The sequence below is a fragment of the Paenibacillus filicis genome (assembly GCF_038070315.1).
Lineage (GTDB): Bacteria > Bacillota > Bacilli > Paenibacillales > NBRC-103111 > Paenibacillus_G > Paenibacillus_G filicis.
This window is the reverse complement of the sequence record NZ_JBBPCC010000031.1, coordinates 1-57671: the sequence shown is the minus strand read 5'-3', so window position 1 is coordinate 57671 and position 57671 is coordinate 1. Positions and strand designations below refer to the sequence as shown.

The window sequence follows — 57671 nt, the reverse complement described above, 5'->3', positions numbered from 1 at the left end:
ACGCGGCTGCGTTATCTGACGCCCGATGACGGGCTGCGCCATCAGTCCAATATCACCTTCCTGGTCGATATGAAAAGCATGCGCTTGCTCTATGACGGCGGACAGTGGCCGCGGAATTACGTCAGTCACTCATTTGCGACATACGTCCGCTTCGATGGCGATAAGATTGTGTATGCCGACCATGGGGACGGCTATCCGCGTTCGATCTCGCTTCAAGTGGAGCAGCAGGACGAGATCGTCTCCAAGCTGGATATTCTCCGGTTCCCCGGAAAGATCGGCGACAACTACACCGGAGCGCATCTAGGTGGTCTGGAGGTGGCCAAGGACGCCTATCTGGTGGCTGGCTCCAGCGTATCCCTAACGGAGCAGTACGGGAATTCCGAGACGAAAAATGTCTATTTGGGGGTTATTCCCAAGGGAGCCACAGATGATTCTCAGGTTAAGGTCGTCTGGATGACCGATCATGCGGTCGAATCCGGGGTTAACATCAAGGAGACGCATCTGATCAAGTTAAGCGACAACAAATTCGTCCTGCTATGGGAGGAGTCCGGGGACAACGGAGGTCTCTTCTACACGGTCGTGGACGGCTCCGGCCGACAGCTTCGCGGACCCTCTTCACTGCACGGCGTGCCGTCGCCAGGCCATATCGATCCGCTGGTTAGCGGCGATCACATCCTCTGGTATGCTCACGATAGAAGCAGCTCCGAGGAACAGGGGCCGGCGATTCTGTATAAGCTGCATATTCAATAAATGAACAAATCAGGGCGCCCCGGTGATCGTTATAACGATCACCGGGGCGCCCTGACGTCTGGATGGCGGCGGGAGACAGCAGGGCGTTCTTGGGTTGAGAGAGCAGCCCGAGGCAGCTACGGTTTAGCTCCGGTCACTGCTGTCTTCTCTCTTGACCCCTGGGGCAACACGCAGGGTAGCTTAGCTGCCCAGACTCTCGAAGAGTGAACCTGGCGGCGAAGCGTACTCCGGATCTGGAGTACGCACTTGATCCATTGGGGCAAGGATAGAAGCAGATCCCAGCTGGATAACCTAGCTGACAGGGGCTGACCCTGCGACGGCCCGAGTGTAGGCATCCGGGGTTTGGCCGACGACAGACTTGAAATCCTTGATGAAATGGGCCTGGTCATGATAGCCCAGCTCCATCGACAGCTGCAGCAGGTCGTGGTGCTGCCCGGTGTCGATCGCCTCCGCCGCATTTTGCAGCCGCGACAGGCGGATCACCCACTTGGGGCTGACGCCTACATACTGGTCGAAGAGGCGCTGCAGCGTTCGTTTATGCACCTTGAAATAGTGGCAGATGGTATCGACCTTGGTAAGCTCCCGATCCTCGCTGATGCGCTCTACGACTTGCTGCACGAAGGTGGCCTGTGCGTCCTGCATCGGCAGCCTGGCTTGCAGGTAACTCTCCATTCGCTCCACCATAGCGCCTTCATCAGGCTGTCCCAGGATTGCGGTCTCCAGCTCCTCGCCGGATGCGCTGAGCACCATCTCTACTCCGAGCGGCCTCCCGCTCAGCTCCGAGATGGGCTGCTTGATGAAGGGATAGAAGCCGCCCGGATGGAACTTTACACCGAACACACAGCCTTGCCCTTGGAGCAGATGAGAGTAGGTTGTCTTACCCGGAGCGAAGCAGGCAGTTCTGCCTGGCTCCACGACCAGATTCACGCACGGATTGGGTACGACAAGCTGAGGATAGGCTTCTTCACCTGTCAGATCCCATCTGACGATCCAGTAATGCTTGACGAAGAAGGCCAGCTCGGCCGAGGGCGCATGACGGTTCAACTGAAACTTCTTCACACCCTCCTGCATATGCAGCACGCCCAGGCTGGGCTTCGGAATCTGTGTACTCAAAGCGCCTCACTCCCGCTTCCGGATTTTCGTAATAGAGATGCTTCTGTCGCGTTTTTACAAGACTTGTCCAGCTTGTAGTCTTATCCTTATAGTATCTCAATCGATGACAGGAGTGAAACCCCTTGAAGCTGAACTATGAGTTTTACGTGGATGCAAGCCCTGAGACGATCTGGAATATTCTTGTGACCCCGGAGGGAACCCGTCAGATCTTCTACGGCTGCGTGCTGGAATCGACCTTCGAGCCTGGAGCGGACTATGCTTATGTAGGTCCGGGCCAAGATGGCGATCGAACCGTTCATGTCTACGGCAAGTGGCTGGCATTCGAGCCGTACCGGACTATGAGCTGTACAGAGCATCCTGGTCCTTCGTACACGCCGAATCACGCGAGCCAGGAATCGAGGATGACCTTTACGCTGGAGCCGGTGGGGAAATGTACCAAGATGACGCTGGTGAATGACGAATTCTCTCCGGATCATCCGTCCATCCAGAAGACCGCCGATAGCTGGTGGATCATTCTAAGCAATATCAAGACACTCGCCGAAACCGGAAAAACGCTAGATTTGGGCTGGTAGAGAGCCCAAGCTGAGCGGCAGACGGAAAGTCAGAGTCATGGAAGACCGGTATGCGAAACAAAACAGACCTTCACCGTCGTGAGGGTCTGTTTTGCTTTTATATGCGGTTCGGACTAATGTTTGGTGGAATTGGAACCTATATAGCTTGAGTGATTAGCGGGCTGCTGATTCCGTCCGTAAACCTCGCTAGCTTCAAGAAGATGGAAGGATTTATGACCCTGCTAAGGTTTTCCCTCCGGGGGTAACCTGATAATATTAGTAGTAGTTCCCTGATGGGAAATGGAACGGAAGAAAGGCGGAATACCAGATGGAACCAAGCACCTGTGCAGGCTTCTCCTCTCACTTGTACAAGCTGGAGGAGGCTTATACGCTAGAGCTCCCCGTAAACGGTCAGCAGATTCAAGTTCCCGGCGGCGGAGAGGTTGCCCTTATCGGCCTGGAAGGAGCCGGCCTGCTGAACGTCGGCCAGGACGCTCACGTCCTGAGCTGCGGAGAAGTATGGCTGCTGCCCGCGGAGCAGATCTGCAGGATGCGGGCAGAGCGCGGCCCGGTGAAGGCGGGTCTCGTCCGCTTCGGGACGTATGCCGAGACGGAGCCTAACCGGTATGAGCGGACTCCTGGAACCACGGAAGTAAGGATGCTTGTGCCCGACTTCGCATCCGTGCTCCGCTGCTGGGAGGAATTGTCGGCGAAGCAGGACCGTTTCCTGGCGCATGCTGCGCTCTATCGGCTGATGGGTCTGCTGGATCAGACAGGGGGCCGGGTGGAGCCGGAAGAAACGACCGAAGCGGCTGTAGATCGTGTCGCCTGCTACATGGAGCGGCATCTGGAGCAGGAGCTGTCACGGGAGGAGCTGGCCCGCTTGGCGGGCCTCAGTCCCGGCTATTTCAGCGCAGCCTTCCAGCGGTACAAGGGAGAGAGTCCGTCAGACTATATCCTAAGGCTGCGGCTCGAACGGGCTGAGGAGCTGCTTCTCCTGAACGGAGGGGTGAAGGAGACTGCAGCAAGAGTCGGCTTTGAGGACGAATTTTATTTCAGCCGCCGGTTTAAGCAGAAGAAGGGATTGTCGCCGACGGCGTACATCCGCAGCCGGAGCTGCCGGATCGCGAGTGTGTCGGAGCCGCTGTCCGGCAATCTGCTGGCACTGCGGCTGATGCCGCAAGCCGCGGCGCTCTACCCCCATCATGCGTTGTACGGGTCGATGCTTCGGCTGCATGCTTCAGAGGACGGTCAGGGGGCCCTCTGGGAACAGAATCTGCGGATGCTGGAGCAGGCAGCGCCCGAGCTGATTTTCTGCACGGATTGTCTCCCCGAGCAGGCTAGAGCGGAGCTGGTCAGTATCGCCCCGACTGTGCCGATCGGATGGCTCGGCGGGGATTGGCGCAGCCAGCTTCGGCAGATCGCGCAAGCTGCCGGGCGGGATGCGGAGGCGTCAGCCTGGCTGGACGCGTATGACCGCAAAGCAGAAGCTGCCTGGCGTCAGTTGAGGGGAAGCGTAGGCGGAGCTACGGTGCACATCTGGCGCATTATGGACAGGGAGTTCCGCATTTACGGAGAGCGCAATGCAGGCGCCGTCCTCTATAGAGATCTGCGGATGGCCTCCGCTCATGGGCTGAGGAAGATTGAAGTTTACGAGACGGTCACGCGGGAAGAGCTATTCGGCTACGATGCGGATTTGCTGGTGATTATGATCGATCCGACGCCTCAAGCTGCGAAGGCTTGGCAGATGCTGCAGCTTACCGAGCCGTGGAGCCGCCTGGAGGCGGTGAGACAGGGGAGAGTTTATCCGATCGGAACGGAGAAGCTGTTCGAATACTCCGCCTGGTCGCATGAGAAGGCGCTTAGCCATCTGTCGTCCCTGTTGATCTAACCATTGTCCATCCGCCCCCGTCTTGTTGTCCATGTTCAGTGGAGGGGGCAGATGCTACTATATGAATGAGAATGAAAATTATTATCAAATAAAAGCGAAGTGAATCGTTATGTTTGCCCGTGAGGCGCCATGGAACTGGGGGCAGTTAACTACGGCCCCGGCCGTCTATCCGCTGCCGGAGCTGTCTTGCGAGGTAACAGGCATCCAAGCCTGCTGGTACCAGGGGCTTCCTTATCAGGGGCGGGAAACCCGCGTGTTCGCCTACTGGGGCGTTCCATCGGCCGAACCGGGCGTCAAGGTTCCGGCCGTTGTGCTTGTGCACGGAGGAGCGGGTACGGCTTTCTGCGAGTGGGTGGATCTATGGGTCCATCGCGGGTATGCCGCGATCGCGATGGATTTGGAAGGCCATATACCTGTGCAGAACGGCTGCACGCCGGAGCTGCGCTCTCATCCCTGGAGCGGGCCCGAGAAACAGGGAGTGTTCGGGGATTACGCCCTCCCCGTAGAAGATCAGTGGATGTACCATGCGGCGGCAGATGTGATGCTTGCGCATTCTTTTCTCCGTACTTTGCCTCAGGTCGATCAGGCACGCATAGGGGTAACGGGAATTTCCTGGGGAGGTATTATTACGAGTCTGGTCGCCGGGATCGACAGCAGGCTCTGCTTTGCTGTGCCTGTGTACGGCTGCGGATACCTGTACGAGCGGGGCACGCTATACGGCGAGGCGATGGCGGCGATGCCGGAGGCAGAGGCCAGCAAGCTGCGGAGACTGTGGGATCCGTCGACGTATCTGGCAGGCAGCCGGGTTCCAATGCTGTGGGTGAATGGGAGTAACGATACGCATTTCCCATTGAGCATTTTCACCCGCTCGTATGAGCTGCAGAAGCAGACTCAGGCGTCCAGTGTGCTGAGTATCCGCCAGGGGCTCGGACATTCGCATGCTGACGGCTGGGCACCCGAAGAAATTTACGCGTTCGCCGACTCGGTTACCCGCTCGGGATCGCCGCTTGCCAAGCTGGAACCCGTAGTACACGAAGCCGACCGGCTTATAGCGCATTACAGCTCTTGCTTCCCTGTGGTCAGCGCCAAGCTGTACTGGAGCGAGGACCGGGCGAACTGGCGGGAGCTTCGCTGGGAAGCGGAGGAGGCCTGGATGGACGAGGGGCAGAGCGTAGTGGTCTTCCGAAAGCCGCAGGCGGAGGGAAGCTTCTACGTAAGTCTGACTGACGCGCGAGGTCTGACCGTCAGTACACCGCTTCAAGCGCTCGGAATACCCACAGCCGACACCACAGAAAATCAACTTCATGACAAAGGGGACCTATTCAATGAACTCAAGAAAACGCTGGATCGGCGCGACGGCGCTGACCCTGTTGACCACCTTGCTGCTGGCTGCCTGCAGCCAGACCGGAAGCCCGGATTCTGAAGCCAAGAAGGAAGCTGCGGAGCAGAAGCCGGCCTTTCAGTTTACGGATACGAAGGGAACCCAGACGCTGGAGAAAACGCCCGCGAATATCGCAACAACAGTGACCTATTTGACCGACCACATGATCGCACTCGGCATGACGCCCAAGTTGACGGTCAAGTCTCAGAATGAGGACTTCCCTCTCTACCTGAAGCCGCATCTCGGGCAGGTCGAGATTATTGGAGAGCAAGGCAAGGTACAGATTGAGAAGCTGCTGTCGCTGGCTCCTGATCTGATCATCACCGATACCAACAGTGCCGCGATCTATGAGAAATATGCCAAGATTGCGCCAACCGCGATGCTGGAGAATGGATACGCCGCTTCGAGCTGGGAAGAAGCACTCCGGGCGACAGGCAAAGCCTTCGGCAAGCAGGACAAGGCCGAGGAGGTTATCGCTGCATTCCAGGCCAAGAAGAAGCAGGCTATCGCGAAGGTGGCTGAGCAGGCCAAAGGCAAAACGCTGATGGTGCTGCGTATTCGCAACGATATCCGTTACTACGGGGACGCCGACTATAGCTGGCTTTATGATGAGTTCGGCTTCAAGCGCCCGGACGTGTTCCCTGTCACGAGCAAAGACAACCATTACGAGATCTTATCGGCAGAGAAGCTGCCGCAGATCAATCCGGATTACATTCTGCTGATCAAGGATAATAAGGAGCTGTTCAATGGACTGCAGGATCTGGCGATCTGGAAAAACCTGAAGGCTGTCCGCGGCGCTCAGGTCTATGAGGTGGCCTCGGACTCCTGGTTCGGCGGCTACGGCCCGCATGCGGCGGGGTCTATGATGGACGATCTGAGCCGCTTGTTCGGCAAGTAAATCGGGTGCCCCTGCGGTCTAGGTAAGGGTGGCATAAAGGACAGACCTTCACAGCCGTGAAGGTCTGTTTGTTCTTCCCGCAGATACTTCAATAATAGATATCCCGATGCCACGGGCCGTCGATCGGAGCCTTGGGCAGAACGGGGAGCCTGAGCTCCTGCGCGGCAATGCGGAGGTATTTGGTCGTATAGGGGATTTCCGGATGGGGGAGCATGGCCTGGCTGAAGCTCTTGGCCGGATCGAAGCCGTTCAGCAGCTCCAGGTCGCGGGTGTACAGAGCCGCATCCCAGCGGATTCTGGAGATGGAGCGGCTGGTTACGTCCAGCGGAAGCTCAGTTTCCCTGGAGCATACCTCGGCTGCCCGGGCCGGCTGCTCCCGGATCAGCTTGCCGGCGCGCAGATGCGCCTTCAGGTAAGCGATGGTCAGGTCTTCATGCTCCCGTACCCAATGCTCGTCGGCCGCTACAGAGGCGATGAAGCCCAGACCCAGCTCCCGGTTAAAGACGGACTTTCCGATCTTCTGGTGTTGGACGAGACTGAGGAAAGGCTCCCACATGATCGAGGCGCTCAGCCGGCCTTGGCGCAGACTCTCCATGCTTTCCTCGATAGAGCGGTGGATGATATTCAGCTCGGGGAGGCTGTGCGATTCCAGCAGCTTCTTCAAGCGGTAATCGGCATTGGTGCGGAAGGTGGTCGCGATGGGGAGCGTGGCCAGCTCCGATACGCTCGAGAGCGTCAGGTCGGCCGGAACGACGAGACCGAATCCATCGCCGTCCGAAGATTTCCCCGCCGCAGCCAGGAGCACCGGATGGAAGCCCGGCAGCAGCTCGCTGATCATATGGCTGACGGACAAGGCATAGTCTCCGAAGGTCGCAATCTGAATCTGGCCGGCAAGCATGCCCTTGATCAGCTCCATCCCGTCCTTGGCCCGGTGCCAGCGGATATCGATGCGGTCCTTCGGGCGAATGCGCCGCAGCTCCTCCTCCAGCAGCCCGAATTCCTTGATGATAAGCGGACCCCACATATGGGTGGACACGGTCGTATAGCCGATCGTCAGGGTCGGGGTATCGGGAAGCAGGGGAGTGCGCGGAGCCTGGCCGAACTCTTTGTACCAGCGGGTCACCTCATGGCGGTCGAAGTAGATTTCTTTCCCGATCTTCACACTGGGGAGCTGCTTATTCTTACGCCAGCGGTCGATGGTCGAGCGGCTGACCTCCAGTTCATCCATGACTTCCCGGATATGAATCAGATTAAGCTGATTTTTGAGCATGTGCGTGACCTCCACTCTGTGAAATTATGGTCATTTTCGTCAACGTTGGTCATTATTCGTTGATGTTCTTCATTTGATTGACGGGATCGCGAGGGCATGCTAATTTAATTCCTAGTATAAAGATAAGAATACATTTGTTTCAATGATTATTTCGTTTTCTGCTTAGAAAATTTGATGCAAGCAGCCGACCCGAAAACCGGAGGCTGAGAGCTCCGCGGGGAAAGCAGCCGTGTTGTTCTTGGTCTCTTATTTTTTTGAAAGGCAGGAGCGCTATGGCAGCCGCACTCTCCTCGCCAGCTGTCTGAGGCTTATCAGGCCTACTTATCAGGAAGGGAATAACGAGCAGCATGGGTAAAAGAACAGGTCACATCCATCTATCCGTATCCATACAGGGTGCGGGCTATCATCCGGGGAGCTGGCGTCACCCCGCATCCGGGGCCGGCAGGCTTCATACCCCAGACACGTTGTACAGTCTGGCGCAAACCGCCGAGCAGGGACTCTTCGATCTGCTGATCGCCGATCATACCTTCGTCGGCGAGCGGTTGCGGGCGAGCGGACAGGAGCCAGGACTGCTGCTGGAGCCGCTGACGCTGCTCGGCGGGCTGGCGTCGGTGACCCGCCGCATCGGACTCGGCGCGGCTGTATCGACCACGGCGCTGGAGCCGTTCGCATTGGCGAGGCAGCTGGCGGCGCTGGACCATCTCAGCGGCGGGCGGACGGCCTGGCTGCCAAGCACAGGGGATCATGGCGAGCCGAGGCGCAGCCATGCCGACAACCCGGACTGGACGCCGGAGCAGCGCGCGGAGCGGCAGCAGGAATTTACAGACGTCGCAGCGCGTCTGTGGGAGAGCTGGGAGGAAGGGGCGGTCATCGCCGACCGCGAACGCGGCCTTTATATCGACTCCGACAAGGTGCATGTCATCGGCCATATCGGCAAGTACTTCAAGGTCCGCGGCCCGTTAAGCATCCCGAGGCCCCCGCAGGGACACCCGGTTCGCTTCGGCCTGAGCGCAGGAGCGGACCCCGAGGCGGAGCTGATCCTCAGCTCGCCATATTCGCTAGGGGAGGCCGCGTCGCAGTATGCGGCGCTGAAAAGAAATGCTGCACGGCAGGGCCGCTTCCCGAACGAGCGTAAGGTGCTGACCAGCTTGTCCCCGATCCTCGCAGGGACCGTGGAGGAGGCCCTGCACAAAGCCGCTGAGCTGCGCGAGCTGACGGATCCTTATGCAGGGATTGCGCTGCTGTCTGACCGTCTTGGGGTTGATCTGACGAAGTATCCGCAGGGCGGTCCGCCGCCTCCGGTGCCTGCCCTGACGGAGGCAGCCCAGGCAGCCGGCCTCGAAGGGCTTAGCCTGCGCGAGCTGAGCTCCCGGACGCTGGAGCTGACCGGCACGCAAGTGTTCATCGGGACGCCTGAGCAGCTGGCCGACTGGATGGAGGCCTGGTACAGCGCGTACGGCAGCGACGGGTTCCACCTCCTTCCGGCCCTGCTGCCGGATGGACTGGATGCGGTGGCGCGCGAGGTCGTTCCTTTGCTGCAGCAAAGGGGGCTGTTCCGCACCGCCTACACAGGAACTACGCTGCGGGACCATCTGGGACTGCCAGACCCTTCGGGCGGACGAAGAAGCACGGGAGGTGTGCAAGCATGAGTGAGAATGGCAAAAAACAACTGCATCTCGGCGTGTTTATGCTCAATGCAGGCCAGCATATGGGCGGCTGGCGGCATCCCGAAACCCAGGCCGACCGGCTGCTCGACATCGCCTTCTACCAGGATTTCGCCAGGTTGGCCGAGCGGGGGAGGTTCGATACGATCCTCGTCCTGGAGCAGATTGCGATCGGGGAGCATCTGGGGAAGGTAGCCGCAGAGCGGACGATTCCAACGCTGGATACGGTGACGCTGCTGTCTGTGATGGCAGCTGTGACCGAGCGGATCGGTCTGACGGGCACGCTGTCGACCACCTACAATGATCCGTTTCACGCAGCATCCCGGTTCGCCACGCTGGATCATTTGAGCAAGGGTCGTGCCGGCTGGAATATGGTGACCTCCCAGGACCCGCTGATCGCGGCTCAGTTCAGCAAGGATGCCCATATGGATCATGCGCTGCGCTACGAGAGAGCGAATGAATTCGCGGAGGTCGCGATGAAGCTCTGGGACAGCCTGGAGGAGGATGCCGCAGCATCCGCGCAGACCTCCGGACCGTACATCGATCCGGCCAAGGTGCATGATATCGATCATCACGGTACGTATTTCTCCATCCGCGGCAGCTCGTATATCCCGCGCCCGGTGCAGGGGCATCCGGTGCTGTTCCAGGCGGGCTCTTCCGGGAGCGGGCTAAAGTTCGCGGCTCAGAAGGCCGAGGTCGTCTTCACCGCCCAGGTTGATCTGCACGAGGCCCAGGCGTACTATGCTCATCTGAAGGGTCTGGTGCAATCCTATGGCCGCCGTCCGGACCAGCTTCATATCCTGCCGGGACTCGCCCCCATTATCGGGTCAACGGAGCAGGAGGCCAAGGAGAAGGAAGCGTACTTCAATGAACTGGTGCTCCCACAGACGGCCGTCAACATCCTGGCGGGTACGCTGGACATCGACCTGTCGTCCTATCCGCTGGACGGACCGTTCCCATACTGGGAGATCGATGCGGAAGCCAATAACAGCAAGAAAAGCCGCCTCCAGCTGCTCAAGGATCTGGGCCAGCGCGAAGGTCTGACCGTCCGGCAGATGAGCCGGCATGTGATCTCGGCCGGCGGCCATCATACGTTCGCCGGTACGCCGGAGCAGTTGGCCGATCTGATGGAGACGTGGCTCGACCAAGGGGCCTGCGACGGGTTCAACATTATGCCGTCCCACTATTTGCGCGGGCTGGAGGAATTCGTCGACCATGTCGTGCCTGTTCTGCAGCAGCGGGGACGTTATCGCACCGAATACACCGGACACACCCTTCGTGAGCATCTGGGGCTGAAGCCCCCGGTTAACCGATGGCGGCGTGAACAGCCAGAGCAAGCCCAAATCCCAATTACACATTCGTAGGAGGAACCTCTATATGAAAACCGCACGTTTTCCCCTTATTCTCGCCTTCGCCATGCTGCTGCTCACCGTTCTGTCCGGCTGCGGCAAAGCGGCACCCGCTTCGGGAGGCGCCTCAGCTCCGGCAACCGGCGGCTCCGCCCCTGTGGCGAAGCCTGCCCCCAAGGTAGTTAAGGCTGCGCTCAACACCGTACCGGTACCTTTGTTCAGCTTCCTCGATGATAAAAACCAGCCTGCGGGCTTCATTATCGATTACCTGAAGGAGCTGGAGAAGAAGCTTCCCGAGTATAAATTCGAATACGAGGCCGTTGATAACGAAGGCCAGCTGATCGGCACGGATTCCGGCAAGTACGCGTTCGCCGCCAACTTCTGGTTCAAGAATCCGGAGCGGGAGAAGAAGTACCTGTATCCTCAGCAGGAGTTCGGGTACTCGATCACGGCACTCGCGGTGAAACCCGATCGCAATGATATCAAGACGCTGGACGATCTGGTCGGCAAGAAGCTGGTGCCGATGACGCCGGTATCCGGCTTCCGCTATATCTTGAAGGACTACAACCTGAAGCACCCAGGCAAGGAAATCAAGATCGAGGACGTGGAGAAGACGACGCCGGCGGAGGATCTGAAGCTGATCGAATCTGGCCGGTACGACGCCCACTTTATCAATGTCAATCACTTCGAGGATGCGGTGAAGAAGCTGAATCTGAATGTGAAGATCGGCGGGATCATTTCCAAGGAGCCGGTGTACCTGCTGTTTAATAAGAATCAGACCGAGCTGGCCCAGAAGATCGATAAGACTACGGTGGAGCTGATCAAGGACGGCACGCTGCCTAAGCTGTCGGAGAAGTGGTTCAAGATCGACGTCTACAAGAGCCTGGAGTATGTGCAGCAGGGCTATCAGTTCCGTAAGGATAAATGACAGCGATGAGCGAGGGCGGTATCGAAACGACGCTGAAGCTTTTCCTGCGCATAGCCGAGCGGCTGCCGGTCACGCTGACGATGCTGCTCGCCTCGCTGGTGTTCGGTCTGCTGCTTGGGGCGCTCATTGCATTTGTCCGCATCCAGAAGCGCAGGATTCCCTATGCCATCGCTACGTTCTACTTGTCGTTCATGCGGTGCACGCCGACGATCGTTCAGCTGTTCCTCGTCTACTACGGGCTCCCGCAGCTGCTCAAGCTTATCGGGATCGATGTGAATGGCTGGGATAAGCTGATCTTCGCGATCATTACCTTCTCGCTGCACAGCGCGGCTTTCTTCTCGGAGGTCATCCGCTCGGCTTATCTCGCCGTTGGCAGCGGACAGCAGGAGGCGGCGTACAGCGTGGGCATGAGCTTCGGACAGTCGCTCTGGCGGATCATCCTGCCGCAGGCCTTCGGCATTGCGATTCCCAGCATGGGCAATCAGGTGATCATTTTGCTCAAGGAAACCTCACTGGCCTTCTCCATCGGCATTACGGACATTATGGGGCAGGTGCAGATCATCATCGGCAACAATTATGGCGCGAATATTTTTCAGGTCTATATCCTCGTATCCCTGATCTATTGGATGCTTAGCCTCATCATTGAGAAGGGCTTTGGGCGTCTGGAAAAGGTGTATAAGAGGGGCCATGCGGGACTTGCGCGGTAACGGAGGAAGGGAGAGAATCACATCTTGGACAGCTTTAGTCTGGCCTTCGCCATCGAGAAATTTCCCGAGGTGTTGAGGGGTGTGCCTGCAACGATCGGTGTGGCGGTTTTCTCGATGCTGCTCGGTACGGTCATAGGTCTGCTAATCGCATTATGCCGCCTGTATCGGGTGCCCGTACTGGACCGGCTATGCGCGCTGTATGTATCTTTCATCCGGGGCACCCCGCTGCTCGTGCAGATTTATGTCGTCTTCTATGGGTTTCCGCTGCTGCTGGAGACTGTGAACCGCGAGTGGGGCTGGCAGCTGCCGGTGCAGGAGATGTCTCCGCTGCTGTTCGCGATGCTTGCCTTCACGATCAATTCGGCGGCGTACCAGTCGGAGGTGATCCGGGCGGCGCTCAGCTCGACCGAGGCGGGGCAAATGGAGGCGGCGTTGTCCGTCGGCATGACAGGGACCCAGGGACTGCTGCGCATCATCGCTCCCCAGGCGCTGGTCGTCGCGCTGCCGAACCTCGGCAATATTTTCATCAATCTGATCAAAGGCACGTCGCTCGCCTTCGCCATCAAGGTGCTGGAGGTCATGGCCCAGGCCAAAATCATCGCTGGGGACGGCTACCGCTACCTCGAGATGTATGTGGATGCATCGATCATCTACTGGATCATCTGCTGGGGCTGCGAGAAGCTGTTCGCCAAGCTGGAGACACGTTTCAGCCGCCATGAACGAAGGGCGGTTGCCTAAGTGGTATGAAGTGAAAAAATTCCGGCCGTCCTGCAAGCTGGGCTGCCTGTGTCCCTGATCGGCCGTTAACCGTCTCCCGAAGCGCTTCGGAAGGCGGTTTTCGATTTTTTTTGCTATCATGGAGGAAAGAAACCGGTTAAGCCGTCAAGGGAGCAGGGTGAGAGACATGAGCTGCCTGTATCGCTACAAGGATGCGTATGAGGAGAGGCTGCTGGCCGGTGATCCGGACTTCAGATGGTGGACGGACACGTATGTGCTGCTCACGGTGTCCAAGGGCAAGGGCGAGCTGTTCATCGACGGGAAAAAATGGCTCATTCATCAGGAGGCGGTGATCTTCTGCAATCCGGACCGGATGCTGGAGCTTCGCAGTTTGCCGATGCACGATCTGGTTATTCACCTCGTCTGCTTCCAGCGGCTGCTGGAAGGGGAGATGGAGGATGAGCGGGTCGTATACCGGGAGACGAGGGAGCCGTGGTACGCGGACGGGCTGCTTCCTCAGGAATCTCCCTATCGGATTCTGATGCTGGCGCAGGAACTGGTGAAGCTTCGCGGGCATGCTCCAGAGAAGGACGCTATGCTCCGGCATAAGCTGCTGTACGAGCTGCTGCAGCTGCTTCAGAGCAGCCGGGGCTCTATGCCGGGTCAGCCGGACCCATGGATTCAGGCGGTCATCGAGCATATGGAGCAGTCGTACCGGGAGGATATCACACGGGAGGCGATGGCAGCCATGGCAGGCTTCCATCCACGGGTATTCTCCGTGCTATTCCGCAAGGAGACCGGGCTCGGCTTTGCGGAATATTTGGCCGATATCCGGATCAAAAAGGCCAAGGAGCAGCTCCTGCTCTCATCGCACACGCTGGACGAGATCGCGCGCGATGTCGGGTATTCGAACGGCCTGTATCTGAGCCGCAAGTTCAAGCAGGTGACGGGTCTGTCGCCGTCTGCCTATGCCCGCGAGCCCAAGCGCATTGTCGTCTATGACTGGGTAGGCAGTCTGCTGGCGCTCGGCATCCGTCCGGTCAGGGCCTCCTATCCGTTCGGTCTGGACAGCTACTATTTATTGAAAGAAGAGCTGGCCGGTGTCCCCGATGTGGGCAGGCAGTCGGCGAAGCCGCTGCTGGAGCTCGCACCGGAGCTGATTATTATCCCGAGCTGGCTCGCTCCGCAGCTGGTCCGGCAGCTTCAGCGGGTTGCTCCGATCTTGCTGTTGCCTTACGGCGACCCGTTCGACCGCTTCAGGCAGCTGGCGGAGATTCTGGGACGCGAGGAGGAGGCCAGGGCTTTCACAGCACGGTACGAGGAGGAGGCGGGGCAAGCGCGCGCAGAGCTAATTGGCGTACTCGGTCCGGACGAGACGGTCGGCTTGTATGAGGTCAGCAGAAACGGAGTTTGGCTGCTCAATGAGTTCCACGGCCGGGGCGGCTATAACCTGTACAAGTCGCTGGGCCTCAGCCCTCCGGCATCCATCCGAAGCGACGTTCTGGGAAGAGGAACGGTCCGGCAGATTCCGATCGAGCGGCTACCGGAGTATGCTGCCGACCATATGGTCGTTACCGTGCAGGACGGTGACCGGGAAGCGGAGAAGCTGCTAGCGCATCCCATCTGGGAGACGCTGCCCGCCTACCGGCATGGACGAATCTACCGCATCGACAAGCTGCTATATTATCCGAGCGATGTCTTGTCCTTGATCCGGCAGCTCCCCTTGCAGAAGCGGATGTTTCTCGACCGTCTGGTGTACTGAATGACGGAGAACCTTGGTGTTTTCGTGCATGAAAGGAATGACTTTCTGACATAGACAAATCTTAATATCCTGATAGAATGAGAAAATCGTAGAAAATGATAATCATTATCATCAGGAGGGTGTTTATGTCCCGCTTTACTTATGTATGCAAGCCCGGCTTGCTTATCGTGATCTTTACGCTGTTGCTGGCAGCCTGCAGCAGTGCTCCGGCTGAGCCTGCTGGCAAGGAGGCAGCGAATCCCAAGCCTGCAGAACAGACCGCACAGCAGCCAACCACGAAGAAGTTCAAGGGAGAGAACGGTGAGATCGAAGTTCCTGCACAGCCCAAGCGGATCGTAGCCATCACCTTCCTGGGAGACCTGCTGGCGCTTGGCGTCAAGCCGGTCGGAGCCGGCTCTCTCGCCCTCGAGAATTCGGTGCTGCTGGAGAAAGAGCTCCAGGGCGTCGTCAACGTCGGCGACGTGTCGATGGAGAAGGTGCTGGAGCTGACGCCCGATCTGATCATCGTGCCGAGCTACCTGCCGGCAGAGAATATCGAGAATCTGTCGAAAATCGCACCAACGGTGTCCATCGTGTCGTCCGGCTTCAGCGGCGGTGATCCGCTGGAGGAATTGAAGAAGATCGGCAGCCTGATCGGCAAGGAGGCTGAAGCCGACGCCTTCATCGCCCGCTACAAGCAGAAGGCCGCTGAAGCGAAGGAGAAGATTGCCAAGGTGATCGGACCGCAGGAAACGGTCGGGAGCTACTCCATCTGGGCCAAAAACATATGGGTATGGCCGACAGGACGGGATGCCAACTACAATCTCCTGCAGATGTTCGGGTTGAAGCCGCAGGACAAGATCAAAGCCGACATCGTGGATACGGGCCAGGCCAAGGATATCTCCCTGGAGGTACTGCCGCAGTATGCGGCCGATCACATGTTTATAACCGTGTATGAGCCTGCTGGAGGCAAGGAGCGTGCCAAGGAGCTGATGGAAGGCCCGGTATGGAAAAACATCCCGGCTGTTGGCAAGAAGCATGTTTATCTGCTGAATTACAAGGAATTCTGGATGACGGATGGATTGAATCTGGAAAAGCAGCTTGACATCCTGGTCAAAACCGTCGGTGCTGGCAACTAAAATTAAGATTCCCTGGACACGCCCTCATGAGATATGGAGGGCGTGTTTTTGCTATGGAGCGTTCAGGGGCGGATATCTCCCGTCCATAACCGGGATGGAGCCCGTCCATTCGGGCAATTCTAAAGAAAAAGTCAAATCGGCACAAGGCCATTGTATTCGCGATGCGTTGCGTTAGAATATGGGTAAGTTAGCAAGTGAGGCAACCTGACATCAAGATGGAGCTTAACATTTTGCATGGGTTCAAAGAAAGGACATAACGCTATGATTATGAGCAGATGGAAACGGCTTCTGATCGGACGGCCGATGAAAAGCACCGAAATAGAAGGAGAGAAGCTGAGTAAGCTCAAGGCGCTGGCCGTGTTATCCTCGGACGCCCTCTCCTCCGTGGCTTATGGAACGGAGCAAATTCTGATCGTCCTGATGGCCGCAGGCTTCGCAGCCGTCTGGTACTCCATCCCGATCTCGGCGGCGGTGCTCGGCCTGCTGCTAATCCTGGTTTTGTCCTATCGCCAGACCATCTTCGCCTATCCCGCCGGGGGAGGGGCGTATGTGGTAGCCAAGGACAATCTGGGCGTGCCGTCCGGGCTGCTGGCCGGAGGCTCGCTGCTGGTCGATTATGTACTGACGGTTGCGGTCAGCTCGTCCGCAGGGACGGATGCGATCACGTCGGCTTTCCCGTCTCTGCATGATCACCGTGTGATGATTGCGCTTGTGATGATCGTCTTCCTGACGGTGATGAATTTGCGCGGGGTGACGGAATCGGCCTCCGTTCTGGCAGTTCCAATCTATTTGTTCGTCATTGCAGTCTTCGTCCTGATCGCCTCCGGGGTCATCAAGTACCTGACCGGGGGCATTCATGCGGCGGTGCCGGAGCTCGGCTCAACGGTGTCGCACATCAGCCTGTTTCTGCTGCTGAAGGCATTCAGCTCCGGCTGCTCTGCGCTGACGGGGGTGGAGGCGGTGTCTAATGCGATCCCGAACTTCAAGCAGCCGGCGGAGCGCAATGCTGCATCCACGCTGGTGATGATGGGAACGATCCTCGGGGTCATGTTTATCGGGATCAGCCTGCTGGCTTACTGGTACGGCATCAAGCCGGACCCGGAGAACACGGTTGTGTCCCAGATCGCGGCCGCTACGTTCGGGCGAGGATGGCTATATTTCATCATCCAGGGGGTAACGGCCCTGATTCTGTTCCTGGCCGCCAATACGGCGTATTCCGCCTTTCCGCTGCTCGCGTTCATGCTGGCTAAGGATAAATATATGCCGCATGCGTTCATGGCCCGAGGGGATCGGCTTGGCTTTTCCAACGGTATCATTTTCCTTGGTATTTTCTCGGCGCTGCTCGTTGTGGCCTTTCACGGGGAGACGGAAAACCTGATCCCGCTATATGCGGTAGGTGTATTCATCCCGTTCACGCTGTCCCAACTGGGGATGATGATCCGCTGGATCAAGCTGCGCCCGCGCGGCTGGGTATCCCGCTTCGTGGTCAATACGATCGGCATGCTGACGACGCTCGGGATTACCTTGATTTTCATCGTGACCAAGTTCTCGCAGGTCTGGATGGTGTTTATTTTCCTGCCGCTGGTGATCGGGGCCTTCTACCGGGTGCAGCATCATTACCGCAATACCGCGGATGAGCTGCGTATTGATCCGTCCCAGGATAAGCCGGTGATCAAGGGCAGTACCATCGTTGTCCCGGTGGCGGGCGTCACCAAGGTGGTCTTGCAGTCGATCGGCTACGCCAAGTCGTTGACGGATAATGTAGTCGCCGTCTATGTGGGCTTCGACGATGAGTCGATCGAGAAGATGGAGAAGAAGTGGGAGGAGTGGAACCCGGGTGTCCGCCTGATCGTGCTGCGTTCGAGCTACCGGAGTATCATCCGGCCAGTCATGAAGTTCATCGACACGGTCGAGTGGAAGACGGCCGATACCGACCATATCACGGTGCTGATCCCGCAGTTTATAACCAAGCATTGGTGGGAGAATATCCTGCATAACCAGCATGGACTGCTGCTGCGCACGTATCTGATGACCAAGAAGGATGTTGTGGTCGCGACGGTGCCGTTTCATTTGCAGAGGTAATCGGTCAATATGGGAAGGAAGGAGCACGGTCCGCCGCGGACGGTGCTTTTTCTTTTTTTGGGATGAGAAGGGGGATTGCCGGAGTTCCAGGCTGTGCTCTATGATAAAAAGGATGACTGTGCGGAAGTGGAGACGGTAAATATGCTGAAAAAGTTAACTCACGATATCAGTTTCCTCGTGCTTGGAGCGTTATTGTTCGCTTTGGCCGTAAACCTCTTCGTGATTCCGAACGGATTCGGAGAGGGCGGCGTGACGGGTACCTCCATTATTTTGTATTACATGTTTCAATGGTCACCGGGCTTGGTCAGTCTGGTTCTGAACTCATTTCTGCTGATCATCGGTTACAGGTTTTTGGACAAGTGGACGATTGCTTATACCGTTGTCGCGGTATTGTTTAACTCGTTGTTTTTGCATCTGACGAGGGATTGGAGCATCGCGTCCAGCGAGCTGATGGTCAACGCTGTATTCGGAGGAATCCTGGGCGGGATGGGGATCGGGCTGATCTTCCGCGTCGGAGGCAGCACCGCAGGCACGACGATCCTGGCCCGGATCGCCAATAAATATCTGGATTGGAATGTCAGCTACGCGCTGCTGTTTTTTGACCTGCTAGTCGTATTCGCTTCGTATTTCATAATTGGGGTGGAGCGGCTGATGCTGACGATCGTCATGCTCTACATCGGGACGAAAGTGATGGATTTTATGATCGAAGGCCTGAATCCCAAGAAGGCGGTGACGATCATCTCGAGGCATCAGGACCGGATAGCCGAGCAGGTGAATCAGGTGATGAACCGGGGGGTCACCGTCCTGCAGGGGAAGGGCTACTATACCAAGGAGACCAAGGAAGTCCTCTATATTGTGATCAGCAAGCAGGAGGTGTCCACGCTGAAGAAAATCGTCAAGGCCGCTGACAAGGACGCCTTCCTGACGATCCACGATGTAAGGGACGTATTCGGAGAAGGTTTTATGGAGCTGTCGAAGTAAGGGCCAAAGCCTCAGTTAAGCTGTATAGGTGAAAAGGAGCATCGCCCGCAGAGAGACGATGCTCTTCGATGTGGACATCCGGATCATCTGGCCATTTGTGGCACAAAAATGAATCCCAAAAATCAGACTTTCGTAGTATAGTTAAGTCAATAGATATTCAGGGAAATTTCGACAGAAGAGGAAGGGACGCTCATGGCGATTTTGAATGTATTGAAGTTTGACGGTCCGCCCGATAGGCTCGTCTGGAAATATCCTAGTGATGAACTGGCTACTTGGAGCGAATTGATCGTGCATGAGACGCAGGAGGCCCTTCTGTTCAAGAACGGCCAGGCGCTGGATCTCTTCGGACCAGGCAGACATACGCTGTCCACGCAGAATATTCCGTTTTTGTCTGCGCTGATGAACCTGCCTTACGGGGGCGATTCGCCGTTTAAGGCGGAAGTATGGTTTGTGAACAAAACGAACCGGATGGATATGAAGTGGGGGACGGCTAGTCCCATTCAGCTTCAGGAGCCGCGCTTTCAGTTGATCGTTTCGGTGCGTGCGTTCGGACAATTCGGCGTTCAGATTGTCGATACGCGCAAGCTTCTGCTGAAGCTGGTCGGTACGCTTCCGGCACTGGATCAGGAGGCGCTGGGTACCTATTTCCGAGGCATCCTCTTGATGAATATGAAGGAGATCATCTCGGGGTATCTGATTCATAAAAAAATTAGCGTGCTCGATATTCATGCCTATGTGACGGAAATTGCCAAGCATATGGAAGAGCGGGTCGGATCTATATTTGAAGAATATGGACTGCGTCTGTTTAACTTTACGATCGATTCCATCAACTTCCCCGACGATCCGGCGATCAACCGGGTTCGGGAAGCGCTCGCCAAGAAAGCGGAGATGGATATTATGGGCTATACCTATCAGCAGGAGAGAACCTTCAATACGCTGGAGAATGCCGCCCGCAATACGAGCAGCCCGCTTCGCGATGTGGGCTTCGATCTGGGCCTCGGCCAGTCACTGGGGCAGGGACTCGGTACCGCGGTCGGCCAGACGTTCTCCCAGATCGTGGGGAATCCCGCGGAGGGGCTGGGCCATACCGGCGTGATGTGCGATGAGTGCAGGAAGCCGATGCCTCCGGGCTCCAAGTTTTGCCCGAACTGCGGGGATGCGTACCGTCCTTGCCCGAATTGTCAGGCGGACAACGCCAAGGATGCGACCGAGTGCAAGGCCTGCAGGACGCCGCTCGGCATCATTTGTCCGAACTGCGGAGTTGTAGCGGAGAAGGGGAAGTTCTGCCACGAATGCGGATCGAGTCTGATCCTAACCTGCAAGCAATGCCAGCATACGGTGCAGCCTGGACAGAAATTCTGCCTGGAATGCGGCAATAAGCTGACGTAAGGAGGGCGAGTCTATGAGCAATCAACGTTTTTATGCCAATTTATCCTTGGGTATTTTTGCAGTTCTTCTCATTATGACGCTCGGCATCTTCATCAGCTACAAGCCGTGGACGCTGCCGACGGGCCATTGGTGGGTCTCGCTGACGGCAATTGTTATCGCTGAGGTAGCCGCCTTGTTCAGCACGCTGGGGAATTCCCGGCGCAGAAGGGCTCATCCGGCGGTATGGTCGCATTTAACTATGACGTTCTTGTATGGTACAGCCGTGTTAGCCTATACCTTTATAGCCTGGCTGCTGCTGGGCATCTCCTTTTTTAGCTATGCGCTTCTTCACTTTGTGACGTTCTGCCTTTGGATTATCGGCTTGCTGGCAGCGACTTACTATAAGCATGAAGTGACTAGCGACGAGGAGAACCGTGCCGTCCAAACCGCCCTGATCAAGCAGATGCTTCGTGGAGCGATGGTCGTCGAGCAACTGCTCGAAGGCATGGGGCGGCCCGAAACTGCCCCACTCAAGAAGAAGGCGCAGGAATTGACGGAGCGCGTCCGCTACAGTGATCCGATCTCACATCCCTCGATGACGGTGCTCGAAGAAAGCCTGCTCTGGCAGATTAACGAATTAGAGCGCTGCGTGCGGCAGCTCGGCCGGGAAGAGGACACCGCTCAGGTCTTGAAGCTGTCCCAGCAACTGGTCGGCGATATCATGGCCGATCTGATCAAGCGCAACAGCGAGCTGCTGGCGCTCAAATCATCGAGTTGATCTGAATCAAGCAAGCAGGAAGGAATGGAGGAGTAGGGATTGTATAAAAGTGATAAGCCCGTGATTCCGAACTGGATCATATGGGGAACGTTTGTGGTTTTTTTCCCTGTGGCTTTTCTGCTCATGGTGATTCGGATGCTTTGTCACTGGAACTTGAGGTACCAGCGGATTCAGGACTGGAAGTCTCTCGGATTCATGTTTCTGTTGGTGGGGCTGGGTTTAATTGTTCTGTGCTACTGGGGTTCAGAAGGGCAGGATATGGCCTTTATTTTCATCCTGTCTATCATTCTGTTCCTATCTCCTTTTTTGATTGCGGTCCATTTCTTGAAGAAATCCAAGCGTTTGCGGATTCAGATGGAAGAGGATTACCGGATATACAAGAACATGATCTTCCAGCAAAGAATCGGTCGTGTCAGCCATATGATAGAGCTCATCCAAGAAAAACCCAAGCTTGTCACGAATGATTTGATGCGCATGCAGCAGAAGGCCATGCTGCCGGGATGCTGGATCGACTTTGCAACGGGACAAATTCGGCTGGACCGCGAGGTACGGGTGGATGAACAGACTCAGGCTGCTCCTGTGCTCGAGACCGCCCAGAGCGAGGTAGTTCGGTCTGCTCGCGCACCCAAGCCTCCGCAGCAGCCTCGACAAGCGGAGTGCAAAGGATGCGGATCTCAGGTGGTTCTGAAGCCCGGCGAGACTCGCACCTGCGAGTACTGCGGATCTGAGATGGCTTACGGGGCTTGACGTCATCATCACTCAAACCAGGGGAGGATATTCTTTTGTACCAGAACGATACACCTGTGATCAAGAATGGCATGATAAGTATTTTTATGCTGCTCTTTTTCCCCTTGGCGATTCTCATGATTCTTATTCGGTTAGTAAGCCACCGAAACCTCAGGTTTCATAAATATATAGACTCCAAATACATAGGCAAGCTGCTTCTCGTCCTTTTTGTTATCTTCTCATTCTCCTATTTCATCCAGCTTGCAGGGGATAATAAGCCGTTATTTTCGGTTTATCTGGCCTGTATTCTCTTGCTGCTTGTACCTGGTATAGCCTTAAGAATCAGAGCGGGCAATCAACTGAAGCGACTGAGCGACTCCTACGTTCGCTATCGGAATCTCGTCCATGTGGAGAAAATCACTTCTATTGACAGTTTGGCTGAGATGACTTTGCAGCGTCCGGCCGTCGTCACCAATGATCTCCTCAGGATGATCAACCTCGGGCTGTTCAAGGATTGCTTTATCGATCCCCACTCCCGGACGCTTGTATTCGAGAATGCTGCATGGTCGCCTAGGCAGATGAGCGGAGCCGCAGCTGAGTTTTCGTCTAAGGTGGAAGTCCATGTGATTGGCTCCACAGGAAGCCTGGGGGGCTGGCAAGTAAGTTCCCCGGATCAAGCATTCAAGGCCGAGAAGCCTGCCCCTCCTCCCGCTCCCAAGACGGTAGAATGCCCTGGCTGCGGCTCTAGAACCGTGCTCCAGCCTAGCGAAGTGTCGGCTTGCGAATATTGCGGATCGGCGATGGCCTATCCCCAGAACTAAGCTTGACGCGAAAGAGAAAAGAGACCTGATCCGATTCAGCGGACCAGGTCTCTTGGCATTCCCCAGAAATGCAGGGCTCTGCCTGTTATAACCGGATCAAATTCTCCTTATACCGCTCCAAGTCGGCGGTCCGGCATTCCAGCTCCAGCCTCGTGCCGTTCTCCTCGTAGCTTGTGGCCCGCACATGTGCATGCTCATTGAAGTACGCAACCAGCCTGCCTTGGTCGTAGGGGATGATAACCTCGCATTGCACATAGTCCTCGAAGATGCGGTCCCCGATCATGACGGTAAGCTCCTTGATCCCACGACCTAGTCGGGCCGACAAGTAGAGGCGCTCATCCACTACCTGTGGAAACTCATGATCTGTCAGATCTGCCTTGTTGTACGCGTAGATCATCGGAATATGGTCGGCTCCGAGCTGGCGGAGCGTGTCTTCGGTGACGGCAATCTGCTGCTCGTGCTCCGGATTGGAGGCATCCACCACATGAATCAGCAGGTCGGCCTCGGACACCTCCTCCAGCGTGGAACGGAACGCCTTAACCAGATGATGGGGCAGCTGGCTGACGAAGCCGACGGTGTCCGTCAGGAGGAAGGATTTGTGGTCTGGCAGCTCGATGCTGCGTACGGATGTCTCCAGTGTGGCGAACAGCATATCCTTGGCCAGCACTTGCTTGCCCGAACCGGGATGATACGTATCGATCACGGCATTCATCAGGCTTGATTTGCCTGCATTCGTATAGCCGACCAGACAGATGACAGGAACCTCGTTCTTGTGCCGCTGCTTCCGCTGCGTCTGGCGGCGGGCGACGAGCTTCTCGAGTTCGTCCTGCAGCGCCGATATGCGCTCTTCAATCTTCCGGCGGTCCAGCTCCAGCTTGGTCTCCCCGGAGCCTTTGTTTTTGAAGCCGGCCCCCCCGCCGCCGCCCTGCCTGCCCAGCGAGGCCCGCAGTCCGACCAGACGCGGCAGCATATATTGCAGTTGGGCGACTTCGACCTGCAATTGGGCTTCTCTGGTTTGCGCGCGTTCCGCGAAAATATCCAGAATCAGAATCGTGCGGTCGATGACCTTACAGTCCAGGGCACCCTCCAGATTGCGGATCTGGGAAGGGGACAGCTCGTCATTGCAGATGACGCTGGAGGCGCCGCTCTCCTCCAGCAGAGCCTTCAGCTCCTCGATCTTTCCGCTGCCGATATAATGGGACGGGTTGATGCGGTCCAGCTTCTGGCTCAGCTCGCCGACGACCTCCACCTGGCAGGCGGCCGCCAGATTGCGCAGCTCCTCCATGGAGTAGGCGAAGTCGGTCTGATGCTGAAGCTGTATGCCGACAATAATAGCGTTCGCTTGCGATTGTTCCATATAGAAAATCATCCTCTCGTGTGGGGTTGAACCAAAAACAAACAAAAAACACACAGGCAGTCTGCCTGTGTGTTCAGCACATGAAGAGGATCTCAGTGAAAGTCCCGCAAAAGCCCGGATGGGTAGACGGGTGCCTGCGGGCTGATCATGGTCGTCACATCAATGGAAGCACAGCTAATGGCTCCAGCCGGCTATAGACGGAAAACCATGCTCCGTTCTACCGGTTGAATCCATCTGACATGCCACCTGATGTACGTCCCATTGCCAGTCTAAAGGTAGCGAAGCAGGTAAAACGGGCCGCCTCTTCGCGTAGAGTTGAATTAGGGTTACCTTTAAATGGACAGATCTATCCTGAGTCCTCTGTACACAGACAGAGATCTTGGCGCTATTCAATTAGCCGCGCAAAGAACGAACCCGGATAAAATCTACCACAGCTAACCCCTCCGTTTCCTAAAAGTAGGTCCATCATAACATGAAGGCCGGATCGTTCGCAACCCGATTGGGCAGCAGCCTGGACGAAGGATAGCACGGTGTCCGGCTGTGTATGATAGGACAGGCGGAGTAAAGGAGACTTGCAGGCTTAGACGGGGAATCGGATGGGTAATAAGAGCATGTCTATCTGTTTAATCGAGCCAAAGGAGAGAAGCCTGTCATGAATAAATCGACGGCAAGGAGAACTCAACGTGCATTTATTACACCGCGGGGATTGGCCGGAGCGGAGTCACCCTATGCATGGTATGAGACGATGAGGAATAGCGGAGGTATTCATTACGACGAGGAGCGGGAGGCTTGGGATGTCTTCAGCTATGAGCTGGTGCACCAAGTACTCAGCGATTACAAGCATTTTTCCTCACGGACCTCGACGGAAGGTCCAGTATCCAGCCTGATCGGAATGGACCCGCCGAGGCATAAGCTGTACCGCAGTCTCGTGAATCAGGCTTTCACGCAGAAGTCTATCGACATGCAGGCGGACCGGATCGGGGCCATAGCCGGGGAGCTGCTGGACAAGGTGGCGGGGACAGGACACATGGACATCATTCAAGACTTCTCCTACCCGCTGCCCGTCATCGTCATTGCAGAGATGCTGGGGGTCCGGCCTGAAGACCGCGAGCTGTTCAAGGACTGGTCCGATCGGTTGGTAGCTTCTGTGGATCCGACCTCGGGGCAAACCGTTCAGCAGCTGACCGAGGTGAAGCAGCAAGCGGCCGAAGAGCTGTACCGCTATTTCACTGAGGTGATCGAGTGGCGGAGAAAAGCTCCGGGGGACGATCTTGTCTCTGAGCTGCTGCGGGCCAAGATCGATAATGAGCACCTGGACATGCCGTCGCTACTCAGCTTCTGTCTGCTGCTGCTGGTAGCCGGTAATGAAACGACGACCAATCTGATCGGCAATGCGCTGCTGACTTTTCTGGAGAATCAAGATGCGCTGGAGAGGCTCTATGCCGAACCTGACCTGCTGCCGTCCGCGCTGGAAGAGTCGCTGCGCTACCGATCTCCGATCCAGAGCCTCAGCCGCCGGGCAGTGGAGGACATCACGCTGAACGGCAAGCTGATCCAAGCCGATCAGGAGGTGGTCGTCTGGATGGGCTCGGCCAACCGGGATGAGGCGAAGTTTGCTGGCGCGAGCCAGTTCATCCCGGACCGGAAGCCGAATCCTCATCTGGCCTTCGGCCAGGGAATTCATTTCTGCCTCGGGGCTCCACTGGCTCGCCTGGAGGCGAGAATTGCGGTCAAAGCGCTGCTGCAGCGGTGCAGGCATCTACACCTGGACGCGGGTGCAGAACTGACACGGACGCCCGGGTCGTTCGTCTTCGGCTACAAGGAATTACCTGTAACCTTCGATCCGGTCAGGGTCTAGCCATAACCTACGAAGCCGGGCCCCTCTCGCTGTCATGCGGAAGGGGCCCGGCTTCGTGCGTCTACAAGGATCATAGCAACGGATCTGGCTTGATGAAGCTTTTGGCCAAGCTCTCAGCATGAGGATCTCTGCTGGGCTTCTGGTAATTTTCCAGCACGTCGATGAGGTATTCCACGCCTGATTCATCGTAAGCCCGGAAGACGCACTGCTCCGGGTCCTCGAGCTGTACCTGATGGCCGCATTCCCGCAGGCAGCGCTCGAAATCTTGGAGTGTAGGCTGCTGCCCATCCTCCAGATAGATCAGGCCGCGCAGCAGCTTGGTTTCCTGGCCGCGGATGACTTTGAAGTGGATGATATGCTCTCGGATGATACCCACGCTCCTTTCCAAGACTCCATGCTTTTTCTACCTCTATCGTCCGATAAAAGGAAGCGGCTGTCTGTGATATTTGTTACAGCACACTACCCGGAGGTAGGGTTTCACGCTATACTTTAGCCAGGGAATGAAAAGGACGATAAGGATAAATTTTCAAGTAACTCGTCTGGCTTACGGTTCGTCTAGTTTAGTAGAGATAAGTTCTAAGGCGCGTCGTCAGGCGTGCTGCATCCGAACCGGGGAGGAATAGGACATGGGCTTCAAGGCAAAGACACAGGAAAGAGAATACGGCGGGGGGATGCCGTCACGTTCCGTTCGGCGTATGGGAAAAGGCATGCTGGCGCTGGCCGCTGCCATCACTGTCATAGCTGCTCCCGGAGCAGCTGGGCTCGCCTCAACTCAGGCGTATGCAGCCGAATCGGCTGCGCTGCCTATTGCCCCCATGACGGTGGTCATCGACGGAGAAGGGACGGCTGTCCCGGCCGTGCTTGTGCAGGGAGATACGTATATCGGACTGCGGGCATTGAACGAGCGGCTTGGTCTGGATACAGGCTGGGATCCGGGAAAGCGTCTGGTGACCGTGAGCGGCAGAGGCCGCACGCTGACGTTCAGCCTGGACGCTCTAGATAAGTATACGCTTAATAGCCAGCCGGTCTATGGACTGCCGGCGATTGTGCAGGATGGTTCTACCTACCTCCCGCTCCGGTTTCTGCTGGAACGCATGGGCTACGGCATCTCTTACGATGCGGGGACCCGCTCCGTGCATATCGAGACGATCCCGGAGAATATCTTGTCCGTGGAGACTCGGAAGATCTCGGAGGAGAAGGAGAAGCAGTCCCTGGTCATCTACTATCCGCAGATTACGCGGCTGGGAGATCAGGGAGTTCAAGATAAGATCAATGCGTTCCTGAAGCAAGAGGCCGATTCACAGGCAGCGGCAGGGCGTCTGATGCTGGCCACAGCGGCAGAGGACAACAAGGGGGCAGCGGCAGCTAATCCGAAGAACAGCATCCCTCCGGTCACCCTCGAAGGCCGTTATACCGTGACTTACAACGAGCAGGGAAGGCTTAGTCTGTATTTCGACTATTACAGCTACACGGGGGGAGCGCATGGGATGACGGTGCGTGACCCTTACACGTTCGATCTGTCGACAGGCCGTCTGCTGAGCTTGCAGGAGGCTGCTGAAGGGAACAGCAAGTACGTATCGATTATCGACAAGGCCATCCAGAGCCAGATCCGGGAACGGAATCTTCCGCTGCTGCAGCCGTTCGAGACCATCGAGTCCAACCGGGATTATTTCCTGAAGCACGGAGCTCTGGTGATTTATTTCAGCCAATATGAGTATACGCCGTATTCAGAAGGAATCCCGCAGTTCGAAATTCCGTTCAGCGCTTTTCGATGAACGGGCATAAGCTAAAGGAATGACAAGGATGGCAAGGGCACTGATCTGTTATATAAGCGTCGGCCGAAACATAGCCGATGCTTTTTGTTTTCCAATCTTATTTTAAGGTTATTTTAAGGTTATTTTCATACGTTATTCAGCCTACGGTCAGCTTCCTATGAGAGGATGGAAAAGTCAAGAAATCATCAAGTCAAGGAATGGGCTGGAGCCAACATGAAATCGACTAATCAGTTAGCCCCCATTCAGTCGGCCCGGGGCGTGGCCGTTCTGCTGGTGGCTTTATTTCATACCTCACAAATGGGGGAGCGTTACTATCAATACAACTTCCTGGGTGTGAGCGGGCTGGGCAAGTCAGGCGCCTACACCTTCTTTTTTGTGCTGACCGGCTATCTGATGTATACGATCTACCATGGGAGATTTACCCGGCATGAAGAGGCGGGGAGGTTTCTCCTCAAGCGCTTTATCCGGATTTATCCGCTTTACTGGCTCCTGATGTTTGTGCTGACGCCGGTTTACTTCCTGTTCCCGTCCTTCGGACTCGGTCACGAGCGGCAGCCGGGTGTGATCCTGAAGTCGATGCTGCTGTGGCCGCAGGGGGTTCCTCCGGTCATGGGCGTAGCCTGGTCGCTGAGCTATGTCGTGTTCTTCTATCTGGTATTTTCACTATTCTTCGTGCTGAAGGAGAAATCGGCAGCGGCGCTGTTTTCCTCTTGGTTTACGGTTATCCTGCTGAATGCTTTCGGCCTGATTCACGTTAAGGAGCAGGTGCTGCTCCAATTTCTCTTCAATCCGGTTCATCTGGAATTTTTCTGCGGCATGCTGGTAGGTTACGCTGTACAGAGGAAGCTGATCCGCGGCTGGAGCGGATGGTGGCTGCTGATCGGGGTTGCGGCCTACCCGCTGCTGTGGTTGCTGTTCCTGAGAACCCCCGGCTTGCCCTATACGGATCTGCTCTATATGGCAGCCTCGTCGGTTCTTCTGGCAGGAATAACACGCTTGCAGGCGACGGGATCGCGTTACATGAAGCCCTTGGTCGCGCTGGGTGATGCTTCATATTCGATCCTGCTGACGAGTCTTCCGTTCCTGTCGATTGTCGATAAGCTGTTCCGGGGCACGGGCGTTCCGGAGCAGATCGGCCGTCCTGCTGCGATCGGCCTGTCCTTAGTAGCCGCTGTTCTGCTGGGGCTATCGTTCTACAGGCTGGTTGAGAAGCCGTTGAATGTCCGACTGCGCAGTCTGGTGGGCCGGAAGCAGGCCGAGGAGGCAGAAGGGGCCGATTACACGTCTGAGAAAGCCGGATTCCGCTAAGCGGCGGACCGGCTTTTTTGCTTGGATCGCTCCCGCAGGGCTTTCCATGAAGGTCTCCTGGAACTTGGTTGAAAAAGCTTTTTCAATGTGAGTTGCTATAAGTAATTTGCTTGCGGTAGACTAAGCTATAGGACAAATTTAGCGGACTGCCTGAGTGGAGATGATGGGATGGAAAACCTGAAACAATTTTTTGAGAATATGACGGTACGGCGGTTCCTGATTCTGCTGTTAATCTGCCTGCTGTTATTCAGTATCCGGGATATGATGAACCTGGTGCTGCTTACGTTCCTGATTGCCTATATCATGAACAGTCTTCAACGGGCCATCACGAGCAGGATCAGCAAGTATGTGACGATCAACAGCAAGATTATTATTGTGCTGCTCTATGCGGCCCTCATTACCGGCTTCGTGCTGGCGCTTGTGAACTATCTCCCTAAGGTCATCGGTCAAGTCAAACAGCTGGCGGATATTCTGATCGGCTTAACGAACATGCCCGCCCCCCAGGACGAATTCTCCCGGTATATCTACAAGAATGTGAAGGACCTCAACCTGCAATCCTATATGAAGCAGGGCTTCGAATATATCCTGAGGGTCAGCAATTGGGGGACAACCTTCGTGCTGGCGATCATTCTAAGCTTTGTATTTATTCTCGAGAAAACCCGCATCGTGGCCTTTACCTCCAGGCTCAGGGACAGCAAGCTGTCGTGGTTCTACCATGAGCTCGAATATTTCGGCAAAAAATTCATTCTATCCTTCGGCAAGGTCATCGAGGCGCAGGTTCTGATCGCTTTGTTCAATACCGTGTTTACCATCATCGGTCTGTGGATTCTCGGGTTCCCTTACCTCTTCGCTCTGGCGATCATGATTTTCCTGCTCAGTCTGATTCCGGTAGCCGGCTTCGTGATCTCCCTGGCCCCGCTCTGCATTATCGCCTACAATATCGGCGGGTATATGCTAGTGATCTACGTCGTGGCGATGATTGCCGTGCTGCACTTCCTCGAAGGCTATCTGCTGAATCCGAAGCTGATGTCCTCCAAAATGAATCTCCCGATGTTCTATACATTTATCGTGCTGCTGTTCTCCGAGCATTACCTCGGCATCTGGGGGCTGATCCTCGGGATTCCGATCTTTGTCTTCCTGCTCGATATCATTGATGTCGATACGAACAAGAGCTGATGCTCTGCTGCCAGGGCGGCCGTCTGGGGAGATTTGCATCCCATGGCAGGCGTGCTTTAAACTAAAGAGGCGGGCGCTCCAAACCCTCCAAGCAAATGGGAATAGGGAAGGAACTAAACGAAATGAATCAGCTTTCGATGAACGAGTTGAAACGATTTAGAAACGAAATTACGCGGTTTATGATGATGTATAAATTCGCTCTCGATGTGATGGAAACACGGATCGGCGTGCTGGTGGAGGAATTCCAATTCCTGCATGAATACAACCCGATCGAGCATACCAAGTCGCGGCTGAAATCCCCGGAGAGCATCCTGAACAAGCTGTATCGCAAGGGAGGGGACATCTCCTTCCCGGGGATCCGCGATCACATCAAGGATATTGCCGGCTTGCGCATCACCTGCTCGTTCCTGGCGGATATTTACGTGATCAGTGATATGCTTAAGAATCAGGTGGACCTCACGGTGCTCGAAGAAAAGGATTATATCCGCCATCCGAAGCCGAATGGCTATCAAAGCCTGCATCTGCTGATCGAGGTGCCGGTGAATATGTCCGACGGGCAGGAGCGCGTATGCATCGAGGTGCAGATCCGTACCATCGCCATGGACTTCTGGGCGAGTCTCGAGCACAAGATTTATTATAAGTACAAGCAGGATAACCAGACCGTACCGGCCCGTCTGCTCGAAGAGCTGAAGGGGGCTGCCAATGCGGCTTCCGCTTTGGATCGTCAGATGGAACGCCTGCATAAGGAAGTCGAGGGTATCAAGGAAGAGCAATCCGAGGCGGCTGAGAGCCGGGATAACCGGATTGTCATCAGCAATCAGCAATTTGCTCTGCCGCAGGCTTTTCTCGATCTGATGGACCCGAATAAATAAATCATTCTGAAGGGCGTGAGCGGGATGGATGCATCCAAGTATCAGAAGCATTTCTCGGTGGACGGCTTCTGGTCCAAGCTGGCGAAGTATGCCCGTGAGGCGGGCATGAAGGTCGTCTATGTCGGCCTGCTGCTGTTCTATGCGCTGGAAAGCCCGAATACGCCCTTGAGAGCCAAGGTCCAGATTTACGGTGCGCTCGGCTATCTGATCCTGCCGCTGGACATCGTACCGGACCTGCTGCCAACCGTCGGATACGTCGATGACCTGGGAGCACTGATGCTTGCGCTGGGCGCTGTGTCGAAGAGCATCGATAGCGGTGTGAAGCAGAAGGCGGTCGGCAAGCTACAGGACTTCTTCGGGGAGGCGGCGGCGACGAGTCCCGACGTTATCGAAGTAGAGGCTCAGCTCAAGGAAGAGGATGAAGCAGGCAAGCCAGTCTGAAGCCTTGTTCTGAGTGTCCGCGGCTGCCTGCGTGAGCAGCCAGCCATGTAAAAAAGGCCTGCCCGCATGTGTAGCGGACAGGCTTCTTTGCATACTCCTGAACGTATGGGGTTACAACGCAGCGGATTCCCGGTAATCCTCGACAATAATCTCCAGCCCGCCGGTGTCAGGATGCATCAGGAAGCCATGAACAGGAATGGCAGCCGGCATCAGCGGGTGATTGCGGATAATCTTCACGCTGTGCAGCACGCCCTCCTCCGGGCTTTCAAAGCCTCTCAGGAACCGCTCCATGCGAATCCCCGAATGCTCCAGCGTGGACAGCACCTGATCGGAAATCCCGTGATCCCGGAATTTCGCTACCATGGCGCCTGCATCGAGCTTAGTCATCCCGCAGCCGTAATGACCGATGACGAGTACCTCTCTCGCGCCCATCTCGTAGATAGCGACCAGAATACTGCGCATCGCACTGCCGAAAGGCTGGGTAAGAATGGCACCGGCATTTTTGATAATTTTGGCATCTCCGTTGCGGAGATTCAGTGCTTTGGGAAGTAGCTCAACCAGACGCGTATCCATGCAGGTCAGGATCGCAATTTTCTTGTCCGGGTACTTATCCGTCAAGTAAGATTCGTATTCTCGTTGCTCCACAAATTTTCGGTTATGCTCCATGAGCTCCGACACCAGCGACATACGCATCTTCTCCCTCGCAAATACGGCTTTCTCTTTATTATTCACCCGTCGCTGCCGAGAGTCAACCTGAATCGCTTACCCTTCGATTTCTTCCCCAGCCTCCTCCGGCTCGGCATACTGGCTTTGGTCGCTCCCATAAATAAAATCCTTCGTATAATCCATCCCGGTTCCGTTGCCCAGCTCGATCGAGCTCTCCGCTCTAAAGCTATCGTTCTCCTGTTGTGGATTCAAGCCTAACACCTCCTGCCTGTAGCTTGCGATAGAGCAGGAGGGATTATGCGCATATACAGCGAAGCGGCTGCAGGTGTGAGTATTCCTGCCAGGCCTTGGGGATACTTTGGTTATACTGGATAGGGAGAACGGTTAGTCATGACTATAGAGCGAATGGTTATCGGTGTCGTATGGATCGTGATCGTCTGTTCGCTGAAGTGGCTAGTACCCAAGAACAAGCGGCGGGAGGCGGCCCTTATTTTGTTCGCGGATCAGGTATTCACCTGGAGCATCAGCCTAATTCTTGTAGAAATTGGATGGAACGAGAATCCGGTGCGAGAATTTGTCAAAGCCGGTTCCACGAACTTCTCTTTTAACTATGGATTATATCCAACGATTTGCGTTTTTTATTGCCTTTACTACCCTGAGCAAGGCTCCTGGGTGAGAAAATTTGTGCATTCCTTGGTATTTGCCGGGATATACACGCTATTTATCGTGCTGGTCTCCACCTATACCGAGCTGATTCATCCCCTGCATATGAGATGGTATTTTCATTTCACGATGGCTTTCCTGCTATTCTATGTCGTGTACCGGTACTATCGCTGGTTTTTCCGAGGGCGGATGATTCTGTCGGCAGGTGAACATCCATGACCGTCGAACGGTGGCTACTGGCGGGAGTCTATGTGGTTACGCTGGTGGCCTTGTGGGTCGTCCACCGCCAAGAGCCGCGCACGGTCCAAGCCGTATTCCTGTTCCAGCAGTGTCTGAGCTGGATCCTAGGCCTGCTTGTAGTGGAGGTCGGGCTGCTGGAATATCCGGTGAGGGAGTTTCGGATTGCGACCCGCACGAGCTTCGCGTTTGAATTTCTCGTATTCCCCGCTATCGCCTGTTATGTCAATATGTATTACCCCCGGACCAAGGACCCTCTGCTCAAATTCGGCTATTACGCGGCCTTTGCGTCGGGCGTAACGGTTCCTGAATATTTCATCGAGAAATACACGGATCTGATCGCCTATAACGGATGGGCCTGGTACTGGACGTTTATATCGGTGCTGATCTCCCTGATGGCCTCGCGCTGGTTCTATAATTGGTTTGTTGCGGGTGAGCATGGCCGGTATGGTGGGACTTAGCGGAACGGAAAGGCAATCTGGAGAGCGCGGAGGCTAGCCGTCCTGTAAACACCTGGACGTACCGGGTACATGCATGGTATCCGAATAAATTCGCTTAACAGACAAACTCACAAGAGGTTCCGCCGGAGTGACCGGGGAACCTCTTGTTTGGTGATGCGCGAAGATCGGCCGTGATCTCCGTACGACTGCGATAGCCTGCGTCTGAGGGGAGTGTCCGGCTTAGGGGCGGGAGCGCCACCTAACTTGGGAATCGCACAGCCTCTAGTAACGTGATCGCTTCTGCGGTGTACGCGGCCCCCTAATCCGGAGACGGCGCTGTCAGCAGCTCCTTGCCCCCCATATAGGGCCTCAGCGCCTCAGGGATGCGAATGGAGCCGTCTGCCTGCTGGTGATTCTCCAGCAGCGGGATGAGGATTCTGGGCGTAGCCACGGCTGTATTGTTCAGCGTGTAGCAATAGCGAAGACGGCCGTCTCCGTCCCGGTACCGGATCTGAGCGCGGCGCGCCTGAAAGTCCAGCAGGGCGGAGGCGGAATGGGTTTCTCCATAAGCTTGCCTGCTCGGCATCCAGGTCTCGATGTCGTATTGCTTATGCGTTCTCGCCGACATATCTCCGCTGCATACCGCCATTACGCGGTACGGAAGCTCCAGCAACTGCAGCAGATCCTCCGCGTTGCGTGTAATTTCCTGCAGCATCCGCTCGGATAGCCCGGGATCGGCTTCGCAGAGAATCACCTGCTCCACCTTGGCGAATTGATGGACTCTGTACAGGCCGTGTACGTCCTTGCCAGCCGAGCCTACCTCACTGCGGAAGCAGGTGGAGGCGGCAGCCAGCCTGACGGGCTCCGAGACATCGACGATATCTCCGCTGTAGTAGGCAACCAGGGGAACCTCTGACGTTCCCGCCAGCCACTGCTCCTCTTCATCGATCCGGAAGGCCTGGTCGCGCCCTGCCGGGAAGTATCCGGTATCCACGAACGATTCCGTGCGGACCATCAGCGGCACTTCCAGCGGCGTATAGCCGCGGGCGATCAGCAGATCGAGCGCCAGCTGCTGGACGGCCCGGTGAAGCAGGGCCCCTGCCCCTTGCAGGTAGTAATGCCGGCTTCCGGCGACCTTGACCCCGCGGGGGATATCCAGAATCTGATGCAAGCTGCCTAGTGCTACGTGATCGCGGAGGGCGAAGTCTACGCAAGCCGGCTCGCCGACCCTTCGGAGCTCCTGATTATCGGCATCGGACTGCCCGATAGGGGTTTCAGGCGAGACGGGATTCGGCACCAGCAGCATCAGCTCGCGGACCCGCCGTTCCTTCTCCCCCAGCCTGCTCTCCAGCTCGGCCAGTTGAGCGTTCAACACTCGGACCGCCTGCTTGAGCTCCTCGGCCTCTCCCGGCCTACCGCCCCGCAGCCGCCCCGCGATCGCCTCGGAGGCGATATTGCGCTGTCTGCGCAGCTCCTCGACCTGCTGAAGCAGCAGGCGGCGTGCCTCATCCGTCTCCAGCAGCTCGCCGACCGGCAAGGATATTCCCTTCACCTCAGCAGTCCTCTGTACTTCGCGGGCATGGGCCCGAATCCATGAAATGTCTAACATAGCAACCTCGCTCCTTTTTTGTGAAATACAAAAAGCGCCCTTATCCACATGGGACGAGGAGCGCTCAGGACTCGCGGTGCCACCCAAATTGACCGGACCAGGTAAAGGTCCAATCCACTTTGCTCCGCGATAACGGGCGGAACCCGGTTAGCTTAGGGGGAATGGGAACGAGATGGGACTCGCTCTCCCCTTGACGAAAACGCCTCCGAGTTGGATGCTCTTCCACGGCATAATGTCACGTATGATTTGTTGTAGTATAGCTCAGTTGTCGCCTGCGCGCAAGATCCATTAAGTTGCAGCAGTTGAGCAGACCGATGCATCGGAGGAACCCAAACGGGTGGATTCCAACGTTATCCACAGGTTTATGCACATAGATCACAGGCTTGTATCCCTTTATGTGCATAAATCTGAAGATATATATAAACATATCCACAGAACTTCCTATCCACAGGTTGACCCTCCGTTTTGTTCACAGCCGGGTAACAACTTCGCTCGATCCTCGCGCGAGCGACTGACCTCATGGGCGCGTTCGTGGTAAACTAGAAGCACAAGCCCGGTAGATTTCTAGATGGGGCTGGAAACGGATGCGTACTAAGCTTATGAATATTTCCGACATCATGGCCGGACTCACCGAAGAAAACTTGAGAAATGCGCTGGAGCACTACCGGGCGCTTGGCCCGCTGCCCGGTCTGGTGGTTCCGTTCCTCAAATCTTTTATCCCTCCGTTGCCGACGCTGGTCATCATCGGAGTCAATGCGGCTGTATATGGACTATGGCTCGGTTTCCTCTATTCATGGCTCGGCATCGTTGCCGGGTGCGTCACAACCTTCTGGATCTTACGTAAGATAGCGGGGCATCGTCTCGTGCAGCGATGGTCGCGGAAGCCGAAGGTGGCCAAGGCCATGGCCTGGATCCGGAGGAATGCGTTCAGCTATGTATTCCTGCTTAGCTTATCTCCAGTAGGCCCGTTCGTGGTCATTAATATGGCGGCTGCGATCGCTAGGATGCCTATGCGCTCATTTCTCCTTGCGATTGCCTTGGGCAAGGCGGTCATGGTGTTCGCTGTTTCCTATATCGGGCATGACCCTGAGCGTTATATCCGAAATCCCCTGCACCTGCTGTATATTGTGCTGTTCGTTGCCGTCTCGCTGCTCGTCAGCCGCAGGATCGAAGCGCGCTTCGCCCGGCAGGAGAGAGACTCTGATCCATCGGACCTGGCGAAGCGAGAGAATTCCTGAGCCTGCGTTTTCTACGAGCAGGGCAGATGTGAGCGTATGGCCGGTTGTGTGCGGGGTTCCTGTGCCGGGAAGCCCCTTGCCGCAGCTTCCAAGGGATCAGCTGTGAGACGAAGTGACGGAGGAGAGACTGTGTATGCCGTTTGCCTTTCACCCCCATGAATATCCGCTTAGTCCCGGGTGTTATCTGATGAAAAACGACGTGGGCGAGATCATCTATGTAGGCAAATCCAAATGTCTGCGGAATCGCCTGCGCTCCTATTTTCAACAAACCCACCCGCGCAAGCGGACCCGGCAGCTGGTCGCCGAGATTGCCTCCATTGAGATTGTGCTCGTCAATAATGAGTCTGAGAGCTTGCTGCTGGAGAACAATCTGATCAAAATTCATAAGCCCAAGTACAACCGGGCACTGAAGCAGGATCACAGCGGGTACGCCTATCTCCAGCTCACGGCAGAACGGCTGCCACGTCTCGATGTGTACTACCGCAACCGCGGCCGGAGCCTCTCGCCCGAGCCCGGAGAAAAAGGCAGGTCTGTTGGCGGCAAGGAGCAGGAGCAAGAGGAGGGGGTCCGGCGCCTCGGTCCCTTCCGAAGCCGAAGGTTTCGCGATGCGCTGCTCGAATTTGTGACCGACCATTATGGACTGCGGACCTGCACGGTTCTGCCTAAGAAGGTATGTCTGCTGTATCATATCGGCAAATGCAGCGGGGTCTGCGAAGGCCAGATCACCGAGGAGGAGTACCGGGAGCGTGCCGAACAGGCGGCTGGGCTGCTGGCCCATCAGGGAGAGGCGCTGATCGCGGCGATGAGCGAGCGGATGGTAGCGTATGCAGAGCGCCTGGAATTCGAGAAGGCTCAGAATATGCTGGGTCATATCCGAAATCTGCAGAAGACGCCGGACAAGCAAATCGTAGACCGCGAAAGCATGGTGGATCAGGATGTCCTGTATTTTGGCGATAGCGGGGTGATGGTTGCCAAGGTACAAGCGGGAATGCTGCGAGATTTCCAGCTCTATGAGCTTGGAGCGGGCAGCGGGGAGGCTGCATGCGATTCCTTTCTCCTGACCCGGTATACGGAAGGACTGCCCCATGAACTGATCGTCAATAGGATCGGCGATGCCTCTTCAGTCCGGGCGGCGCTGCGCCGCCGTGGCCTGCGTCCCCCTGTCATTACCCGGCCCAGAAGGGGCTTGAAGTACGAGCTGCTGCAGCTCTGCAAAAGCAATTACGAGTACCGGACAAGCCGGGGAATCCCCGGTCAAGAAGGGTAAGGCAAGTAGGGACCCGAGGGCGCGGTCATATCTGCAGTCCTGGTTAACAGTCGAAGAAGGGTCGCCATTGAGGCGGACCCTTCTTTTAACGTGCAGGTCGGGCTATGGGGAGCGGGGTTAGTAGCGGCGGGGGGATGGCCCCTCTTCCGGACTTCCATCCCGGCCGTAATCAGTGGGCTCCTCTAGATGGCTCTCTGTGCTGCGGGTGGACTTGATGGCCGCTCGGGTCACATCCTTCGTCTGCTCACGGGCGCGTTCTACCGGATTGGAGGGAATGGAAGCGTTGTCCGCAGCGGGGAGCTTGGAAGCATTCAGAGAGTGGTTGGCGCGGAACGTTTCGATCGCACGGGGATCATGGAGGTCGTCGGACTCGACGAGCACCAGGATCTTGCCTTGCCTGATGTAGTCATCGTACGTCCGGGCCTCGTCTTCGGGAATTCCGAGCCCGATCAGACTGCCTACGATCCCACCGGCTCCGGCCCCTAGGGCTGCCCCTGCCAGTGTTGCCGCAATCGGTCCGGCGGCCAGAATCGGCCCGATTGCGGGAATCGCCAGTGCGCCGATGCCAGCCAGCAGACCCGTCACGCCGCCTACCATGCCCCCTGTGGCAGCTCCTGTCACCGCCCCGGTTTCTACATGGGAGCCAGTGTCCTGGCCGATCGTTTCCAGCTCCTCGGGATCTCTCCCGATGATGGAAATATGCTCGGAGTGGTATCCGTCGCTCTTCAACTGCTCGATCACACGGACGGCTTCGTCTTCATGGTTAAATACGCCGACAATCTGTTTACCCATTCGAAAAACCTCCCATACTCGTAGTGGGTGCCATCTTCTAGGCAGCTCGATCATGCCTGTATTTACTTAACCGCGGCTGTTCAGCTCTGAACCTGAACAGCCGCGCAGACTGAACAAAGCCCTGCTACCCCCCGTATTCCAGCGGCGTAACGAAAGCTGTATAACAGGGAGGACGTTCATGGAGACGAAAGTCTCCCGGGGGCATACTGGACCAAAGACGGGTCTGAATTCAGATCGGAGGTCTAACGCTAAGGCCGCTTAGATCTTGATATACTGGGTGTACCTAGTAACGAATGGAGAGATTATGTGATGCAGCGGAGTGTAGGTTTTATTCTGATCGCTGTCGGGATTATCATCTTGATTTACATGGCGAACCCGATGCGTTTATTTACAGGCGGATCCCTGATATTCAATGCCCAGGAGATCAACCAGGAAGAAACCATGGAGGCGGGCAATATCCGTAACCTGCGGATCGAGTCGTCCAGTGCAGAGATCGAGGTATTGCAGGGAGGCTCGGATAAGATTCAGGCACGGCTTAATGGTAAGGCAAGCACAGCCTTAGCCGAGCAGCTCAAGCTGAAGCTGGAGCCGCAGGACGATACCTTGCGGATCGGAATCGAGCTGCCGGAGTCTGCGGGGCTCGGCCTGCAGAAGCAAAACCTGGAGCTGCACGTGGAACTGCCGGAGAAGCTCATGAAGTCGCTGGTCGTGGAAACATCGAGCGGAGATGTCCGTCTGAATCAGGTGAGTGCGGACAACATTCAGTTGAAGGCAACCAGCGGCAATTTGACTCTGAATCAGGTTAACGGGGAGAAGATTTCGGCGCAGGCCTCAAGCGGTGATGTGGAGGCTTCCGGAGTGCAGGCGGCATCCGTCGATTTCCACACGGCATCCGGCAATATTGAGGTGTCCGGTTACACGGCTAATGAGCTGAAGGTGCAGGCTTCCAGCGGGGAGATCAAGATGCGGGATGGGCAGGCGATGGTCACAGGGATCACAGAGTCCGGAGGGATCCGGCTTGAGGCCGACGAGCTGACGCGCAGCATCGATCTGAAGGCATCGAGTGGAGATGTTATCCTCGCCGTCAGCCAAGAGCCCAAATCGCTCAAGCTGGATTACCGCTCAAGCTCGGGCGAAGGCAAGGTTAAGTGGGATGGGTTTGTTTATTCGATCAAGCAGGAGGAGGGCCGCCGGATCGAAGGCGCATTCGGCACGGGAGATGTTAAGCTGAACATCCGTACCAGCTCCGGCAACTTCAGACTGGAGAAGCGCTGACCAGCGGTCAGCGTTTTTCGTCTTTAATCGGCTCCTTAATGATTGCTCGACAAGGGGGGTAGACCGGCTTTATGACGCTGTATACCGCATATAGCGGGCTGCTAGGTATGCAGGATGTGCTGGCTTGCCAGCCTCGCCGCCGCACCCCGAGGCACAAAAAAAGCACAAACCGGTAGAGACCGGTTTGTGCCCGCGACTTTTTGGCCGTGGCAAGACGAAGAATTCATTGCGGCTAATGCCGCTTCAGAACCGGGAGCAACTTGGATCCCTGAACCATGGCCGAGCTGCAAATCGGACAAAGCGGGTCCTGCTCGAAGGAGAAGCTATCTCTCATCCAGCAAGAGCAGCCCGCTTGGCTGCATGTCCAAATGGCGGTCTCTTCCTGGGGAGTCGGTTCTGAGGATTTTTTGGAAAAATACATCGCACATTCCTCCTTGTCTTCTCTGCCAGCTAAAAGTAGGCGAACAAAGCGAAAAAGAACCGTCCCGTCCGGCACGGTTCTTTCTTAAACGACAATTACAGCTTGATAACGTTCTCGGCTTGCGGGCCGCGGTTGCCTTGTACAATGTTGAATTGTACGCGTTGGCCTTCATCCAAGGATTTGTAACCGTCGCCTTGAATAGCGCTGAAGTGAACGAAAACGTCTTTGCCGCCTTCGACTTCGATAAAACCAAAGCCTTTCTCAGCGTTAAACCACTTAACTGTTCCTGTCTCCATCTGTAATTCCTCCCAAAGGTTAGTGCCGTATGTAGAAAAAAAGTCACATCCGACTCAGGTCTTCCTTGCATGAAGTGAACACCTTTTATAGAATGTGATCTTGTGGCTTCATCTATACGAATAATTCATTATATCATGCAAGATTGTTCATAGCAATGCCAAGCTGTTCCAGCTCAGGAATATTTCAACTCTGCCGGATGGTTGCCAAAGGACTTTTCCCCACACCTCTTAGGCGCCTCAACGGGCAGATGTACGAGGCTTTTTGAGCAAGAAGTATGTTGTCAGAGGGCTTGTGATGCTATAATCGCTTATAGACAAGCTGACATTACAAGAAAGGTTGGAGAATAGATGAAAGCATGGGGGATTGCCCTGATCTGTGCATTAGGCTTTGCAGGTCTTGTGTGGTGGTTGCCGATGGACGGCACAAGTGCACTAGACCGGAGCTTTCAGACCGCTCTGGGGGGACGTGCAGGAACGGAGCCGGTGGCAGCGCTGCTGGCGCTGAACGGGCTGGGCTCAACGTTTGCTTTCGGAGGAGTGACGCTGGTGGCCGCGTTATTAGCCTGGGTGATGCGATTCCGGAAGGAAGCGGCGGCCCTTGTCCTCACGGTACTTGTGGCTCAGCTGCTCAATACCGGCTTGAAGGTGCTGTTCGAGAGGGACAGACCTGTACATAACGGTTGGATTTCGGTAGACGGCTACAGCTTTCCGAGCGGCAATGCGATGGTCGGCATGGCGCTGTACGGGATGCTGATCGTCATCGTCTGGAGCTGTGCGCGTTCCGGTCTTGCCCGCTGGGGGATGGCTGTGATCGGCATGCTGCTGATTCTGTTGATCGGCTTCAGCAGGCTGTATGTTGGCGTCCACTACGCCACGGACATTATAGCCGGCTATGTGGCAGGGCTATTCTGCGTTGCGGCCGTTGCCGGCCTGCTAAGGCTGGATGGAGGCGTGAGCAGCCGCAGACGGCGCTCCTATCTGTCGTTTCCGTAAGTATGAAGCAAGAAGGACCTGGCATGGGTAAAATGCCAGGTCCTTTCTTCATACTTACGGCCGGTAAACGGTGAAGTCGATCGGTTGTCCGTCCACCATACGATGCAGGGTGCCGTCTTCGGCAAGCTGCAGGACCTGCTCACGGCCCAAGACGCCGGTGTAGCGGATACCCAGCTCTTCACCCGCCGTAAAAACCGGCTTGCGGGAGCTTCGATCGGCGGCAAATGCGGCCAGGTCCGCGAGGCCCAGAGCACGGGCCTCCGGCACATCCAGCGCCTCGACGACGACGGCATTCGGCCTTCCCTCGCTGATCACGTTCAGCCGGTCAGAGGCTTCCTCGATCCGGAACGGCTGCAGCAGATGCACGGCGAAGTAAACGCCGCTCCCGCCCGGGACATGGACGTACAGTGACTGTCCGTCCTGCTGCCATGTACCTTTGGGCAGCACGCCCAGCACCCGTCCAGGCTCCGTATCCGGGATCGGGTAGACCGCCAGAATCACATTGCGGTCGAACAGCACCTCCGCATAGCGAGTCTGGTGACGCGGATCGCCCGGAGCAGCACCCTCTCCGGCCGAAGCATCGGCCGGGTGGTAGAAGTAGGCCTGGTTGATGCCGGGCTCAGGTCCGGCCGAGTCAAGCGGTAGCGTCACATCCCAGCGGTGCTGCTCGTTGTCAAACTCCTGGACGCGCTCCCAGATGCCCCCTGCGGCATAGGAGGAGGTGATGTAGACGTAGCTGTGCAGCTTGTCCTCGGGCGCAGCGGCCGTGCGCGGCACCGACTTGGTCACTTCCACGGGCTGCTGGCGATCCACCGCGAGATGAAGGGCATCCTCCGGCGCCGGATAATACAGGAAGCCCGCGTATTCGGTGCGCGGCATAGCCTCCGGCAGCTGGAAGCCGCCGAACTGCACATAGTCGAAGAGCACGTTCCCGTCGCGCGGCATATCATGCGGCCACCCGCGGGATTGGGCTCCGACCCAGGTGCCTTGCAGGTAGAACTGAGCCCGCTCCCGCCACAGGACATCGAGCAGCTCGGCCAGTGTACGCTTGATGGACGGCTCAGCGATCAGCTCCCAGGCACAAGTGAAGGCCTGGACCCAATGCCAGAACCAGGGCAGGGCTCCGTACTCGACCATCCCGTAGCGGCGGACGAAGGCCAGTGTCGCTTCTAGGGAGCGGACGCCGTCCTCCAGCAGCTCCCGGTCGTCGTACCGGCTGCCGAAGATGAGCTTGGCCGCCGTGTACTTGGCTTCATGGTGATGATAATGCTGCATAGGCACACGGTAGAAGCCGCTGCGGTATACATGCCGCAGCGCCGTATCGATCGCTTCGCGCAGCTCGCCTTCCAGCTCGGCGTCGTAGCGCTCGCGGAAGTAGACCATCAGGCTGCCCATGAGCTCGACAGGGAGCACGTGGGGCTTGGCCTCCCGCGGCGTAGGACGCAGCCCGAGCGGCCAGTGTCCGTAGGTGCTGCTGGCCGGGGCCTGATCCTGGAGGCGCAGCACGGCCAGCAGCACCGAGGCTGCCTGGGCCTTGGCCGCTTCACGGCTCAGAGGCAGAACTTCTCCGGGGTAGGGGCCGACTGCATAGGCGAATAAATACGATGCATAGTAGAAGTTATTGCGGATATCATTGTGAAACCATAAGCCATCTCCGGCATCGGGAAGCCGGCTGGCCGCCTGAGCAATCCGGACGACGAGCTCCGACTGCCTGCTGTGTGCTGAGGTTGTGTTCATATGATCCTCCTTTAAACGTTTCAATTCTATGTGATCATTGTACCTGATTTCTCAGTGTTTGGTAACCGTCTGCAATCAGAGAACGGGTACCGGGAATAAACAATAATTCTTAACAGGATGAAATTGACAATGAAAATAACTGTACTTTACAATCAGATTACTTAAACCGGTACTGAGGGCCGATGCCTTTAGTCCCAGATGGTGGTGATTGAACTGAAGGCTGATGGGCTTTTCTCGCAGTTGCTGCTGCAAGAATCATTTATGAAGGCGATTGTCGACCATATGGAGGAAGGTGTAATCGTGTACGACGCGGCGGGAGAGCCGCTTTTTTATAATGGTGCGGCGCAGAAGCTCGGACTTGTGGGCCAGGAGCCGGAAGCGCGTGCTTACTACCACCCGGACGGTCAAACCCCTCTGCTGGAGGAGGAGATGCCCTTCCGGCGGGTTCTGCTGGGCCAAACCGTGCAGCAGCTCCGTGTCAGGGGTCAGCCTGTCTATGGAGAAAGCGGAGACCTGCAGGGGGCCCTGCTGCTATTCAAGGATATCTCACGACGCAAGTGGGCGGAGCAGCGGCTGGAAGTTAGCGAGCAGCGGTACAAGTCGCTCTTCGACCATCATCCGGATATCGTCTGCTGGGTTGATCTGCAGGGACGCCTGATCCAGGCCAATGATGCGATTCACAAGGTGGCCGGCTACTCGCTCTCTCAATTGCCCCGGATGCTGCTGTCGTCGCTGATCGCCTCCGAGGACCGGGTCAGAGCGATGGAGCATTTCGAGGCGGCCAAGCAGGGTAAGCCGCAAAGCTTCGAGGTTCAAGCGCTGCACGCGGATGGTAGCCATCTGGACCTGTACGTCACATATATTCCGATGTACGTCAGCGGACAGATCGTCGGGATTTATATCGTTGCCAAGGATGTGAGCCAGGAGAAGGAAACGGAGTCGACGGCGCATTTCCTGGCCTATCACGATCCGCTGACTGCATTGCCTAACCGGCGCTCCTTCCACGAGCATCTGGGCGACCTGCTAACGGAGGCACGGGAGCGCGGCACGGAAGTGGCGGTCATGTTCCTCGATCTGGACCGGTTCAAGCTGATCAACGATACGCTCGGCCATGCGGTGGGCGACCGGGTGCTGAAGCTGATCTCGGCACGGCTGGAGCAGGGCCTCCACCGGAAGTATCCCCTGTTCAGACTGGGCGGGGATGAGTTCACGGTCGTGCTGCCGAATACGTCCTGCGAGCAGGCGGCCGAGGTCGCTGGGCTCATCCTGGAGCTGCTCGCGACCTCCTTCCAGATGGATGACAATGAGCTGCATATTACCGGCAGCATCGGCATCAGCATGTTTCCCGGCGACGGGAAGGATGTGGATACCGTGGTCCGGCATGCGGATATGGCGATGTACCGGGCCAAGGAGGAGGGCAAGAACACGTACCAGTTCTACACCTCGGACCTGAATGACATCTCACGCAAGAAGATGATGATGGAGAAGGAGCTGTTCCGGGCGTTGGAGCAGAACGAGCTGACGCTGTATTACCAGCCTCAGTGCCAAGTAGGAGAGCTAACGCTCACCGGCGTCGAGGCTTTGGTGCGCTGGCAGCATCCGGAGCAGGGCTTCATCTCACCGGGAGATTTCATCCCGCTCGCCGAGGAGACCGGACTGATCGTTCCGCTCGGCGAATGGGTGCTCCGTACGGCCTGCGAGCGGCATATGCAGTGGCGGCGGGAGGGCTTCGGCCCCGTCAAGATGGCCGTTAATCTGTCCGTCCGCCAGTTCAAGGACGAGCGGCTGGTGGAGCTGGTGGCCGATGCGCTGCGCGAGTCAGGGATGGAGGCGGCCTACCTGGAGCTGGAAATTACCGAGAGCATCGCGATGATCGACTTCGATTATGTGCGCGCCAAGCTCAATCAGCTCAAGGAGCTCGGTGTCAGCATCGCCATCGATGACTTCGGGACGGGATACAGCTCGCTTAGCTATCTGAAAAAATTCAGCATCGACAAGCTGAAGATCGATCAGTCCTTCGTCCGCGATCTGACGACCAATGAAGTGAATTACTCGATCGTCAAGGCGATTATTGCGATGGGCCAAAGTCTGAACGTCAGCCTCATCGCGGAAGGCGTCGAGGAAGAGGAGCATGCGCATATGCTCCGGGAGCTGGGCTGCGAGCATATCCAGGGCTACTGGTTCAGCCGGCCGTTGACGGCGGAGCAGGTCGGGGAGCGGTTCCTGAAGCCGCAAGAGGTCATGCAAGAGCTCAGCGACGCTAACTGATAGGTCGGCTTGCCCGGTCTTCTTATCCTTATGCAGCAGTAGCGGCATAGACTAAGAATGACTTAGCGCAAGGGGGCGCTGCGGCAGGCCGTCTTTTTACCGCCAGGATGACTAGGGGGATATCCCTGTAACGTTAAGCACGGGCAGCGCTGCTCCTGTGTTTTTTTGCTATACCTAGGCCGCTTGACGGCTCCGGTACATTCGGGGGACGGACGACTGTTCCGAAGCCGTTCTGTCTTAACAAATATGACGAACATTTACATTAGCTTTACCATCCGCTAACACGGGCATAAAATTCGGGGTGCATAGTAGAGGAAACAACCGAATGGGGAGTTATCCATGACAAAGGATCAGGTCTCGCAATTCGAAAAGAAAATGATTATCCGCAATATAGATACCGAAGATATCGACCGCATCATCGCGCTGCAGGATCTATGCTTTCCCAATATGCACCCATGGACGAGAGAGCAGATGGAAAGCCATATCCGGATTTTCCCGGACGGGCAAATCTGTGTGGAGCTGGACGGTGAAATTATCGGCTCGAGCTCGAGTCTGATCGTTCATTTCGAAGACTATCTGGAGCAGCATACGTATTCGGAAATTACCGATAAAGGATATATCCGCAACCATAACCCGCTGGGGGAAAGCCTCTACGGGATGGAGGTCATGGTTCATCCCGACTACCGGCGTATGAAGATCGGCAGACGGCTGTACGAGGCGCGCAAGCGGCTGGCGGAGAAGCTCAATCTCAAGAGCATCATCGTCGGGGGCCGCATCCCGGGCTACCACAAGTACAACGGGACGCTGTCGCCTAGAGAGTACGCGGAGGAAGTGCTGCAGCAAAATATTTACGATCCGGTGCTGACCTTCCAGATGATGAACGGCTTCACGCTCAAGCGTATCATCACCAATTACTTGTCCGATGATCAGGACTCGATGAATTACGCGGCACTGCTGGAATGGAATAATATCGACTATAAGCCCAGCAGCAGTAAAATTCACTACAAGCGGTCTTTTCCTGTACGGATCTGCGTGATCCAATACATGATGAAGAAGATCGATTCCTTCGACGAGTTCGCGACGCAGTGTGAGCATTACGTGGATGTGGCGGCCGATTATAAATCCGATTTTGCCGTATTCCCCGAGAATGTGACGATGCAGCTGCTGTCATTCCTCGAGGAGCGGTCCCCGAGCTCCGCGGTGCGCAAGCTGACGACCTTCACCTCCCAGTACGTCGAGCTCTTCTCGGAGCTAGCGGTCAAGTACAACGTGAACATTATCGGCGGCTCGCACTTCATCGAGCAGAATAACCGGATCTACAATGTGGGTCATCTCTTCCGCCGGGACGGGACGATTGCACGTCAATACAAGCTGCATATCTCTCCTAATGAGCGCAGGTGGTGGGGCATCAACGGCGGCTCCCGGCTGGAGGTGTTCGATACCGACTGCGGCAAGATCTCGATTCAGCTCAGCAGCGACATCGAGTACCCGGAACTTTCGCGCATCGTGGCGGAGGAAGGCGCTCAGTTGATCTTCGTGCCGTTCTGTGCAGAGGACCGGCCGACCTTCCTGCGTGTGAAGTACTGTGCGCAGGCACGGGCCATCGAGAACCAGGTATTCACGGTGACGGCAGGAACCGTGGGCAACCTGACACATGTGGACAACGTGGATATCCAGTACGCCCAATCCGGCATCTATACGCCGGCTGACTTTTCCTTCCCCCGCGATGGCATTGCCGGCGAGTGCAGCGAGAACACAGAGACCGTCATCATGGCGGAGGTGGATATGGAGATTTTGCAGCGCCACCGCAAGTCCAAGGATGTACTGACGTTTAGAGACCGTCGGACGGATATGTATACCATCAACCGTTCCTAGAACCAGCAGGAGGCGAGCTATGACCAAGATTACGGTAGCAACGATGCAGTACGGACTGACGGACCTTCGGTCGGAAGGTCAATTTTGGGAGAAGCTCACCCAGAACATCTGCGACGCGACAGAGCAGGGCGCGGAGCTTATCGTGTTCCCGGAGTACTTGACCGCGCATTTGCTTAGTTTGCAGCCTCTGATGACGCATGAAGAGGCCTGCCAGTACCTGGATAGCTGTACGGACGCTTACGTGCGTTTTTTCCGTCAGTGCAGCCTGATGTTTCAAGCGGTTATTCTCGGCGGCACGCATATCTGCAAGGAGCCTCACGGGTACGTGAACCGCGCGTACCTGTTCTTCCCGGACGGACGAGTCGAGACGCAGGATAAGCTGCATGTGACGCCGGAGGAGCGGAGCCAGTGGTCGCTGAACGAAGGAGACCGGCTGAATATTATCGAGACCGATTGGGGCAAGCTGGCTATCCTGACCTGCTACGATATTGAGTTTCCCGAACTGGGACGGATGGCGGCGGACAGCGGGGTGGAGCTGATTCTATGCCCGTCCTACACGGACGGTGCACATGGCTATCACCGGGTGAGACATTGCGCCCAGGCACGCGCGATCGAGAATCAGGTGGTCGTTGTGCTAAGCGGCTTGGTAGGGGCGCTGACTGAATCCCGTCCTCAGGTGGATCAGGGGTATTGCCAGGCAGGTATCTTTACCCCATGCGACTTCCCCTTCTCCGAGCATGGGGTGTTGCAGAGTGGGCGGACCAACGAGGAGATGGCGGTGCACGGAGAGATCGATTTCACGCGGCTATCCTTGAACCGCAGGCAGGGGGCCGTCGCTCCCTTCTACGACCGGCGTCCCGGTCTGTACGCCAGACACGGTCAAGCGATGGTCAGGGAGTGGTAAGACCGGATTACGGCACCTACGGCCGCCATGTAGCTGTAGATGCGTGGGGGATCGAGCCTCACCGGATCTATGAAGCCAACGAGCTGGCGCATCAGATGGTGCAGGCGGCCGAGGCCAGCGGGGCCACGGTGCTGTCGTTCCAAGCGAAGCAGTTCGAGCCGCAGGGAGCGACTGTGCTTGTACTGCTGTCGGAGAGCCATATGTCCATTCACACGTATCCCGAGAAAGGATTCGCGGCCCTCGATTGCTACGCCTGCGGCGAGACCGTCGATCCGCAGGCTGCGATCGAAGCGATGCTGCGGGTTCTGAGGCCGGCGGAGACGTCTAAGGTGCAGATCATCCGGGGTACAGGCCCCCTGTTCGTAACGGAGCCTGGCACGGCAGGCCGGACAGGTATGGATTTCCTGCGACAATTTAATTAGGAATAGCAGCCATAGGCAAAAAAAGTCCGCGAAAGCAAGTCGCCTGCCTGCCCTAGGCAATGGCTTGCTCACGCGGACACTAGATCGAATCCCTACATCGTACCGCCGCCGCGTCTCACGCTGGCGGGTATTTGTTCAGGACCTTGATTAATGAATTGATAGATGAAGGTTCCAGCCTTCTGCTCATCGTACTTGGTCAGCTCCATCGTTTTCGTCCAGGCGTTCATGACGACCTCGTCTCCCTCGGGAAGTTCCTCGCTCGGCACAGCCAGCACGCCGGCCCCGGCTTTGGTGACACGGGACAATGCTTTGACGGCTTCTTTAATGGAGGGGTCTGCATCCGGCCGGTAATAAATAAGAATATCCCCATGCTCCAAATTATGGACGAGCAGCTCGGTCTGGGGCTTCTTCTCATAGAAGCCGAACTTCAGATCATGAGGGCTGTGCGTACCCGAAGTCGGGAGCTTCATCTCGTATTTGACAGGCATGTCGGAATGTTCGCGTCCGTAATCGCGGTCTGTCCTGACCTCGATCTGTGCGTTATAGTTGAGCTTCTCAAGTTCATCATTGCTTACGGCGTTCTGCACTACGGCTATTAATATAACCAGGACAGCTGCACCAAACAGCGAATGAGCCGTAAGTTTCATGCGGCGGCTTTTCTTCTTCAGCGCAGCTTTCTGCTCTTTTTTCAGCCTGCTCGTGTTGGCGTTATCCCACTTGGCAGCGATGACATAACCGACGATCGCGGCAATGAGGATGATTCCGCCTGTAATCCCGAGTATCATATTCCGATCTCTTCCTTCGATTGAATTTGTGTAGATAGAGGAGGGGAGTTTCACACTACGCTGTGTAGTGTTAGTGTCAATGAGAAATGAAAGCTCCCACAAGCACTGTTCTCTTCATCCGCCAAGCCCGCATAACTTACACTACATATTATAGTGTAAGAATGAAGCCGTTACAAGCTCAGCTCCACGCCCCGCCAAGACATCCTACGCACCAGAGGGGAACGAGCTAAAAGAAAGGACACCGCCTGCCGTAAGGCGATGTCCGTGATTCCATAGCCTGGCCTGGGTCCCCGGGCAGGGACTCAGGTACCGTAATAATGCCGCATCTCCTCGGGAATGCCGTTGCGGGCGCACAGCTGCTCCACGGTTTCCCCAGGCTCCGGGTGGTCTCCGGCTGTGAGCAGCCGGACGGCGAAGACATTGGCCTGACGCTCGAACTTGCCCGGGTTGAAGAAGGTGTGCTCCTCCAGGAAAAACCGGCTGATTCCCTTGTGAAGCCGGTCATGCCCGAGCTCATGCGCACATACGAACCGTTTCCATTCATCCGTCAGCTTATCATGAATGACGATAAATCGGCGGCGCAGCTTGCGGTAATAGATGCCGCGCGTCTGCTCTCCGAGATCATGGTACCGGATATGAATGCCGAGCTCCTGCGCAAGCCGGAACGGGCAGTTGGTATGGTGCCGCTTGATCAGCCGTTGAATGATTTCCTCCATGAACCCACGCTCCAATGCGTTGATAAGTCGACCCGGCACCTAGCGGGTGGCGTCGTTCTTCGTGTCGGACGCTTTCTTGCGTTTATTCATCTGTTTGGCTTCCCAGAACAGGCCGGTTAGCACATCGAGCACGCGCTGTCGGTCTTTCTCATTCATCGGGATACCGTCGAACATGACCTCCCCGTCTTCTTCCAGCATGCGCTTGAAATCCCGCTTGTCCTTGGACGTTGCCCATGCGGGTGCGGTATTGCCCGAGACTGGCTCCAGCAGACTGCGCCCCAGCAGATAATCGGTGGTTGTATGCAAAATATCAGCGATACGCTGCAGGTCCTCGCTGGAAGGAATGACGCGGTCGTTCTCGATATGGCCAAAGTTGGATCGTCCCATGCCGATCTGCTCGGCAATATCATGCTGTGTAAGGTCGTACTGTTTCCGCAGATCGCGGATCCGGCTGCCCAGAGACATGGCGGTGCCCTCCTGTACAATAAAATGGTATTTTAAATACTTGACGGTATTATGGATACCTTTTATAATGAGAAAACAAATACTGGAAATGAGTTGAAACTTCACTAATTTGGAGGGAAACGGTAGTAACCATACTCTTCTTTCAGTATAGTGGGTAGCCATATTACTGTCAATGAATAGCAATAAATAAGCTATTGGGGACAATCATCCCTGAAATGGTATTTTAAATACTCAACAATAGAGGAGTGGAACCTAATGAATCAACCTACGATGATCACTGAACGGACCACGCCATCCAAAGCCGTCTCCCAGCACTGGGTCGTGGTGAAGCTGAAGGATTACAAACGGCTGGTCGGACGCATGAAGTTCCTCGAGAAGCATCCGGTCGGCAACGGATACTCGCTCAGCTCCATCCAGCACGATGACAAGCTGCAGGAGCTGCACCGGCAGCTCCGGGCGATGCCGTCTTCGATGTATTTAAACGAACGGGAGCAGAAGCTGGAGACGGTCGCCCACGCCTACCTGGAGCGGTATCCGCTAGGGACGAAAAGCCAGCTTCGCGAGGTGCAGGGCTTGCAGGGAGGGAGCGCAGCCGATGAGAGACTGCTCCGCGAGCTGGAGGGCAAGATCCGCAAGGTGCTCGAGGCACGGATCGGCTATTCCGCGGACCAAGGGGGTATCCAGGGCGTGATCGAGCGGGTCAGCGAGCTGCAGGATTTGCAGCGGGAGGTCGAACTGATCGACCGGTCGCTGGACACGCTCGGCGAGTACAAGCCGGAGTACAGCCAGCTGCTGCGCCTAAGGTACGTCGAAGGCCGCTCGGTCGATGAAGTGGCCGGAGAGTTCTGCATCGCGCGCAAAACCTTCGACCGGTGGAGGGCGAAGGCGGTTGAGGAGTATGCGAGGCTAGCGGGGGAGTGACAGGCGCCTGAGCTTAGTTCAGGCAGCAAAAGCTGGGTCGCCGGAACGGCAGTCCGTATGTAACCCGCATACACGGCTTGTCCAGGCGGGGCCAAAGCCAAGAGAGGCTTGTTCAGCCTCTCCTTGGATACGGTACGGGTATCCCTTGTCTGACTGTTAACTCAAGTCATGGGAACGACCAGAACCCGGCCGGCTGGCCATGCGGCTGCTGCTGGTAAGCATGCGGAGGGTATGCATAAGCCTGAGGCTGGGACTGCAACATACGCTGCCAAGGCTGAGCATGAGGATAATGCCCTTGATTGACAGACGGGTTGGCATGATGACCGTGGTGGGTATGATGCGCCTGATGGGGCGCATTCGTCATGCCGCTCTGAACCTGACCGGTCGGACAGTCGCTGGGTGGACCGATGATCACCGTATTCCGGATGGGCGCGAGCGTGTCTTTCACTTTGGCCTCATCCAGACAGTAAGTATGGGCCAGTATGGACGGCGGGGTCAAACGCAGAATATCGGAGCCGAAGATGGCCTCCGGCGTCGGTGCGTCGAAAATCGCGATCAGGTGCGTGTTGTCGACCGTGGCGATCTCATAGTGCCACCAGCCCTGCGGGACATTCGCGACCTGGCCCGGCTTGATGGGGTAATTCAGCAGCTCATTGGTAAAAGGATTGATCAGCGAGACGACTGCAGCGCCAGAGACGCAGTAGACGAGTTCCGATGCATTCTGATGAATATGCGGCTCGACGACATTACCCGTGCTGAGGTAGATGTCCAGCAGCGAGGTGTTGCCTAAGGTGTTCAACTGCTGGATGCCCACCTGAGTGATATAATTCCGGTCATCCTTCTTGTAAAACATCTTGTTGTTCATATCGAAAAAGAACTGTGTGGTTGGTGCTGTGTAATCCATGTAAGAAATCATGTCTCCAATGTCCGCCTCTCCGTAGCATGCCTGCCAGTATAGGATATGGGCTATACTATGCAAGCGCCCAGAGGAGGGTGCAGCCTTTAGAAGTAACCGATCTGGCCGCTATCTGATGTAGCTATGCCAGATTTCTTCCTGTTCCTCGGTCGTCTCGCCGATGAGCGTAGAGAAATCGACAGGCTGTGAGAATTTGTCCTTCATCAGATCGAACTGCGCGAAGCTGCCCGTGAATTTGCGTAAGGACGAAGAGGCGGCTATATCCTCCAGCTGGCCTACCTGGTCAGAGCCGCTCAACTCAAGCTCCTGGAGCACCGGGAGTTTCGCCAGAGCCGAAAGGTCAGCGACAACGGTATCCTTAAGCTCCAGCCGCTCCAGGCTGGTGCAGCCTTTCAGAAATTCGACATCCGACAGCGTTAAGCCCTTCAGGCACAGCTCTTTGAGCTTCCGGAGCTCCCCCAGTGCGTACACAGCCGCCTGAATGTCTGCGGCCATCTCCCGCCCGGAGCTGATGACTTCCAGCTTGCGGAGACGGTTCAGTCGCGATAGCACATGCAGCTGACCAGGAGTGGATATTGATACCGTGAGTGATCGCAGGCTCTTGCTATTCCCGAGCGGGGAGAAGTCCGTCACCGGCGTGTTCTCGAGATCCAGCTCCTTGAGCTTAGGCAGAGCTGCCAGCGAGGCAATATCTTGCACGCCGGTGCCTGTCAAAAATAACTGCTGCAGATGAGGCAGCGCCTGGAGAGGGGTCAGATCGGTAACCGGGTTGCCACCCGCATAGAGCACCTTCAGCTGCTGACAGCTGCGGAGCGGGGAAAGATCATAGATCCCGTTGACGCTTAGCGACAGCTCGCGCAGCTCTGTGCAATATTGGAGCGGAGTGATGTCCGTAAGCTCCTCGCGGATCAGGTATAGCTGCTTGGCTTGTGTAAAGATCTCGAAGCTCTTGGATTTCGCCGCTATAAGCTGCCGCCACTTCTCGTCCAGCGCCTGCTCCGCCCACTGCAGCTCATCGCTCGCTGGGGCGGATCTCTCTATCGCGGTGAAAAGAGGCAGCTGAAGCGAACGAATCTTATCCAGAAAATGTCCCCCTGACTCTGCGCCGTAAGCCCAGCCTGTCCACTCTTCGTCCTCCTCAAATACCGAGTAGTTTCCCTCTTTCACCGTGTCGCGCATAAAGCGCAGAACATCGGTCAAGCTTCGCGAGATGACGTACTTCGTCTCCTCGTCCCGGCCGAAATTAATGACTTGGCCCTTGCTTCCCCCTGTGTCCGGGTCCATATCGATGCCGAGGTGATTGCCGCCTCCATCCTCACTCAGGGGCAGCCAGCCCCGGTTGATGTACCGCTCCTTGATCCAGCCAAGGGGGACGGAATAATGGTTGCCCTGTTCCCCGTATTCCCGCTCAAGTCCTGCCCAAGTCGACCACTCCGACACTAACTCGTCTAGGGACAGAAACCGAAGGCCGAAGAACAGGCCGGGACCCAAGTTATCCTCTCCGTTATGAAGCAGGTACAGCTCCCTCAACTCCTGCGGAAAAGGTACCCCGAGACGCGCCTCGGTCTGCATAAGCTGTGCAGGCGTGGCCGGTTCCTTCAAGGAAGCCTCGAGCTGAGGCAGCTTGTCCTTGAGCAGAGCTTTCATTTCGTTCAAATAAGCGGTAAGCGTCATAGCGTGTACACTCCCTTCCCTAGCTTGTTTACCCTGTTATATATGTAATAAGACTGCGGCCAACTGGTTGGTTTGTTTCCCCTGAGGGTATACCGCGATGGCGTAAGCAACGTTGCTGATTCGGCACAGCTCCGGCAGAATCAATCTGCCCTCCATAGGAATTTCGAGGACCTCTCCCGTCAGCCGGTTCGTATAGCCCTGTTCTCCGGTATTCATATATAGCGCCTGCAGCTTCCGGTTGCGGACCACCGCCCAGCCATTACCGTCCTCAACCGTAAATCGGAGGACAAACGTCCCTGGCTCCAGTATCACCGGCTTCCAGAGGCTATAGAAATCGGAACTATGGACGAACAATTCCGTTGTCTGGACCATTCCGTCTGGCGAGATCAGGGCCAGATTAAGCGTCTTGCCCTTTGAGAAAATAATCGTCGAGGGCTGTTCGAAGCTTAGCTCGGCCGCTTCCAAGGCATCATAATCGGGAAATGGGATGAGGCGCTCGCGGAGTACGGCTGCCGTTGCTGGATCGACCTGGCGGTGGTGCAGAAGCAGCGTGCCGTCCGACTCCTCCTGTAGAGCGACCATCTGCAAGGTTCCTTCCTCATCCAGGGTCAGCTTGTTGTTCTTGGGCATTGGAAGCTTGAGCTCCTTGCGGGAGGCGATCCGGCTGCCGCTGCGGTCAAAGGTCAGGCGGAGCAGTTTGTCCGGCTTCTTACCGCCGAAAGGATCCACATCGTGAAACCAGACGTTGCCTGCTGCTGTGCCTACATAGGTCCCGGCGAATTCGCGGGCGCCCTTTGGCTGGTCCAGACCGCTTCGTCCGTGCAGCGGCAGCTCGATCTGTAGCTCCCTGGCTCCGCCAACGGTTACGACGGAGGTCCAGAGCTCTCCTTGGGGACTGTAGAACAGCTCGGGAAGAATACCTTCCTTCTCCGTCCATGTGGAACTGAGTTGTCCATCGGCATCCAACTCGAGGTACACCAGATCATACAGTCCTGTACCGTTAGGATTGTAGGCATAAGCGGCGATCATCAAGCCTCCCTCCCGCGTAGCGAGAATGCCTTTTAAAGAAAGACCCGGTGCATGAGTCAGTATAGTAACGGTACTGGTCTTGCCGGTATGCAGCATCGGCTGCCAGTCGTGGCTCGAACGGGTAAGCTCGATCATGGGATCACTCTCCTTAAAATGAGGGGCTTTCTACTGCCTCTTCCATAGTAACCCATTCGTTCCGTCGGCTAATATCCAACCCAAGGACCAAAAGACGACCGTGTGGGTGTTCCGTTGTCCATCTCATCTGTGCACGGGGTGGGACGTTCAAGGGCTGTCTGCAGAAGTTCATCCGTAGTCGACCAATCTAATGAGGGGGACTGTTACGTCTTCTGTACAGGCAGGCCCGATCATTCTGGCAATAGCTGCCTACCCCCAAGCGATAAGGGCAAGAGCCAGTCTATTTCCCGAGGTGACGCATGCCTGACGCATCCTTGTCCCGGAGCTGGCCCGTCAGAGTCGCAAAACGCCCGAAATCCCGTGTTATTATGATATCGTGGGAAAGTTAGAAAAGAGATGAACGAAGACGGCGGTTCCGAATCGGAGCCGTCGTTTTTGTTTGTCCTTGAGGCGCTGGCAGAGGCGGACGGACCGGAGGGAAACGAGCCGCCCGTTCTGACAGCGGTTGGGCCGAGCAGGTAGAAGCCTCCTGTACACAGAGCCCGGCCGCCTGACTTTCCCTCACCACGAAGTGAAGGGAGTAAGGAAAACAATGACCAAACGTAAAGGTTCCGACGCGGAAGCAGCCGGGGAAAGCGCAGTGCCTGCTGCTGTTGAAGCAGCTGCTTCGGAGGCTGTCCCTTACAGCAAGGAACAGCTCCTGCAATCTAGCCAGTATGCACAGCTGGATAAGGATGTGCTGACGGCGCTGCTGGAGGACGAAGGCTTGTACACGAAGGAAGAAGCGCAGGCGGTAATTGACCAATTTATGAAGAGGGCGGTGCTGTAAATGGCAGGAGGAACATGGACAACGCAAAATAAGGTGCGTCCGGGGGTATACATCAATTTCGCGGGAGAAGGCAAGCCCGCCGGCGCGGTAGGCGAGCGCGGGATCGTGACGCTTGGGCTTCCGCTGAGCTGGGGCGAGCCTCGCAAGGTGACGGCGATCGCAGCGGGCGACAATGTGCGCGAGCTGCTCGGCTACGACATCACCGCACCGCAGCTGGTGCTGGTGAAGGAAGCGCTCAAGCGCGCCAAGACGCTGCTGCTGTACCGGCTGAATGATGGCGTGAAAGCCTCCGCTACCGTGACGGCCTTGACCGTCAAGGCCAAATACAGCGGTCTGCGGGGCAATGACTTGACCGTGATCATCCAGCCGAACATCGACAACAATACCAAGTTCGATGTCCGCACGCTGCTGGCTGGACAAACGATCGATAGCCAGACCGTAGCCGATATCGCCGGTCTGAAGGCTAACGCCTGGGTGACCTTCAGCGGCACAGGCGCCCTCACCGCAACGGCAGGCACTCCGCTGACCGGCGGTACGGACGGCGCGGTGACCAATCAGGACCATACGGACTATCTGGGCGCCGTCGAAGTGTATAACTTCCACGCGCTGGCTCTTGTTTCCGCGGATGCTGCACTGAAGTCCGTCTACGCCGCCTTCGTCAAGCGTCTTCGCGATGCCGAGGGCCGCAAGGTCAAGGCTGTGCTGGAAAACTATCCGGCTGCCGACCACGAGGGCATCATCAGCGTGAAGAACGGTGTCGTGCTGACGGACGGCACGGTGCTGAACGCTCAGAAGGCCACCGTCTGGGTGGCTGCAGCTACGGCAGGCGCTCTGATGAACCAGTCGCTGACCTACCAGGCTTACGACGACGCAGCGGATGTAGACACCCGCTATACGAATGCCCAGATCGAAGCGGCGCTGCTAGGCGGCGAATTCGTATTTGTGCCGGGAAGCGGTACGGCGATCGTCGAGCAGGATATCAACACGTTCCGCAGCTACACGCCGACCAAGGGCCGCGTCTTTTCCAAAAACCGCGTCATGCGCGTGCTGGACGGCATCGCCGACGATTTCAAGCGGATCTTCGAATCCTACTATATCGGCAAAGTGGACAACCATGCGGACGGCCGCAATCTGTTCCGCAAGGAGTGCATCGCGTATCTGGATACGCTGCAGAGCATCGGGGCGATCCAGCAATTCGACGCCAAGACCGATATTACGGTACTGCCGGGCGAGGATGCAGACAGCGTCTATGTCGAGCTGAACGTGCAGCCGGTCGATTCCATCGAAAAAATCTACATGAAAGTGACGGTGAAGTAAGATGGCATTTCTGGAGGCAAGAAATACGATGCACAGAAATAGGGTAGAGGTTTTGGTGAATATCATTGATTTTACGGGGGTTTTGAGGTGTGCGGAATTGATAGTTAAAGTAGGTGACCATTTTTTGACCATATTTGTT

General features: G+C 56.4%; 54 protein-coding genes (1 of these 54 running past the window's edge). 37 read left to right on the top strand and 17 right to left on the bottom strand.

All coding sequences use genetic code 11. The features are described 5' to 3' along the window. Positions 1 to 750: the 3' portion of a stalk domain-containing protein gene (locus WMW72_RS32000; RefSeq protein ID WP_341419662.1), read on the top strand. The gene continues 993 nt to the left of window position 1, outside the view; 750 of the gene's 1743 nt are visible here — the last part of the coding sequence; its start codon lies beyond the left edge, outside the window; the stop codon is at positions 748 to 750. A 291-nt stretch (positions 751 to 1041) separates the two neighbouring features. Here WMW72_RS32000 and WMW72_RS31995 read toward each other — a convergent pair whose 3' ends face one another. Continuing rightward, on the bottom strand, positions 1042 to 1863 hold the full coding sequence (locus WMW72_RS31995) for a DUF6597 domain-containing transcriptional factor (RefSeq protein WP_341419661.1): 822 nt from the start codon (positions 1861 to 1863) through the stop codon (positions 1042 to 1044). 122 nt (positions 1864 to 1985) lie between these two features. Here WMW72_RS31995 and WMW72_RS31990 point away from each other — a divergent pair, with 122 nt between their 5' ends. The 4 genes from WMW72_RS31990 to WMW72_RS31975 all read left to right on the top strand — a co-directional run bounded on the left by WMW72_RS31990 (position 1986) and on the right by WMW72_RS31975 (position 6584). Continuing rightward, a complete protein-coding gene (locus WMW72_RS31990) occupies positions 1986 to 2435 on the top strand; it encodes an SRPBCC domain-containing protein (protein WP_341419660.1) in 450 nt (149 codons plus the stop codon). Positions 2436 to 2742: 307 nt separating this feature from the next. After that, positions 2743 to 4305: a helix-turn-helix domain-containing protein gene (locus WMW72_RS31985; RefSeq protein ID WP_341419659.1), complete on the top strand. Its 1563-nt coding sequence runs from the start codon at positions 2743 to 2745 to the stop codon at positions 4303 to 4305. Between the two features lie 109 nt (positions 4306 to 4414). Beyond that, a complete protein-coding gene (locus WMW72_RS31980; RefSeq protein WP_341419658.1) occupies positions 4415 to 5728 on the top strand; it encodes an alpha/beta hydrolase family protein in 1314 nt (437 codons plus the stop codon). Then, positions 5631 to 6584 (top strand): ABC transporter substrate-binding protein, encoded by a 954-nt coding sequence (locus tag WMW72_RS31975; protein WP_341419657.1) that lies wholly within the window; start codon positions 5631 to 5633, stop codon positions 6582 to 6584. Before WMW72_RS31980 ends, WMW72_RS31975 begins: the two co-directional genes overlap by 98 nt. A gap of 88 nt (positions 6585 to 6672) precedes the next feature. Here WMW72_RS31975 and WMW72_RS31970 read toward each other — a convergent pair whose 3' ends face one another. After that, complete coding sequence (locus tag WMW72_RS31970; RefSeq protein WP_341419656.1) at positions 6673 to 7854, bottom strand: helix-turn-helix domain-containing protein; 1182 nt, start codon at positions 7852 to 7854, stop codon at positions 6673 to 6675. Positions 7855 to 8201: 347 nt separating this feature from the next. Here WMW72_RS31970 and WMW72_RS31965 point away from each other — a divergent pair, with 347 nt between their 5' ends. The 13 genes from WMW72_RS31965 (at position 8202) to WMW72_RS31905 (ending at position 22855) form a co-directional block, all read left to right on the top strand. Continuing rightward, entirely contained in the window at positions 8202 to 9503 is a 1302-nt protein-coding gene (locus WMW72_RS31965) for an NtaA/DmoA family FMN-dependent monooxygenase (RefSeq protein ID WP_341419655.1), read from the top strand. Continuing rightward, on the top strand, positions 9500 to 10882 hold the full coding sequence (locus WMW72_RS31960) for an LLM class flavin-dependent oxidoreductase (protein WP_341419654.1): 1383 nt from the start codon (positions 9500 to 9502) through the stop codon (positions 10880 to 10882). Before WMW72_RS31965 ends, WMW72_RS31960 begins: the two co-directional genes overlap by 4 nt. A gap of 13 nt (positions 10883 to 10895) precedes the next feature. Continuing rightward, complete coding sequence (locus WMW72_RS31955; protein WP_341419653.1) at positions 10896 to 11795, top strand: transporter substrate-binding domain-containing protein; 900 nt, start codon at positions 10896 to 10898, stop codon at positions 11793 to 11795. Further along, positions 11792 to 12502: an amino acid ABC transporter permease gene (locus WMW72_RS31950; RefSeq protein WP_341419652.1), complete on the top strand. Its 711-nt coding sequence runs from the start codon at positions 11792 to 11794 to the stop codon at positions 12500 to 12502. Before WMW72_RS31955 ends, WMW72_RS31950 begins: the two co-directional genes overlap by 4 nt. 24 nt (positions 12503 to 12526) lie before the next feature. Then, on the top strand, positions 12527 to 13240 hold the full coding sequence (locus WMW72_RS31945) for an amino acid ABC transporter permease (protein WP_341419651.1): 714 nt from the start codon (positions 12527 to 12529) through the stop codon (positions 13238 to 13240). Positions 13241 to 13358: 118 nt separating this feature from the next. Further along, entirely contained in the window at positions 13359 to 14981 is a 1623-nt protein-coding gene (locus WMW72_RS31940) for a helix-turn-helix domain-containing protein (RefSeq protein WP_341419650.1), read from the top strand. Positions 14982 to 15106: 125 nt separating this feature from the next. Then, a complete protein-coding gene (locus WMW72_RS31935; RefSeq protein ID WP_341419649.1) occupies positions 15107 to 16099 on the top strand; it encodes an ABC transporter substrate-binding protein in 993 nt (330 codons plus the stop codon). Between the two features lie 264 nt (positions 16100 to 16363). Next, complete coding sequence (locus tag WMW72_RS31930; RefSeq protein ID WP_341419677.1) at positions 16364 to 18181, top strand: APC family permease; 1818 nt, start codon at positions 16364 to 16366, stop codon at positions 18179 to 18181. A 144-nt stretch (positions 18182 to 18325) separates the two neighbouring features. Beyond that, complete coding sequence (locus WMW72_RS31925; protein ID WP_341419676.1) at positions 18326 to 19162, top strand: YitT family protein; 837 nt, start codon at positions 18326 to 18328, stop codon at positions 19160 to 19162. Between the two features lie 192 nt (positions 19163 to 19354). Further along, complete coding sequence (locus WMW72_RS31920) at positions 19355 to 20551, top strand: SPFH domain-containing protein (protein ID WP_341419648.1); 1197 nt, start codon at positions 19355 to 19357, stop codon at positions 20549 to 20551. Between the two features lie 13 nt (positions 20552 to 20564). After that, on the top strand, positions 20565 to 21308 hold the full coding sequence (locus WMW72_RS31915) for a hypothetical protein (RefSeq protein WP_341419647.1): 744 nt from the start codon (positions 20565 to 20567) through the stop codon (positions 21306 to 21308). A 39-nt stretch (positions 21309 to 21347) separates the two neighbouring features. Next, positions 21348 to 22055 (top strand): hypothetical protein, encoded by a 708-nt coding sequence (locus tag WMW72_RS31910; RefSeq protein WP_341419646.1) that lies wholly within the window; start codon positions 21348 to 21350, stop codon positions 22053 to 22055. 35 nt (positions 22056 to 22090) lie between these two features. Beyond that, complete coding sequence (locus WMW72_RS31905; protein WP_341419645.1) at positions 22091 to 22855, top strand: hypothetical protein; 765 nt, start codon at positions 22091 to 22093, stop codon at positions 22853 to 22855. 85 nt (positions 22856 to 22940) lie between these two features. Here the strand turns inward: WMW72_RS31905 and hflX are convergent, their stop codons facing one another. Continuing rightward, positions 22941 to 24212, bottom strand: coding sequence for a GTPase HflX (hflX, locus tag WMW72_RS31900; protein ID WP_341419644.1), 1272 nt, complete (start codon positions 24210 to 24212; stop codon positions 22941 to 22943). Positions 24213 to 24864: 652 nt separating this feature from the next. Here hflX and WMW72_RS31895 point away from each other — a divergent pair. Then, on the top strand, positions 24865 to 26070 hold the full coding sequence (locus WMW72_RS31895) for a cytochrome P450 (RefSeq protein WP_341419643.1): 1206 nt from the start codon (positions 24865 to 24867) through the stop codon (positions 26068 to 26070). Between the two features lie 70 nt (positions 26071 to 26140). Here WMW72_RS31895 and WMW72_RS31890 read toward each other — a convergent pair whose 3' ends face one another. Beyond that, positions 26141 to 26446 (bottom strand): hypothetical protein, encoded by a 306-nt coding sequence (locus tag WMW72_RS31890; protein ID WP_341419642.1) that lies wholly within the window; start codon positions 26444 to 26446, stop codon positions 26141 to 26143. A gap of 250 nt (positions 26447 to 26696) precedes the next feature. Between WMW72_RS31890 and WMW72_RS31885 the strand changes: the two genes are divergently transcribed. The 5 genes from WMW72_RS31885 (at position 26697) to WMW72_RS31865 (ending at position 31642) form a co-directional block, all read left to right on the top strand. Further along, the gene (locus WMW72_RS31885) at positions 26697 to 27845 is read left to right on the top strand and encodes a PdaC/SigV domain-containing protein (protein ID WP_341419641.1); all 1149 of its coding nucleotides are present in this window, start codon (positions 26697 to 26699) and stop codon (positions 27843 to 27845) included. Positions 27846 to 28058: 213 nt separating this feature from the next. Continuing rightward, positions 28059 to 29153, top strand: a complete 1095-nt coding sequence (locus WMW72_RS31880; protein ID WP_341419640.1) for an acyltransferase family protein — start codon at positions 28059 to 28061, stop codon at positions 29151 to 29153. A gap of 168 nt (positions 29154 to 29321) precedes the next feature. Continuing rightward, positions 29322 to 30329 (top strand): AI-2E family transporter, encoded by a 1008-nt coding sequence (locus tag WMW72_RS31875; protein WP_341419639.1) that lies wholly within the window; start codon positions 29322 to 29324, stop codon positions 30327 to 30329. Between the two features lie 122 nt (positions 30330 to 30451). After that, positions 30452 to 31201 (top strand): GTP pyrophosphokinase, encoded by a 750-nt coding sequence (locus WMW72_RS31870; RefSeq protein WP_341419638.1) that lies wholly within the window; start codon positions 30452 to 30454, stop codon positions 31199 to 31201. A gap of 24 nt (positions 31202 to 31225) precedes the next feature. Beyond that, a complete protein-coding gene (locus WMW72_RS31865) occupies positions 31226 to 31642 on the top strand; it encodes a YkvA family protein (protein WP_341419637.1) in 417 nt (138 codons plus the stop codon). A gap of 111 nt (positions 31643 to 31753) precedes the next feature. Here the strand turns inward: WMW72_RS31865 and WMW72_RS31860 are convergent, their stop codons facing one another. Further along, positions 31754 to 32329 (bottom strand): beta-class carbonic anhydrase, encoded by a 576-nt coding sequence (locus WMW72_RS31860; RefSeq protein ID WP_341419675.1) that lies wholly within the window; start codon positions 32327 to 32329, stop codon positions 31754 to 31756. Between the two features lie 75 nt (positions 32330 to 32404). Continuing rightward, on the bottom strand, positions 32405 to 32560 hold the full coding sequence (locus tag WMW72_RS31855; RefSeq protein ID WP_341419636.1) for a hypothetical protein: 156 nt from the start codon (positions 32558 to 32560) through the stop codon (positions 32405 to 32407). Positions 32561 to 32698: 138 nt separating this feature from the next. Here WMW72_RS31855 and WMW72_RS31850 point away from each other — a divergent pair, with 138 nt between their 5' ends. Both WMW72_RS31850 and WMW72_RS31845 read left to right on the top strand, forming a co-directional pair. Then, positions 32699 to 33190: a CBO0543 family protein gene (locus WMW72_RS31850; protein ID WP_341419635.1), complete on the top strand. Its 492-nt coding sequence runs from the start codon at positions 32699 to 32701 to the stop codon at positions 33188 to 33190. Continuing rightward, positions 33187 to 33669 carry a CBO0543 family protein gene (locus WMW72_RS31845; RefSeq protein ID WP_341419634.1) on the top strand — a complete coding sequence of 161 codons (483 nt, stop codon included), beginning with the start codon at positions 33187 to 33189 and terminating at the stop codon, positions 33667 to 33669. The genes WMW72_RS31850 and WMW72_RS31845 overlap by 4 nt, the downstream gene beginning before the upstream one ends. 298 nt (positions 33670 to 33967) lie before the next feature. Here the strand turns inward: WMW72_RS31845 and serS are convergent, their stop codons facing one another. Then, a complete protein-coding gene (gene serS, locus WMW72_RS31840) occupies positions 33968 to 35257 on the bottom strand; it encodes a serine--tRNA ligase (protein WP_341419633.1) in 1290 nt (429 codons plus the stop codon). A 599-nt stretch (positions 35258 to 35856) separates the two neighbouring features. Here serS and WMW72_RS31835 point away from each other — a divergent pair. Next, positions 35857 to 36495: a TVP38/TMEM64 family protein gene (locus tag WMW72_RS31835; protein WP_341419632.1), complete on the top strand. Its 639-nt coding sequence runs from the start codon at positions 35857 to 35859 to the stop codon at positions 36493 to 36495. Positions 36496 to 36628: 133 nt separating this feature from the next. Next, on the top strand, positions 36629 to 37762 hold the full coding sequence (locus WMW72_RS31830; protein ID WP_341419631.1) for a GIY-YIG nuclease family protein: 1134 nt from the start codon (positions 36629 to 36631) through the stop codon (positions 37760 to 37762). A gap of 117 nt (positions 37763 to 37879) precedes the next feature. On the opposite strand, the gene WMW72_RS31825 is transcribed toward WMW72_RS31830, so the two are convergent. Then, a complete protein-coding gene (locus WMW72_RS31825) occupies positions 37880 to 38554 on the bottom strand; it encodes a general stress protein (RefSeq protein ID WP_341419630.1) in 675 nt (224 codons plus the stop codon). A 309-nt stretch (positions 38555 to 38863) separates the two neighbouring features. Between WMW72_RS31825 and WMW72_RS31820 the strand changes: the two genes are divergently transcribed. Next, positions 38864 to 39829 carry a DUF4097 family beta strand repeat-containing protein gene (locus WMW72_RS31820; protein ID WP_341419629.1) on the top strand — a complete coding sequence of 322 codons (966 nt, stop codon included), beginning with the start codon at positions 38864 to 38866 and terminating at the stop codon, positions 39827 to 39829. A gap of 232 nt (positions 39830 to 40061) precedes the next feature. Here WMW72_RS31820 and WMW72_RS31815 read toward each other — a convergent pair whose 3' ends face one another. Both WMW72_RS31815 and WMW72_RS31810 read right to left on the bottom strand, forming a co-directional pair. Beyond that, positions 40062 to 40250 carry a cold-shock protein gene (locus tag WMW72_RS31815; RefSeq protein ID WP_341419628.1) on the bottom strand — a complete coding sequence of 63 codons (189 nt, stop codon included), beginning with the start codon at positions 40248 to 40250 and terminating at the stop codon, positions 40062 to 40064. A 95-nt stretch (positions 40251 to 40345) separates the two neighbouring features. Then, complete coding sequence (locus WMW72_RS31810) at positions 40346 to 40546, bottom strand: cold-shock protein (protein WP_341419627.1); 201 nt, start codon at positions 40544 to 40546, stop codon at positions 40346 to 40348. A 348-nt stretch (positions 40547 to 40894) separates the two neighbouring features. On the opposite strand from WMW72_RS31810, the gene WMW72_RS31805 reads away from it, so the two are divergent. Next, on the top strand, positions 40895 to 41539 hold the full coding sequence (locus WMW72_RS31805; protein ID WP_341419626.1) for a phosphatase PAP2 family protein: 645 nt from the start codon (positions 40895 to 40897) through the stop codon (positions 41537 to 41539). Between the two features lie 54 nt (positions 41540 to 41593). Here WMW72_RS31805 and WMW72_RS31800 read toward each other — a convergent pair whose 3' ends face one another. Then, entirely contained in the window at positions 41594 to 43276 is a 1683-nt protein-coding gene (locus WMW72_RS31800) for a hypothetical protein (RefSeq protein WP_341419625.1), read from the bottom strand. A 198-nt stretch (positions 43277 to 43474) separates the two neighbouring features. On the opposite strand from WMW72_RS31800, the gene WMW72_RS31795 reads away from it, so the two are divergent. From WMW72_RS31795 to speD, 4 genes are all read left to right on the top strand, one after another. Then, complete coding sequence (locus tag WMW72_RS31795) at positions 43475 to 45544, top strand: putative bifunctional diguanylate cyclase/phosphodiesterase (protein WP_341419624.1); 2070 nt, start codon at positions 43475 to 43477, stop codon at positions 45542 to 45544. A 339-nt stretch (positions 45545 to 45883) separates the two neighbouring features. Beyond that, a complete protein-coding gene (locus WMW72_RS31790; RefSeq protein WP_341419623.1) occupies positions 45884 to 47419 on the top strand; it encodes a GNAT family N-acetyltransferase in 1536 nt (511 codons plus the stop codon). A 19-nt stretch (positions 47420 to 47438) separates the two neighbouring features. Further along, a complete protein-coding gene (locus tag WMW72_RS31785) occupies positions 47439 to 48323 on the top strand; it encodes a nitrilase-related carbon-nitrogen hydrolase (protein ID WP_341419621.1) in 885 nt (294 codons plus the stop codon). After that, the gene (gene speD / locus WMW72_RS31780) at positions 48317 to 48745 is read left to right on the top strand and encodes an adenosylmethionine decarboxylase (protein ID WP_341419620.1); all 429 of its coding nucleotides are present in this window, start codon (positions 48317 to 48319) and stop codon (positions 48743 to 48745) included. Before WMW72_RS31785 ends, speD begins: the two co-directional genes overlap by 7 nt. Positions 48746 to 48837: 92 nt before the next feature. Here speD and WMW72_RS31775 read toward each other — a convergent pair whose 3' ends face one another. The 3 genes from WMW72_RS31775 to WMW72_RS31765 all read right to left on the bottom strand — a co-directional run bounded on the left by WMW72_RS31775 (position 48838) and on the right by WMW72_RS31765 (position 50711). Further along, positions 48838 to 49530 (bottom strand): DUF3105 domain-containing protein, encoded by a 693-nt coding sequence (locus WMW72_RS31775; RefSeq protein ID WP_341419619.1) that lies wholly within the window; start codon positions 49528 to 49530, stop codon positions 48838 to 48840. A 302-nt stretch (positions 49531 to 49832) separates the two neighbouring features. Next, positions 49833 to 50246 carry an ImmA/IrrE family metallo-endopeptidase gene (locus WMW72_RS31770; protein ID WP_341419618.1) on the bottom strand — a complete coding sequence of 138 codons (414 nt, stop codon included), beginning with the start codon at positions 50244 to 50246 and terminating at the stop codon, positions 49833 to 49835. Between the two features lie 39 nt (positions 50247 to 50285). Beyond that, on the bottom strand, positions 50286 to 50711 hold the full coding sequence (locus WMW72_RS31765; protein ID WP_341419617.1) for a helix-turn-helix domain-containing protein: 426 nt from the start codon (positions 50709 to 50711) through the stop codon (positions 50286 to 50288). Positions 50712 to 50966: 255 nt separating this feature from the next. Between WMW72_RS31765 and WMW72_RS31760 the strand changes: the two genes are divergently transcribed. Continuing rightward, the gene (locus WMW72_RS31760; RefSeq protein WP_341419616.1) at positions 50967 to 51632 is read left to right on the top strand and encodes an RNA polymerase subunit sigma-24; all 666 of its coding nucleotides are present in this window, start codon (positions 50967 to 50969) and stop codon (positions 51630 to 51632) included. A gap of 166 nt (positions 51633 to 51798) precedes the next feature. Here the strand turns inward: WMW72_RS31760 and WMW72_RS31755 are convergent, their stop codons facing one another. The 3 genes from WMW72_RS31755 to WMW72_RS31745 form a co-directional block, all read right to left on the bottom strand. Then, the gene (locus WMW72_RS31755) at positions 51799 to 52536 is read right to left on the bottom strand and encodes a cupin domain-containing protein (protein WP_341419615.1); all 738 of its coding nucleotides are present in this window, start codon (positions 52534 to 52536) and stop codon (positions 51799 to 51801) included. Positions 52537 to 52656: 120 nt separating this feature from the next. Then, positions 52657 to 54195 carry a leucine-rich repeat domain-containing protein gene (locus WMW72_RS31750; RefSeq protein ID WP_341419674.1) on the bottom strand — a complete coding sequence of 513 codons (1539 nt, stop codon included), beginning with the start codon at positions 54193 to 54195 and terminating at the stop codon, positions 52657 to 52659. Positions 54196 to 54258: 63 nt separating this feature from the next. Beyond that, positions 54259 to 55386 carry a hypothetical protein gene (locus WMW72_RS31745; protein ID WP_341419614.1) on the bottom strand — a complete coding sequence of 376 codons (1128 nt, stop codon included), beginning with the start codon at positions 55384 to 55386 and terminating at the stop codon, positions 54259 to 54261. 592 nt (positions 55387 to 55978) lie between these two features. Here WMW72_RS31745 and WMW72_RS31740 point away from each other — a divergent pair. After that, on the top strand, positions 55979 to 56215 hold the full coding sequence (locus WMW72_RS31740) for a YqzN/YkzM domain-containing protein (RefSeq protein ID WP_341419613.1): 237 nt from the start codon (positions 55979 to 55981) through the stop codon (positions 56213 to 56215). Further along, positions 56216 to 57532 carry a phage tail sheath family protein gene (locus tag WMW72_RS31735; RefSeq protein WP_341419612.1) on the top strand — a complete coding sequence of 439 codons (1317 nt, stop codon included), beginning with the start codon at positions 56216 to 56218 and terminating at the stop codon, positions 57530 to 57532. It begins immediately after the preceding gene. Positions 57533 to 57671 lie beyond the last annotated feature (139 nt).

Coding starts and splice junctions, on each gene's coding strand:
- WMW72_RS31985 (WP_341419659.1), top strand. CDS start 2,743: ATGGAACCAAGCACCTGTGCAGGCTTCTCCTCTCACTTGTACAAGCTG.
- WMW72_RS31980 (WP_341419658.1), top strand. CDS start 4,415: ATGTTTGCCCGTGAGGCGCCATGGAACTGGGGGCAGTTAACTACGGCC.
- WMW72_RS31975 (WP_341419657.1), top strand. CDS start 5,631: ATGAACTCAAGAAAACGCTGGATCGGCGCGACGGCGCTGACCCTGTTG.
- WMW72_RS31970 (WP_341419656.1), bottom strand. CDS start 7,854: ATGCTCAAAAATCAGCTTAATCTGATTCATATCCGGGAAGTCATGGAT.
- WMW72_RS31965 (WP_341419655.1), top strand. CDS start 8,202: ATGGGTAAAAGAACAGGTCACATCCATCTATCCGTATCCATACAGGGT.
- WMW72_RS31960 (WP_341419654.1), top strand. CDS start 9,500: ATGAGTGAGAATGGCAAAAAACAACTGCATCTCGGCGTGTTTATGCTC.
- WMW72_RS31955 (WP_341419653.1), top strand. CDS start 10,896: ATGAAAACCGCACGTTTTCCCCTTATTCTCGCCTTCGCCATGCTGCTG.
- WMW72_RS31950 (WP_341419652.1), top strand. CDS start 11,792: ATGACAGCGATGAGCGAGGGCGGTATCGAAACGACGCTGAAGCTTTTC.
- WMW72_RS31940 (WP_341419650.1), top strand. CDS start 13,359: ATGGAGGAAAGAAACCGGTTAAGCCGTCAAGGGAGCAGGGTGAGAGAC.
- WMW72_RS31935 (WP_341419649.1), top strand. CDS start 15,107: ATGTCCCGCTTTACTTATGTATGCAAGCCCGGCTTGCTTATCGTGATC.
- WMW72_RS31920 (WP_341419648.1), top strand. CDS start 19,355: ATGGCGATTTTGAATGTATTGAAGTTTGACGGTCCGCCCGATAGGCTC.
- WMW72_RS31915 (WP_341419647.1), top strand. CDS start 20,565: ATGAGCAATCAACGTTTTTATGCCAATTTATCCTTGGGTATTTTTGCA.
- hflX (WP_341419644.1), bottom strand. CDS start 24,212: ATGGAACAATCGCAAGCGAACGCTATTATTGTCGGCATACAGCTTCAG.
- WMW72_RS31895 (WP_341419643.1), top strand. CDS start 24,865: ATGAATAAATCGACGGCAAGGAGAACTCAACGTGCATTTATTACACCG.
- WMW72_RS31885 (WP_341419641.1), top strand. CDS start 26,697: ATGGGCTTCAAGGCAAAGACACAGGAAAGAGAATACGGCGGGGGGATG.
- WMW72_RS31880 (WP_341419640.1), top strand. CDS start 28,059: ATGAAATCGACTAATCAGTTAGCCCCCATTCAGTCGGCCCGGGGCGTG.
- WMW72_RS31875 (WP_341419639.1), top strand. CDS start 29,322: ATGGAAAACCTGAAACAATTTTTTGAGAATATGACGGTACGGCGGTTC.
- WMW72_RS31870 (WP_341419638.1), top strand. CDS start 30,452: ATGAATCAGCTTTCGATGAACGAGTTGAAACGATTTAGAAACGAAATT.
- WMW72_RS31865 (WP_341419637.1), top strand. CDS start 31,226: ATGGATGCATCCAAGTATCAGAAGCATTTCTCGGTGGACGGCTTCTGG.
- WMW72_RS31860 (WP_341419675.1), bottom strand. CDS start 32,329: ATGTCGCTGGTGTCGGAGCTCATGGAGCATAACCGAAAATTTGTGGAG.
- WMW72_RS31850 (WP_341419635.1), top strand. CDS start 32,699: ATGACTATAGAGCGAATGGTTATCGGTGTCGTATGGATCGTGATCGTC.
- WMW72_RS31845 (WP_341419634.1), top strand. CDS start 33,187: ATGACCGTCGAACGGTGGCTACTGGCGGGAGTCTATGTGGTTACGCTG.
- serS (WP_341419633.1), bottom strand. CDS start 35,257: ATGTTAGACATTTCATGGATTCGGGCCCATGCCCGCGAAGTACAGAGG.
- WMW72_RS31835 (WP_341419632.1), top strand. CDS start 35,857: ATGAATATTTCCGACATCATGGCCGGACTCACCGAAGAAAACTTGAGA.
- WMW72_RS31830 (WP_341419631.1), top strand. CDS start 36,629: ATGCCGTTTGCCTTTCACCCCCATGAATATCCGCTTAGTCCCGGGTGT.
- WMW72_RS31825 (WP_341419630.1), bottom strand. CDS start 38,554: ATGGGTAAACAGATTGTCGGCGTATTTAACCATGAAGACGAAGCCGTC.
- WMW72_RS31820 (WP_341419629.1), top strand. CDS start 38,864: ATGCAGCGGAGTGTAGGTTTTATTCTGATCGCTGTCGGGATTATCATC.
- WMW72_RS31815 (WP_341419628.1), bottom strand. CDS start 40,250: ATGTATTTTTCCAAAAAATCCTCAGAACCGACTCCCCAGGAAGAGACC.
- WMW72_RS31810 (WP_341419627.1), bottom strand. CDS start 40,546: ATGGAGACAGGAACAGTTAAGTGGTTTAACGCTGAGAAAGGCTTTGGT.
- WMW72_RS31805 (WP_341419626.1), top strand. CDS start 40,895: ATGAAAGCATGGGGGATTGCCCTGATCTGTGCATTAGGCTTTGCAGGT.
- WMW72_RS31800 (WP_341419625.1), bottom strand. CDS start 43,276: ATGAACACAACCTCAGCACACAGCAGGCAGTCGGAGCTCGTCGTCCGG.
- WMW72_RS31795 (WP_341419624.1), top strand. CDS start 43,475: ATGGTGGTGATTGAACTGAAGGCTGATGGGCTTTTCTCGCAGTTGCTG.
- WMW72_RS31790 (WP_341419623.1), top strand. CDS start 45,884: ATGACAAAGGATCAGGTCTCGCAATTCGAAAAGAAAATGATTATCCGC.
- WMW72_RS31785 (WP_341419621.1), top strand. CDS start 47,439: ATGACCAAGATTACGGTAGCAACGATGCAGTACGGACTGACGGACCTT.
- WMW72_RS31775 (WP_341419619.1), bottom strand. CDS start 49,530: ATGATACTCGGGATTACAGGCGGAATCATCCTCATTGCCGCGATCGTC.
- WMW72_RS31770 (WP_341419618.1), bottom strand. CDS start 50,246: ATGGAGGAAATCATTCAACGGCTGATCAAGCGGCACCATACCAACTGC.
- WMW72_RS31765 (WP_341419617.1), bottom strand. CDS start 50,711: ATGTCTCTGGGCAGCCGGATCCGCGATCTGCGGAAACAGTACGACCTT.
- WMW72_RS31760 (WP_341419616.1), top strand. CDS start 50,967: ATGAATCAACCTACGATGATCACTGAACGGACCACGCCATCCAAAGCC.
- WMW72_RS31755 (WP_341419615.1), bottom strand. CDS start 52,536: ATGGATTACACAGCACCAACCACACAGTTCTTTTTCGATATGAACAAC.
- WMW72_RS31750 (WP_341419674.1), bottom strand. CDS start 54,195: ATGAAAGCTCTGCTCAAGGACAAGCTGCCTCAGCTCGAGGCTTCCTTG.
- WMW72_RS31745 (WP_341419614.1), bottom strand. CDS start 55,386: ATGATCGAGCTTACCCGTTCGAGCCACGACTGGCAGCCGATGCTGCAT.
- WMW72_RS31740 (WP_341419613.1), top strand. CDS start 55,979: ATGACCAAACGTAAAGGTTCCGACGCGGAAGCAGCCGGGGAAAGCGCA.
- WMW72_RS31735 (WP_341419612.1), top strand. CDS start 56,216: ATGGCAGGAGGAACATGGACAACGCAAAATAAGGTGCGTCCGGGGGTA.